Origin of the sequence: Longicatena caecimuris, from assembly GCF_004341945.1 — a bacterium.
Classification (GTDB): Bacteria; Bacillota_I; Bacilli_A; order Erysipelotrichales; family Erysipelotrichaceae; genus Longicatena; species Longicatena caecimuris.
The window spans coordinates 57,672-106,470 of sequence record NZ_SMBP01000010.1; the positions used below are offsets into that span (position 1 = coordinate 57,672).

At 37.7% G+C, this 48,799-nt stretch carries 31 protein-coding genes; 7 read left to right on the forward strand and 24 right to left on the reverse strand.

Annotated elements, in window-relative coordinates; genetic code table 11:
• Positions 1–364: 364 nt before the first annotated feature.
• Positions 365–1,081, reverse strand: a complete 717-nt coding sequence (gene deoD, locus EDD61_RS07425; protein ID WP_008687199.1) for a purine-nucleoside phosphorylase — start codon at positions 1,079–1,081, stop codon at positions 365–367.
• A gap of 336 nt (positions 1,082–1,417) precedes the next feature.
• Here deoD and EDD61_RS07430 point away from each other — a divergent pair, with 336 nt between their 5' ends.
• Positions 1,418–4,198, forward strand: coding sequence for a glucosaminidase domain-containing protein (locus EDD61_RS07430; RefSeq protein WP_132224843.1), 2,781 nt, complete (start codon positions 1,418–1,420; stop codon positions 4,196–4,198).
• 86 nt (positions 4,199–4,284) lie between these two features.
• Entirely contained in the window at positions 4,285–6,066 is a 1,782-nt protein-coding gene (pepF, locus tag EDD61_RS07435; RefSeq protein ID WP_132224845.1) for an oligoendopeptidase F, read from the forward strand.
• A 30-nt stretch (positions 6,067–6,096) separates the two neighbouring features.
• On the opposite strand, the gene EDD61_RS07440 is transcribed toward pepF, so the two are convergent.
• The gene (locus EDD61_RS07440; protein WP_008687194.1) at positions 6,097–7,542 is read right to left on the reverse strand and encodes a leucine-rich repeat domain-containing protein; all 1,446 of its coding nucleotides are present in this window, start codon (positions 7,540–7,542) and stop codon (positions 6,097–6,099) included.
• A 344-nt stretch (positions 7,543–7,886) separates the two neighbouring features.
• Here EDD61_RS07440 and EDD61_RS07445 point away from each other — a divergent pair, with 344 nt between their 5' ends.
• Positions 7,887–8,087 carry a cold-shock protein gene (locus tag EDD61_RS07445; protein ID WP_008687192.1) on the forward strand — a complete coding sequence of 67 codons (201 nt, stop codon included), beginning with the start codon at positions 7,887–7,889 and terminating at the stop codon, positions 8,085–8,087.
• Between the two features lie 108 nt (positions 8,088–8,195).
• Here the strand turns inward: EDD61_RS07445 and EDD61_RS07450 are convergent, their stop codons facing one another.
• The 3 genes from EDD61_RS07450 to EDD61_RS07455 all read right to left on the reverse strand — a co-directional run bounded on the left by EDD61_RS07450 (position 8,196) and on the right by EDD61_RS07455 (position 15,595).
• Positions 8,196–13,727 (reverse strand): FILTED domain-containing surface protein, encoded by a 5,532-nt coding sequence (locus tag EDD61_RS07450; protein ID WP_132224847.1) that lies wholly within the window; start codon positions 13,725–13,727, stop codon positions 8,196–8,198.
• Complete coding sequence (locus EDD61_RS13820) at positions 13,728–13,901, reverse strand: hypothetical protein (protein ID WP_165877201.1); 174 nt, start codon at positions 13,899–13,901, stop codon at positions 13,728–13,730.
• A 491-nt stretch (positions 13,902–14,392) separates the two neighbouring features.
• Entirely contained in the window at positions 14,393–15,595 is a 1,203-nt protein-coding gene (locus EDD61_RS07455; protein WP_008687186.1) for an AfsR/SARP family transcriptional regulator, read from the reverse strand.
• A 511-nt stretch (positions 15,596–16,106) separates the two neighbouring features.
• On the opposite strand from EDD61_RS07455, the gene EDD61_RS07460 reads away from it, so the two are divergent.
• Complete coding sequence (locus EDD61_RS07460; RefSeq protein WP_008687185.1) at positions 16,107–16,589, forward strand: HD domain-containing protein; 483 nt, start codon at positions 16,107–16,109, stop codon at positions 16,587–16,589.
• A gap of 113 nt (positions 16,590–16,702) precedes the next feature.
• On the opposite strand, the gene EDD61_RS07465 is transcribed toward EDD61_RS07460, so the two are convergent.
• Positions 16,703–18,019, reverse strand: a complete 1,317-nt coding sequence (locus EDD61_RS07465) for an MATE family efflux transporter (protein ID WP_132224849.1) — start codon at positions 18,017–18,019, stop codon at positions 16,703–16,705.
• 62 nt (positions 18,020–18,081) lie between these two features.
• On the opposite strand from EDD61_RS07465, the gene EDD61_RS07470 reads away from it, so the two are divergent.
• Positions 18,082–18,879, forward strand: coding sequence for a MerR family transcriptional regulator (locus tag EDD61_RS07470; RefSeq protein ID WP_008687181.1), 798 nt, complete (start codon positions 18,082–18,084; stop codon positions 18,877–18,879).
• Positions 18,880–19,235: 356 nt separating this feature from the next.
• Here EDD61_RS07470 and EDD61_RS07475 read toward each other — a convergent pair whose 3' ends face one another.
• From EDD61_RS07475 to EDD61_RS07500, 7 genes are all read right to left on the reverse strand, one after another.
• Positions 19,236–20,327 carry an ABC transporter ATP-binding protein gene (locus tag EDD61_RS07475; RefSeq protein WP_008687180.1) on the reverse strand — a complete coding sequence of 364 codons (1,092 nt, stop codon included), beginning with the start codon at positions 20,325–20,327 and terminating at the stop codon, positions 19,236–19,238.
• A gap of 15 nt (positions 20,328–20,342) precedes the next feature.
• On the reverse strand, positions 20,343–20,516 hold the full coding sequence (locus EDD61_RS13825; protein ID WP_008687178.1) for a DUF6903 family protein: 174 nt from the start codon (positions 20,514–20,516) through the stop codon (positions 20,343–20,345).
• Positions 20,503–22,683 (reverse strand): 1,3-beta-galactosyl-N-acetylhexosamine phosphorylase, encoded by a 2,181-nt coding sequence (gene gnpA / locus EDD61_RS07480; protein ID WP_008979371.1) that lies wholly within the window; start codon positions 22,681–22,683, stop codon positions 20,503–20,505. The genes EDD61_RS13825 and gnpA (EDD61_RS07480) overlap by 14 nt, the downstream gene beginning before the upstream one ends.
• Positions 22,684–22,692: 9 nt before the next feature.
• Positions 22,693–23,559 carry a carbohydrate ABC transporter permease gene (locus tag EDD61_RS07485; protein ID WP_008687174.1) on the reverse strand — a complete coding sequence of 289 codons (867 nt, stop codon included), beginning with the start codon at positions 23,557–23,559 and terminating at the stop codon, positions 22,693–22,695.
• A gap of 12 nt (positions 23,560–23,571) precedes the next feature.
• On the reverse strand, positions 23,572–24,453 hold the full coding sequence (locus EDD61_RS07490) for a carbohydrate ABC transporter permease (RefSeq protein ID WP_117548161.1): 882 nt from the start codon (positions 24,451–24,453) through the stop codon (positions 23,572–23,574).
• A gap of 73 nt (positions 24,454–24,526) precedes the next feature.
• The gene (locus EDD61_RS07495; protein ID WP_008687170.1) at positions 24,527–25,861 is read right to left on the reverse strand and encodes a carbohydrate ABC transporter substrate-binding protein; all 1,335 of its coding nucleotides are present in this window, start codon (positions 25,859–25,861) and stop codon (positions 24,527–24,529) included.
• A 141-nt stretch (positions 25,862–26,002) separates the two neighbouring features.
• Positions 26,003–27,094 (reverse strand): radical SAM/SPASM domain-containing protein, encoded by a 1,092-nt coding sequence (locus tag EDD61_RS07500; protein WP_132224851.1) that lies wholly within the window; start codon positions 27,092–27,094, stop codon positions 26,003–26,005.
• Between the two features lie 241 nt (positions 27,095–27,335).
• Between EDD61_RS07500 and EDD61_RS07505 the strand changes: the two genes are divergently transcribed.
• Positions 27,336–28,787, forward strand: coding sequence for an arylsulfatase (locus tag EDD61_RS07505; protein ID WP_132224853.1), 1,452 nt, complete (start codon positions 27,336–27,338; stop codon positions 28,785–28,787).
• Between the two features lie 43 nt (positions 28,788–28,830).
• On the opposite strand, the gene gnpA (EDD61_RS07510) is transcribed toward EDD61_RS07505, so the two are convergent.
• Positions 28,831–30,993 (reverse strand): 1,3-beta-galactosyl-N-acetylhexosamine phosphorylase, encoded by a 2,163-nt coding sequence (gene gnpA, locus EDD61_RS07510; protein WP_132224855.1) that lies wholly within the window; start codon positions 30,991–30,993, stop codon positions 28,831–28,833.
• Between the two features lie 237 nt (positions 30,994–31,230).
• Here gnpA (EDD61_RS07510) and EDD61_RS07515 point away from each other — a divergent pair, with 237 nt between their 5' ends.
• Positions 31,231–32,085, forward strand: coding sequence for an AraC family transcriptional regulator (locus EDD61_RS07515; RefSeq protein WP_132224857.1), 855 nt, complete (start codon positions 31,231–31,233; stop codon positions 32,083–32,085).
• 35 nt (positions 32,086–32,120) lie between these two features.
• Here the strand turns inward: EDD61_RS07515 and EDD61_RS07520 are convergent, their stop codons facing one another.
• From EDD61_RS07520 to EDD61_RS07565, 10 genes are all read right to left on the reverse strand, one after another.
• Positions 32,121–33,272, reverse strand: coding sequence for a D-alanine--D-alanine ligase family protein (locus tag EDD61_RS07520; protein WP_026006742.1), 1,152 nt, complete (start codon positions 33,270–33,272; stop codon positions 32,121–32,123).
• Between the two features lie 69 nt (positions 33,273–33,341).
• Positions 33,342–34,913 carry a Mur ligase family protein gene (locus tag EDD61_RS07525; RefSeq protein WP_132224859.1) on the reverse strand — a complete coding sequence of 524 codons (1,572 nt, stop codon included), beginning with the start codon at positions 34,911–34,913 and terminating at the stop codon, positions 33,342–33,344.
• Positions 34,910–35,623 carry an alpha/beta fold hydrolase gene (locus tag EDD61_RS07530; protein WP_008687156.1) on the reverse strand — a complete coding sequence of 238 codons (714 nt, stop codon included), beginning with the start codon at positions 35,621–35,623 and terminating at the stop codon, positions 34,910–34,912. The genes EDD61_RS07525 and EDD61_RS07530 overlap by 4 nt, the downstream gene beginning before the upstream one ends.
• A gap of 126 nt (positions 35,624–35,749) precedes the next feature.
• The gene (locus EDD61_RS07535) at positions 35,750–37,117 is read right to left on the reverse strand and encodes a sensor histidine kinase (protein ID WP_132224861.1); all 1,368 of its coding nucleotides are present in this window, start codon (positions 37,115–37,117) and stop codon (positions 35,750–35,752) included.
• Positions 37,117–37,776 carry a response regulator transcription factor gene (locus EDD61_RS07540; protein WP_008687150.1) on the reverse strand — a complete coding sequence of 220 codons (660 nt, stop codon included), beginning with the start codon at positions 37,774–37,776 and terminating at the stop codon, positions 37,117–37,119. The genes EDD61_RS07535 and EDD61_RS07540 overlap by 1 nt, the downstream gene beginning before the upstream one ends.
• Before the next feature lie 266 nt (positions 37,777–38,042).
• On the reverse strand, positions 38,043–41,351 hold the full coding sequence (locus EDD61_RS07545) for a thioester domain-containing protein (protein WP_132224863.1): 3,309 nt from the start codon (positions 41,349–41,351) through the stop codon (positions 38,043–38,045).
• Positions 41,345–42,229, reverse strand: a complete 885-nt coding sequence (locus tag EDD61_RS07550; protein WP_132224865.1) for a class C sortase — start codon at positions 42,227–42,229, stop codon at positions 41,345–41,347. The genes EDD61_RS07545 and EDD61_RS07550 overlap by 7 nt, the downstream gene beginning before the upstream one ends.
• Positions 42,210–43,046: a class C sortase gene (locus tag EDD61_RS07555; RefSeq protein WP_117548144.1), complete on the reverse strand. Its 837-nt coding sequence runs from the start codon at positions 43,044–43,046 to the stop codon at positions 42,210–42,212. The genes EDD61_RS07550 and EDD61_RS07555 overlap by 20 nt, the downstream gene beginning before the upstream one ends.
• Before the next feature lie 21 nt (positions 43,047–43,067).
• Positions 43,068–44,633, reverse strand: coding sequence for a SpaH/EbpB family LPXTG-anchored major pilin (locus EDD61_RS07560; protein WP_132224867.1), 1,566 nt, complete (start codon positions 44,631–44,633; stop codon positions 43,068–43,070).
• A gap of 53 nt (positions 44,634–44,686) precedes the next feature.
• Positions 44,687–48,628 carry a SpaA isopeptide-forming pilin-related protein gene (locus EDD61_RS07565; RefSeq protein WP_132224869.1) on the reverse strand — a complete coding sequence of 1,314 codons (3,942 nt, stop codon included), beginning with the start codon at positions 48,626–48,628 and terminating at the stop codon, positions 44,687–44,689.
• Between the last annotated feature and the right edge of the window lie 171 nt (positions 48,629–48,799).

Genomic DNA, 48,799 nt, shown 5'->3' on the forward strand with positions numbered 1-48,799 from the left:
CTTTTGGTGTTTGCTCACAATGTCTTCCTTGTGGTCTCTCATATTATAAAATGATTCGTTTCACACGTTTCTTGTTGTATTTCTAATGGTTGAATCTATTGATTCACCTTGTCATTCATAAAGTGACACCCATCTATATAAATCATTTCCAGATTTATACAATTTCCGATCACAACCCATCTGGCTTTTTCCACGTTTACCACTCTTGTAATCCTGTACTTCTTCAACTTTCTGTTCTATTGTGTATTTGCTTTTCCTTCCCATAAGAAAAGATCCCTCCTTTCATAAACAGCGTTTTATTTATTTCCGTTGTCTACTTTAGAGGGATCATATCAATTTATTGAAACTGTTTTTTCTTACTTTTTTATAATGAAATTGCGGTTTCTAGGGCAACTTCCATCATCGCATGAAAGGATGTTTGTCGCTGTTCAGCTGTAGTAACGGCACTTGTGACTAAAGAATCACTGATAGTTAATAAACAAGCCGCTTTTTTACCCAGCACTTTAGCATTATGGAACAAGGCGAAACTTTCCATTTCTACACAGACACAACCATGTTTTTCATAGAATTCTTTATGTCCATCTACATTTTCCTCATGATAGAAAACATCACTGGAATGAATTCTTGCTTCAACTAATTGCTGATCCAATTTTTCTGCTGCTTTACGAATGGCTGCATTCAATTCTTCGCTTGGATACTGTATATCGCCATCAACATCTGCCTGTGCTTTTGCAAAAGTTGACTCGCTCCATGCACCATCTGCCAGAACTAAGTCAAATAGATCAAGTTTGTCTGTATATGCTCCGGCACTTCCGATACGAATAATTGCCTCAACTCCATAAAACTTAAATAATTCATAGGAATAGATTCCAATACTAGGCATTCCCATGCCACTTCCCATAACCGAAACTCGTACACCTTTATAAGTGCCCGTATAGCCAAACATATTACGAACCGTATTGAACTGTACGGGATTTTCCAAATAAGTTTCGGCAATAAATTTCGCCCGCAATGGATCTCCAGGCATTAATACTACCTTTGCAATATCACCGGCATTTGCCGCATTATGTGGTGTTGACATAACTATATCCTCCTTATGATTACCAGTATTAGTATACCATATCTAATTTCGATATCCTAATGATTTCATATATCATTTTTTATGAAAACGCCTACCTATTTCTATTTTATTCAATTGTATCACAAGGCAGAAATTCTGTACTGATAAACGCTTTTGCTAACTACCTTTTTAGCAAGTCTTCATCTCTTTTTTATGATCTTTTGGTAGAATACTCGCGTATTATTTTTTTATTTTATTATCTGATCATCTGAACGTTTTCTTACATTTTCTTAAATACCATACGCTAGATTAGATTTATACGTTATAATGATTACATAAAACAACAAGAGGTGTCTTATGAAAAAGTTAATTCCTATCATTTTAAGTATCGTAACAGCATTCAGCTTGTTAATGCCTGTGCAAGCCAAAAAAGATGATTCTGCGTTGCCAGATGATAACAAGATTCGCTTGGTCAATGTTACAGAAGACGGCCATTATGAAATCATCAAAGAAAATGATTCCTATGCTGCTGCTAAGGTTTCTCATACCCTTTTACAGCATCAATATGAAAATCTAGGCATAGCAAAAGGACAAACCTTTTTATCGATAGAAAATGGCGTAGTTGAATTTAAAAAAGCACAAGATTGCAGTGTCAATATTACCTATACAAATGCAGCGAATCAAGAGGAAGGTTATACCAATGGGTGTTATGGTGCCGATGGAGCCTTTTTAGAATATAACGATGGCAATGGTATGGTGAAATTTCAATTGTCAGGTGTCATCGGATCTACTTCCATTGAAAATGTGACAATCCATCCCCTTACTACTCTTCCAAATGTTTCACACTTTGAGGTGCATAATGGTATCTTGTTGCATTATTTGAAAAGTGATATTGCCAGTAAGGGCTATGATAATGTTTTGCATTTAGGTCAAGCCCCTTCTTACCTTAAAGAAAAGACAATTTACTATAGCTATGACAGTCATTATTTTTATAAAAACTTTTCTGCCATGATCACAGATGTGCGCAAAAGTATCCATACACAAGCAGTAAACGCAAAACAGCCATATTATAATTATTATCAATATGTCAATCATCGTTCGACAACCACTTATTCCTATGAAGATGTTCATGCTTATTTGCAAAACACTCGTCTCTTAAAACAATCTATCACCAAATTTGAAGGTACTTATCTGCATGACATTCTCACTCAGTCTATGATCGTACAAGGGGAAAAAGGGTTTTTTCAATACCAAAATCAGTTTGGCGCAAATGCCCTTATGATGCTTTCCTTAGCCTTAAACGAAAGTGCCAGCGGACGCAGCGCCTTATCTTATAATCGCAACAATTTGTTTGGTCATGCGGCCTATGATTCTGATGTAGAAAAAAATGCCTCACGCTACTTACGCGTAAGTGACAGTATTTACGCTCATGCAGCCCATTACATATCATCCTCTTATTTAAATCCGAACCAATTTCAATACCATGGCGGTCATTTCGGAAACAAAGCGGGCGGTATGAATGTTTCTTATGCTAGCGATCCTTACTGGGGTGAAAAAGCGGCACAATACTATTATGACATTGATCATGCCTTACAAGATAAAGACTTAAATCAGTATGCGATTGGTATTACCGGCACTAAAAAAGTTAATGTCAGAAAAGATCCTAAAGAAGCTGCGAAGACATTATATGCTATTCCCAAAGGCACGCAAGCCAGTTTGCTTCTCTTGGATAAACAAACAGAAGGAAATGCTGTCTGGTATCTTGTACAAACCGATGTACCTTTGACAAATGATCGAAATGTTTCTGCAAATCCAACATATAACTATCGTAAAAGTTATGGGTATGTAAAAGCCAGTGAACTTTCTTTTATCACAAATGAAAAGCATCTAAATGAAAAAAACTATGTCGATGTCAGTTTTGATGCCAATGGAGGCACTTTCTATCCAGGTTCACATACTATCACTATGCAAATAGAGAGTGGTAAAATTCCGATTATCTTAGAACCTGAGAAGAAGAATGCCTTATTTATCGGTTGGGACAAAGAAATTAAAAAAGCTGAAAAAGACATTGTTTATAAAGCAAATTATCGATCTGTAAAAAACATCGCCTTTATTGAAAAACCGAAGCAAACTTACCAACAGCATGATTACCTGGATGTATCAAAAGGAAAGATTCAAGTAAGCTTCGAAGATGGTTCTACACAAGAACGCTCATTGACCACAGATATGGTGAGTGGCTATGATCCTACTACGCTTGGCACGCAGACATTAACAATTCGTTATGCGGGAAAAACCTTATCCTATGAAATTCATGTAAAAAAGCAAAGTGAAAGCACCGGATCTAAGCTGCAAGAAAAAGCAGCATATATCATTAAGACCTATAGTGATAAGGTAGGGTTAACGGATGATGCCTTAACTGAACTAGAAAAATTTCAAAATGATGTTTTGCAAGAAAGCAACAACCCCTTAGATGATGATGTATTACGTGCCGTGGATCGCATTTTGCAACCAAATTTAAAGCCACGTCTCAGTGTGCTCATTCATGATGATACCTATGATTTACAAATATCTGGCCTTAGTTTAGCAATGCAGAAAAAGACATCGTTCCTAAATGCATGGATGCCGAAAACAGTCGTTGTGAATGTACATGATTCCATCGGCAATGAGGAAGAAACATTGTTTAAAAAAGTTGCAGAAGCAAATTATGTTACCTATGAAGCAGGCTTTACCATAGATGGAAAAGAGGATATGTCCGGTTATGATCCTGAAACCCAAGTTTTGTATTCGATAAAGAAACCTAAAAATAGTAAGGGGAAATTATATCGCATCTTAACTGTGGATGGTGAAAACATACGCCAGTTACCCACGACACAATCCGATACTCGCATTCTTTTCCAGGCAAAGAAAGGTAGTTTTGCGATCGTATCGATCCAAGGTGCAGCGCCTAAAGGAAGTATGGATTTTACCGAAGTCGCTACCATCAAAGGAAATGGAAAAAACTATATCACAACATACATTCTGATACCTTTTGCTGTCATCTTCTTGATCTTAATACTTGTGATTGTCCTTCTACTCATTCGCAGAAAAAACAAAATAGCTTATCGAAAAAAGAAAAGAGCGATATATAAAAATCAATAAAATCATCAGATGCATCTGAAAAAACAATTTGCAGAAACTTGTGAATTGTTTTTTTTCGTACTACAATACTAACTAGAGGTGATGATATGAAACGAAATCAGATAGATAGCGCATATACATGGGATCTTTCCAGTATGTTTGCTTCACAAGAGGCATTTAACACATGTTATCAGGAATGTGAATCCTTAGTCAATGCACTGACAAAACAAAAAGGTCATATAGCGGATACAAAAGAAAGCTTTTGTGATTTTTTTGATCAACAAGAAGAATTATCCCGAAAACTGAATAATCTTATCAGCTATGCCCGTATGTATACAGATGTAGATCCTGATGAAGAAACAGCACAACAAAATCTTTCCAAAGCATATGTTCTTTATCAAAAAACGGTGGTCGCACTAAACTTTGTGGACTTAGAAGTCATGAAAGAGAAAGAAAGTATTGAAAAGTATTTAGCAGAGGATGCATGCAAAGCATATCGTTATCCAATGCAAGAAATCTTTCGTCGCATGCCTCATCAATTGGATGAAGAAAAAGAAGCGATGATGGCACAAATGCAGGATATTTTACGTGTACCGGAATCCACTTATGAAAGTTTCCGGCTAGAATTTGAACCAGTGATGGTAGATGGAAAACCGGTTTTTCTAAATGGTGGTAACTACCATCAATTCTTACTAAATCCTGATGAAAAGGTACGTAAAGAAGCATTTGAACATTACTTTCAAGAATATAAACGATATCAAAATGTCTTTCTGAATCTATTAAGCGGACATATCAAAGGAAAAGCTTTTGAAGCACGCTTACGGGACTTTCCTTCTACCTTAGAAGCAAGTCTGTTTGAAGATGGTGTAGAAAAAGCGCTGTTTGATTTGGTAGTACGAATGGGTAATGAGACGTATCGACCTTATGCCCATGAATATTTTAAGTTACGTAAAGAAATCTTAGGATTACAACAACAGCATGTTTATGATATTGCCCTTCCTTTAGTAAAATCTGTAGATATCACATATACGGTGGATGACTGCTTCGCCATTTTAAAAAAAGCGTTAGCTCCTTTAGGTGAGGATTATATCGCTATGCTTGATGTAGCTAGAGAAGAACGTTGGATTGATTTTATGCCACATGAAAAGAAGCGCTCTGGTGCTTATTCTGCAGGTACGTATGATTCCAAGCCTTTTATTCTAACAAACTTTACAGGAGAATATGATTCCCTTAGTACACTGGCACATGAATTCGGACATTCTATGCATTCTTATTATTCCCATAAGCATAATCGCGCAATGTTAGCAGAATATCGTATTTTTGTTGCCGAGGTTGCTTCTACAGTCAATGAATTATTATTAAACGACTATTTATTAAAGCATTCTGATAATAATGACCATAAGGCTTATTTATTAAGCAATCTATTGAATCAGATGATTGGCACGATGTATCGTCAAACCATGTATGCTACTTTTGAATATCAGTTATATGAAGCCATTGAAAAAGGAGAAGCACTGTCCTCAAAAGATGTATGTGATCTGTATGAGCAGCTTAATAAAGACTATTTTGGTGACAGTGTCATTGTGGATGATTTACAGCGTTACGGCTGTTATCATGTTCCTCATTTCTATTATAACTTCTATGTGTACAAATACACTTTAGGCATGTCGGTTGCCATTAGCTTTGCCAAGAAAATCTTAAATGGTGAAGTTGATGCCTATCGCGAGTTCCTTACAAAAGGCGGCAGTGAAGCGCCTTTAGATGAATTGATGCATGCCGGTGTAGATCCACGCCAAACGCAGGTTTATGAAGATGCCTTCGGTTACTTTAAAGAAATCCTTGATCAGTTTCGCTCTTGCGTTACCCATGAAACTTCACAAAAAAGGTAGGTAGTTCATTTCCATGAGCTACCCACCTTTTTAATAAGAGAATTTATCATAATATTCCATATCTTCTAACATGGAAATATCTTCTATTGGATTTTCATCCAACCGCAATTCATATAAATTTTTTAAATTCTTTAATGGTGTCAGATCTGTAACATAGTTTGCTTTTAATGTTAGAGAACTCAAATATGTCAAATCTTTCAACGGTGATAAATCCATGACTCCATTATGATCTAAACGCAACGATGATAAATTAACCAATTTCTTTAATGGTCTGATATCAGTAATCACATTGTTGTATAAATCAATGGTACCCAGATTCGTTAAATTCTCTAAAGCAGTCAGATCGGAAATATTATTATGTGATAAACAAAGACATTCCAAGTTTTTCATATCCTCTAAACATGAGATGTCACGTACCGCATTATTCCCAACATCCAATGCCGTCATTTTCTCACAGCCTTTTAATACACTAATATCCGTGATCGAATTATTATACACATTGACTTCAACTAACTCTTTCGCATTTTTTAAAAAGTCAATATCGTGTAGGAAACAGCAGCTTGCCTTAAAATAACGCAAATTTTTCATATCTTTTAAGACTTCCGTATGTGTAACACGATTCTCTGAGATATCTAATTTTTCTAACTTATTCAACCCTTTTAAGATACGCAAATCACTTAGCCCACTTTGGATAAGACGCAAATCTTTTAAGTTTTTCAACTTTTTCAAAAAGGAAAAATCTTTGATGCTGTCAAAGGATAATTCCAAGACCTCTAAGTTAGGAAACTCTTCCAAAATGCTACAATCACTCAAATATTGGTTATTCGTCAGGTTAAGACTGCGCAACGTTTTTTTCATATATTGCAAAGGCGATAAATCAGAAAACAGATTGGTTGATAAATCTAATACTTCAATGTTTTTGAGATAAGTCAGATCCGCAATATCATATAACCACATCTTATTCATATGAAGTTCTTTTAACTCATTTAACGTGCCTAAGATACTGAGTGGAAATGGACCATTCTCAATACTGATATATAACTTATGCAGCTTTTTGGCATTTTCCAAATAAACCAAGTTATCAACTTTACTACGTTCCAGATTTAGTTCTTCTAGATTAATCATACCCGCAATTGCACTGATATCCATGGTATATAAATTATTACGGGAAATATCCAAACGCAATAATTGCCGGTATCCTCTTAAAGCCTGTATATCTCGCAGCATATTCTTAGATAGATTCAAATACTCAACTTCGCGTAGATCTTTAATAGGATCAAGATCTTCAATACTATTTCCACATAAATCCAAATATTGCAGATTCACAGCTGTATCCAGTCCCTCTAATGATATAATGCCGGCACTTCGAGCAGATAAACTGACTAAACGCTCCATTGCCTTTTCATCAATTTCCTCTTCCTTCAATTGCAATGTTCTGGCAATCGCTGCACGCAGGAATTCATCTTTTATCAACATAGGCGTACTCCTTTCGTTTCCTCTTCTTTTATGTATCTATTATACCCCAATTCCGATAAATCTGAAACTGCTTTCAAATATTTTTGCCATTTCGATGAACGGATACAGCCATTGTTAATAAAACATCCAACTTTTTTAGAAAAAGGTTAGATAAAAATAGAAAACGATTGACTTTATGCAAAAGAAGTGTTATTGTAAATCTGTAATAAAAAGCAATAACTATGATTTCAAGATTCACAAATTCTCGGAATTGTATTTATGACTCAATATGTACAGGATCCGATGTTTGTGATTTTTTTATACATTTGAGTGCTTCTTATTAAATTTATAAGGAGGTACTAAAAATGAGTACAGGTAAAGTAAAATGGTTTAATGCAGAAAAAGGTTATGGATTCATCACTTCTGATGAAGGTAAGGATGTATTCGTACACTATTCAAGCATCCAGTCTGATGGTTTCCGTACATTAGAAGAAGGACAGAGAGTTTCTTTTGATGTAGTTGACAGTGACCGTGGTCAGCAGGCTGCTAACGTTGTAGCTGAATAATCATTTATTCATTAAGCTGTTGCAAATGAGCCTTTCTAGGTGATATGCAACAGCTTTTTTATTTTGGTCAAAATGCAGAAAAGACGCGAAGTGCGTCTTTTCTTTACATTAAGCTTTTTGTTTTTCTTCCTGCTCTACTTCTTTCCATCGTCTGTCTAAAATAAAGACAATAAGCTGTACGATAGCAAAACATAGCATATAAATTGTCCAGTTATCAATAATAACCATCGGCAAACTCATATCCTCCGTTAAGAAGAAGACAATGATTGAAATAATCGCAAGCAGTAAGGCAAGACTTCTTATAAATAAGCTGCGTTTTTCTTCCTGATAATCTTCTTCCTCATCATAAGAATACGTCTTATCATTTTCTAATTTCTCTTCATTTTTACTTTTTGATAATAACAGAAGTATTGCCAGTAATACCGTAATGATCATGCATATGAAATTCATGATCGCCCAGTTTGCTTCCGTGCCTTTCGCTTTCGGTGTTACATGTTCCTTAATTACTTCTACATCCCCATTTGTTAACGGTGTCTCATTTTCATCAACATGTTCACTTTCTCCATTTGATTGCGTATTCCCCATTATGTTTGGTGCGAATGGTCTTGTATCTGAAACTGATGGCATCATAGGCTGTTCTGCTACGATTGGTCTATTCGTTGTTTCTGGAAGCTGAGGAGCATCAACGGTATTGCCTCCATTCGTTGGAGGTATGGTATCAGGTTTATCTGGTGTTACAGGAGCATCTGGCTCCTCAGGGTTTTGAGGAGTATCTGGCTTCTCGGGATCACTTGGTGTCACTGGTTTTTCAGGTTCTTTACTTGCTTGAAAAACAACCTTAAACGTCGTATCTTTTGTTATGATCATATCGATGGTCGGTTTTTTATTTACCCAGGACGCACTTTCTTGCTCATATCCTTCATCTGCTGTAGCTGTTGGAATCTGATCAACCCTTAGTTTACCACTTCCATGTGTTGCAAAATTTCCTTCTTCATCTCGTAATGTCACATATACACGATCAAAAGCAACCGTTCCATGTTCAGCTTCATAATGAACTGCCACTTGATATTTATCTGGAATGCCGTCTCCTTTATCGGGATGCTTTGGATCTGTCCCATGAATGTCTTTGGTGTAATGAACAACGATTTCTTTATCTTCCGCATCCATGCTGCCTGTGATTATATGATCATTTTCATTTTCCAAAACATAGGTATCCACATGTGGAGATGTTATTTCATAGCGATTCAGATAAGCAATCTTTGTTTGATAATCTTCAGCTACGCGATTGCCATCCTCATCAACATATCGAATAATCAATTGATAATCAGCCGTTTCAAACTTGGCTTTAAACGTCATCTTTTCTTTGATTTTCATACCAGCTTCTGGCCATACTGGATACCATTGTAGGCTGCTTTGGTCATAGCCTTTATCCGCAATTGCCAAAGGAATCTGCAAAGCTGTTAATTGACCGTTTCCAGTTTGTGAAGGCTCATTGTTTTCATCATATAGGGTTACATAGGTCTTCCTTGTTCCAATAAGTGTACCATTTTTTACTTCATAGTTTACTTCAACTTGATATTTATCTGGAATGCCATCTCCATGATCAGGATGAATAGGATCTGTTCCATGCTCATCTTTAGCAAAGTAAGCATAAAATACGGTATTTTCGGTTATCGTATATTCGCTTGGATCCTTAATCTCTATCCCTTCCTTATTCGACACCGTTTTAACGATCCATTTATCAAAAGTATAACCAGCAGCTCCTTTTGGTTTTGGTGTCTGATAATCTATTACATTTTTAAGTTTCGTATTTGCTAACACTTCATTATATTGAGTAGTCCCTTCTAATGCACCATGTTCTGCCACAACGAAATTTACCCTTAATTTTTCTTCACGCTCATCCGGAATTCCATCATGGTTGTCATCCTTTGCAAATACTGCCTTGACAATCGTATCGCCGTGAATCACATATGCGCCAGGTTCTGCAACTTCTAAAAGTGCATGTCCATCTTTATCAACGATCACCCATTTATCAAACACATAGCCATCTTCTGCTACCGGTGTAGGTTCTTTATAATGCTGTGCGTCATGAATTGCTGACTTGACCAAATAATTTTTATATGTGGTTGTTCCAAGTAATTTTCCATGTTCTCCTGCTATAAATGTAACCGTAAAGCGCTCTTCCTGATAATCCGGAATATGGTTACCATTTTCATCCATTGCCCATACGGCATACAGTGTCGTTGTTTCCATAATGGTGAAGTAATCCTTTGGCTGTAACATCTCTTGAGGTGCCTTGCCATCTGTCGGAATCACTGTTAGTGGCTGTTTGCTCCAACCGATGAAGATAACATTTTCCTTTGGATGAGTGAAGGCATTATCCTTTACTAGTACTTGATCGTTTACATGATACGTCATTTCATCGATGACACTTCCACTGCCACCGTTTGCATCATAATTCATCGACAAAGATTCTTGATAATCTGGAATATGGTTACCATTTTCATCCATAGCCCATACGGCATACAGCGTCGTTGTCTCCATGATGGTGAAGCTATCCTTTGGCTGTAACATCTCTTGAGGTGCCTTGCCATCAGTCGGAATCACTGCTAGTGGCTGTTTGCTCCAGCCGATGAAGATAACATTTTCCTTTGGATATGTGAAGTCATTGTCCTTTACTAGTACTTGATCTTTTACATGATACGTCATTTCATCGATGACACTTCCACTGCCACCGTTTGCATCATAATTCATCGACAAAGATTCTTGATAATCTGGTATCTGGTTACCATTTTCATCCATAGCCCATACGGCATACAGTGTCGTTGTTTCCATAATGGTGAAGCTATCCTTTGGCTGTAACATCTCTTGAGGTGCCTTGCCATCTGTCGGAATCACTGTTAGTGGCTGTTTGCTCCAACCGATGAAGATAACATTTTCCTTTGGATATGTGAAGTCATTGCCCTTTATTAGTACTTGATCTTTTACATGATACGTCATTTCATCGATGACACTTCCACTGCCACCGTTTGCATCATAATTCATCGACAGAGATTCCTGATAATCCGGAATATGGTTACCATTTTCATCCATTGCCCATACGGCATATAGCGTCGTTGTTTCCATAATGGTGAAGCTATCCTTTGGCTGTAACATCTCTTGAGGTGCCTTGCCATCTGTCGGAATCACTGTTAGTGGCTGTTTGCTCCAGCCGATGAAGATAACATTTTCCTTTGGATGAGTGAAGGCATTATCCTTTATTAGTACTTGATCTTTTACATGATACGTCATTTCATCGATGACACTTCCACTGCCACCGTTTGCATCATAATACATGGATAAAACTTCATTCTCATCAGGTTTTCCATTATGATTTTCATCTGGTAAGAAAACAGCTTTATAAGTTTCACTTACCCACACATGATCCTTCTGTGTTGGCATAATCTCAAAATCATATACTTTCTGCTGATTTGGTGTCAGCCAATAAGCAAATACATAATCATCATTCGCATTATCATATACCACTTTTGAACCTGCTGGTTGACCAATCACCGGATTCACCTGTTCTGTTTCCAATGATAATTTTCCTACGCTGAGTACATTTCCCTCTTCATCAACAATCGGCTTACCATCTTTACCTGTGATACTATATTGTATCGTTACATATGCTAATTCTTTATATTGTGCAATAAACGTAACATCTTGATAAAAAGCTACCTTTCCCTGTACATATTCTTCAAATGTATATTTTTCATCGTTTGATTTCCATGCAGGGTCTGCAGCATCATAACCATGATCCGCGATAATTAGCGGCATTTGATAGTTATGATCAGTCCAATTTGTTCCTTTTAATACTTCCATATAGAAAGAACCATTCTCATTAGGTAGTAAATTTTCAGTAAAGGGATTATTCATTAGTTTTCCATGTTCCCCTTCTTGAAACGTGATACGTATCCATTGCGTATCATCCTTGATCCATTTGGCAACTAACGTGATTTCCTTTACTTCTTCATCGTTTTCAACGAGTGTTTGATATGCTGTTTTTGAAGCGACTTTGGTGTCCTTGTAATACCAACCATCAAACGTATAACCCTTGCGCATTGGCTGATATCCAATATTCACAATGTCATCAAATTGCACTATTTCATCAGCAATCGATGCATTATTTTCATAAAGACCGCCTTTTAAATCATAATGCACCTTATATGCATGCAAAGGTTCCCATAAAGCGGTAAAGGTATAAGTGATGTCATAATCATTTTCATACTTCCAAACATCTTTTACTTGAATTTCATCATGCGCATGGTAAATCTTATCCTCATCCTGTAATTTCCATCCTTTGAAAACATACCCTGGACGAGTTGGTGTTTGTTCACTCACTTTGATTATATTTTCTTTTACATTTGTATCTGGATGATGATAAACGTTTTGATCAGTAATCGGGGTAACCGATGTTCCACCATTTAAGTCATATTTAACTTGAATATTTACGATTTTAGCAGCAATCTTAAATTCTCTATATTTCAGATTCGGTGTGGACTGGCTATAGAAAAAAGCCGTAGTACATCCTTTCTCAATCGCCAATTCTCTTGCTTGCGTGTTCTTAAAAGAATGGATTGGCGTATAGATTCCTCCACGATAAATCGCTTCTCCTGTAGTAGCATCCAATCCTTCTAAAGTTGATGCATTATGATGCAAAAACTGTGTGCCTGCCGAATAGCCTGTTGGCACTTTTACGAAAAATTCCACATAACCATCTTCATCTATCACTTCATGTGAGCGGCCTTTCTGCATCTGCTGAATGGTTTTTCCATCCTCGCTATAAAACACCTCGACATTAGAAGATTCTTGCGCAAAGATAAAATGCCAACCTTCTTTTTCTGTATTCTGATATATTGCTACAAAGGTGGCATTCGCCGAAAAGATAAGCTTCGCTATATCTTCATTTGTATATAGCTTATCTTTATCCTGTGTATTTGATTCATCTTCCTGCAGTGACCATCCCATAAATACTTGTCGCGAATCATTTGGGATAGGGGTAGGAATTTGATTGTCAATTAAAGAATTGTTTTTATATATTTGCTGTTCATATTTATCGGAACTGCCATCGATTGTTCCATTGGCAGGATCAAAGGTAATGGTGATAAGTTCCTCTTTATTCCCTTTATGAAAAACGAATTTTGTATCCTCATAAATTGGTGTCTGATTGGGGACGATTGCATTTCCACCAGGGCCATCTTTCGTCCAAAATCCACCATTAACGATTGGTGCATGTTTGGGCATTTCACCATGCTTCACATACTCTATTGTTTCTTCTTGATTCACAATGTAAACTACCTTATGCATCGTTTCTTCATACGGCTGTGTTCCTTTTGTTAATGACGCTTGTTTTTGATCTTTTGCGACTTCTATCGTAAGCACTTTATGCAAATTACTGCCATCATTCGCTTTTAAGGATATCTTACTTCCAGAAATAAACGGCTTTTGATCAAGCATCATGTTAATAACACGATAACCATTTACCAGTGAAATTTGGGTATCACCAGGATCATTACCATCCGTTAAGATCATATTGATATCATCAAGAATTTCATCAGCTAACAGAACCTTAACATTCAAAGAAGGTTGCTTGTTTGCCATTTAACGCAACTGTTCTTTGGTAATCACTTGAACAGAATCATTTTCCATCGTTACTTCCACAACGTTGCCCGTCGTTGTCTTTGTCGTTTTTGCCGTGATTGTCATAAAATTACTCGGTACCAGCTGTAACAACAAGGCAAATATCACAAATATTTTAGCGCATTTTCTTCTCATCTTCTCCATCTCCTTTCTCTTTCATTTATACTCCCTAACATAAAAATAAAGCCACCACTGACTTTACTTTTTCATTATATGAGCAGACTAGTTATAAAATGGTTTTATTTTAAATCAGCTACTGTTTTCTTTTGAAAAAAAGACGTGTTTGGGCTTAGGTAACATTTGAAGTGATTCTTTTTAACCCCTTTTTTCAGCATGTTTTTATTACTTTTCACAACGATACATATCAGTGCATAAGAAACTACATCCTTGGTACACTAGATAACGATAAAAACGATATTTCCCCTCAGATAATAAAAAGAATATCCAAAATCTTTAGCAATCTGAATTAAGGGTTCGTTTAGGGGATTAAACTTTAGAGGGCTTAAAGATTTGTTTGTTTTTTTACTTTTCTCCCTAAATTTCTGGTGAAAACCTCTAAAAAATTTGGCTATCTAATAATTAATTGCCCTAAAAAAGAACAGAATCGCTTCTGCCCTTTTTGTTTATTATTCTGCTTCCTCTGGATCAAGTAATTTTGCTTCCGTGACATAATAATTCAGACGTAATTTCTTATTACGGAATTTTTTATAAAAGCGATGACTGATACGCTGAATAATCAGATAAGCATTTTCTACCGTCTGACAATCTACTAAGACAATAAATTGTCCTTCATTGATTTTCGCAAACAAATCATTCTTACGTAAGGATAACGCAATCAGATGTTTCACCTTGTTCACTACTTTAAATACTTCTTCTTCTTTATCATCTTCATGACTGATTTCAAAAGATATCAGATATAAACGCTTATTATCTCGCATAGCGCTTTTCATGACCAACTCGTACATGTACTTAAACATTTCAAAGGTACAGTAGAATCCGCCTTCTTCCTCGGTTCGTCTTGATAGTTGTTTCAATAAACTATCAATTTTTACACGTTCAATGTTTTCATGATCACTCATGATGGCATCATATAATTCTTTAAATCGCATCGATAAACCTGTTCCAAGCTCTTTTACAAAAGATTCATTTAAATCATCATAATATCGCAATGCTTTGTGATAATCACTCGTTTCAAGTAAGCCTTTCATATAATAATAGTGCAGACCTTCATAAAACGGTTCTAATAAGATTGCCTGATAATTTAAAGTCATCATTTCCTCATATTTTTGCTCTTCCAACAGCTTCTTACATATCTTTATCACGCATTTCACATACGCATGCCGATAGAATTCACATACTTGTTGTGTCCACATAAGCTGTGAATTTGATATATAAAATTTCCCCTTATATAGGTCTACCATGCGATACGCTATCTTCATCGTTTTTGCACTGAGATTCTCCTCAAATTTGATTTCTTCCCAAAGATTACCAAATTCTTCCGAATCAATATGCCATTCAAAATCAGGATTTAACTGATAACCCTGTTTAACGGTCAAGATCAATTCCTTACCTTCAAAAAAAGGTATTTTTTGTACATCCTTTCGAAAACGATGAATCGTAAACTTTAACGCGCTTATCGGATTATCGCTTTCCGGCCATAAAATTTCGATAAGCGTATCTTTGTGCACCGGTTGTTCACGGTAATAAAGAAATACCTGAAAAAGATTTACCAGCTGTTTTCCAAGATATTCGGTGATAATCGCTTTTTCTTTGCCACATGTAATCGTGAATTCATTAAAAAGTGTAACGTCAAAAATTTCCTTTGCCATTTCGCCACACGTCCTTTCACTTATTTTCTATAAGTTTTGAAATGCCCTACTATCTATCCGCTAGAAATAATGTACATAATGTTGTTCCACCTTCCATAAGGCTCCCATCCTTACAGAAGAAACTCGTTATACTGTTTTTAAGATAACGATGAAGATAGCTGCATTTACATCCTATTTTTGATTGCAGTTTTGTGTATGGAAGGATTACACAAACACGCGAAATAATCCTATCCTTCGTTACTATTTTAGCATTCTATTACATGCAAGTCAAATAAGCGATTATGCAAGATAAAAAAGTAAATAATCTGCCATTTTTATGCATTTTTAGGACAATAACCACATATAATATATTCTTCTTGTTCGGTAATTTTATTGCGTAAATAGTAATTATGGTTAGTTTTTATGAACACGTTAAAAAACTTTGTCGAACAAAGATACTTATGACCAAAACACTCTGAAAGCCTATACAAAGCACTGTATACATGCTAGAATAATAAAAAGAGGTGATGATATGGACCGCCTGGAATTAATACGCGAAAAAGTTGATCAAGAAATCAACAAATTACAAAAAGAAGAAACACGTAAATTCGCTTATATTCATACGTATGGTGTTGCACAAGCCGCAGCGCTTTTGGCAACCATTCGGAAAGCTGATGTAGAGCTTGCCTGCATAGCGGCTATGCTACATGATATTGCTTTATATACGGAAAATTGTCCTCATGCTGTTCACGCCAAACGCAGTAGTGAATACGCGGAAAAGCTATTAAACGAAACGAAGGCCTTCACTGAAGAAGAAGTTCAGATCATTCGTAATGTCATCGCTGTTCATTCTGATAAAATGAGTCGTCATGATGGTACGATATCGGAAATCTTAAAAGATGCCGATGTCTTACAACATTACTTATATAACGTAAATATTAAGCTATCGGAAAAAGATAATTATCGTCTCTTCTATTTGTTAGAAGCACTAGAAAAAATACAGAATCAAAAATAAGCCTGTTTCCTACATGATTTCTCAAATATTACCCAGACATGTCCACATGCTGTATATATAAGAGTTGATCATGAAAACAGGCTTTTATAATACATATCAAACGATTCTAAGCATTAAGAAGATACTCGCTTTCTCTTTTTATATTCCGTATGCATAAACCAAGTACTGCATAATAAGGTCATACATTCACATAACAAGGTCGCAAGCCATATGCCATCTCCTTGAAACAGCCATCCCAGCACCCAGATAGAAAAAGCTATGAATACAAATCCCCGTAACATAGAGATTGTAAAAGAATATCGGTTTTTTTCCAAAGCTGCAAAATAACCACTATATATAATGTTATAGCCAATAACCAAATAACATAGGGAAAACATGCGAAAGGCTTTTACACTATCATGAAATAAGGGCTGTATATTTGTATCAATAAATATGGAAACTATAAGCGGTGCTGCCAACAGGCAGAAACCAAGGGCAACAATTGATATTGTAAATGTTGATATACGGGCATAGCGTAAAAATAATGCACAGGTCGCGGGCTCCTTTTTTCCATGATAAAAGCTGACTAAAGGTTGTGTTCCTTGTGATATTCCTGTAAAGGTCATCATCACCAGATTGTATATATACGTAATCACCGTATAGGTGACAATTCCATCATCCCCTATATATTTTAAAATAGCATGGTTAAAAAGAAAGACGATGACGCCTGCCGACATTTCCGTGATAAAGTCAGCTATACCGATAGGCAGAATGCGCTTATACACCGACATATCTAAAGTTGTACGACACCAATGAATATTTCCCCTTTTCATCAAAAAATGAAGAAAGAATACGGTAAAAGTTAACACCTGTGATAATCCGGTAGCTAAAGCTGCCCCTTTGATTCCCATAGGAAATACAACGACTAAGACAAAGTCCATCACAATGTTTGTGACTGCCCCAACACTTACGGCTGCGGTAGCTAAACGAGGAAATCCATCTGTTTTTACTAATACTTCTAAAGAATACGATACGATGAAAAAAAAGCTGAACCATGCGATTGTTCCCAAATAATCCAGCACATAGGGCATCGTAGCTTCACTAGCACCTAAAAAGCGTGCTAAATCATTTAAGAAATATTGTGCAACCAACGTAATAACGATACCGCAGACGCTTAAAAACAGTGTATTTCGCGTAAATGTCTGATTCGCTTGTACCAGCTTATTTTCTCCTCGAAAAATAGCCACGACCGTCGATGTCCCAACGGAAAATAAAATGGAAAAAGCAAATATAAAATTTATATAGGGCATAGCGATATTGACTGCTGATAAGGCTTTTTCACCAACAAAACGTGCAACATAAATACCATCGATCATCGTATATAAATTAAATACTAGCATTGATACTATGGATGGCACGACAAATTTTAAAAACTGTTTTTTATGATTCATAAAACACCTCACTTGCATGAGCATTATAAACCTTGGTATAATACCAGAGTCAAGAGGTGTACATGAAAAACTACTATAAAATTAATGAAATTTCTAAATTATACAATATTGGCGTAGATTCCTTACGTTATTATGAAGAAATCGGTATTCTTCATCCCATGCGTGACAAGAATCGCTATCGGCAATATACGACAAGTGACATTTATCGTTTGAACATGATCCGCGATTTACGTAATTTAGGATTCTCCATGAAGCATATTGCCGCCTATTTAGAAAACCGTACAATTGAAAATAGCCTTGCCTTTATGGAAGAGGAAGAACGCATTGTCGATCAACGTATTCAAGAGCTAAAAAAACTGAAAAAGGATTTACAGCGTCGTAAAGCTTCTTTATTAAAAAGTACCAAAGTTGTCTTTGATAAGATGGAGCTTTTGCATCTTAACCAACGTAAATGTGTTTCCTTAGCTACTGATGATATTCACGATGATATTGAATATCAATTGATTAAGCTCAGCAAAGAATATGAAGACAATATTTATACAATCGGCAATTTTCACACTGGCTGCTTTTTGAACATTGAAGATAAGAACCATATTCATCCTTCCTCTGTTTTTATCATGGAAGACACTTTAACAGATTATGAATTCACATTGCCTGAGGGTCTTTATCTCAATCTTTATTATCAAGGACCGCGTGATCCTGATTATCAACATTTGAAAATGATGATCGAATATTGTCAACAGCATCACTATACGATCGTATCGGAAGCCATGGAGTTTTTTGTCATTGATGTGCATGAGACACGCCAAAAAGAAGAATATATCACCCAACTGCAATTACAAGTATGCCAAACGAAATAAACAATAGTATCTCACTTTCTGATGACGTAGGATATTTAAAAAAGCTTGCTTAAAACGGTTGTGTTTTCAAATTTTTAACGCTTCTACAATTACTTACATATCCATTGATCTTATCTGGTCCTTTTATTCCTAGCTATTGATTTGGTAACATCATGCTTATAAGATATTATAGAAACATTTCACATAAAAAATCCCGCTTATCACGGGATTTTTTGTCAATCTGCAATTCCTTCCTGATGTCAGATCGACTCTTCCTATAGCTGAAGAGGCTATATATTAGAGGAGGGGACATGCTATTTATCCATATCTGCCTCTTCAGCAACACCTTTCCTTATGGAAAGATGGGGGAATTCTTATTATACAATCGTTAATTCTGTTTCTTGATCGAAGAAATGTACCTTACTTAAATCCATAGCAAGTTCAATCGTTTCATGTGCACGGGCTTCCATACGTGCCGCAACCTTTGCTTCTAAACGTTGTTTGCCCCATTTGCCATGCAGGATGAATTCATGACCTAGCAATTCGCTGACATCTACATCAAATTGGAAATGTGCCGTTGGATACGTATCGGCAACGATACCTTCACCATGCAAATCTTCTGGACGAATACCCATCACAATTTCTTTGCCATCATATGGCTTCAATGCTTCATGGAACATTTCCGGCAGTTTGATTTCATGATCATTACAGATAAAGCTGTGTCCTTTGCAAATTCCGGTTAAGAAGTTTGTGGCAGGTGCTCCCAGGAATCCGGCAACGAACATATTGGCAGGATTATTATAGATTTCCTTAGGACTTCCGATTTGTTGAATATACCCTTTCTTCATAACAACAATACGGTCAGCCATCGTCATAGCTTCGGTCTGATCATGAGTTACATAAATCGTTGTCGCATTGATACGCTCATGCAATTTGATAATTTCACTACGCATCTGCACACGCAGCTTTGCATCCAGGTTTGACAGTGGCTCATCCATCAAGAATACTTTCGCATTACGTACAATCGCACGTCCTAAAGCAACACGCTGACGCTGTCCGCCTGATAAAGCTTTGGGCTTACGATCCAAATATTCTTCAATTTCCAGAACACGTGCAGCCTCATGCACACGTTTGTCGATTTCTTCTTTTGGCACTTTTTTCAGCTTTAAGCCAAATGCCATATTATCGTAAACACTCATGTGTGGATACAATGCATAAGACTGGAAAACCATCGCGATATCTCTATCCTTTGGTTCCACGTCATTCATCAATTTGCCATCAATGTAAAATTCTCCGGCACTGATGTCTTCCAACCCGGCAATCATACGCAATGTTGTTGATTTACCGCAGCCGGATGGTCCTACAAAGACGATAAACTCTTTGTCTTTAATCTCCAGGTTGAAGTCAAATACTGCCTGGACATTATTGTCATATATCTTATCAATATGTCTTAATGATAATTCAGCCATTCTTATTACCTCCTGTTATTTGTATTTTCTGTTGTATAAATACAGCAGAACGAGCAATCCCGCAAGGCCGATGAATTCCATGCCTAGATTTGCCACACTGACGGTTTTCTGTCCGACAATGATCAGTCCAAGAAACACGAAGAACAAGATTGCCATGATTATATTTTTCACTGCATTATTTTCCATCATTTATCACCATCCATCTTATTTCACCAGGGGCGAGTGTTACTGCGACATGATTGCCTTCTCCATCATACACATTTGTTTTTTGTTCTTGATTGGTATTATTTAGAATTGCATACATGTTGTTATCCGGATATGCATGAACTTCACAATAGAGGTTATCTGCATACCATTTTTTAAATTCTTCTTCTTTATGTGCCGCATAATAGAGAGAACGCAGCAGTACGCGTGTATTCTGCGTGCTGTATGGAAGACCAGCAATATAAACGCCTCTTCCTTTTCCATAAGTATGTGCACCTAAATGTACTTCGCCGTTGCTGTAGGAAATAATCTCGGTATCTTCATTCAGCGCATAAATGTTTCTCATACCTTCACCAAAGTCCAATTCTTCCACTACATCTTCCGTAATGAAGTGACTTGCTAATGGGGTGTGGAAATATTTATCCGTGTGTAGTGTGAAACCTAATTCTTTATCGACACCTAAAGCATCCGCCAGCTGGAAGAATCTTCCGCCGTTTTCAACTGCTGCTGGTTCACCAATACCGACAAATCCACCGCCATTATAGATCCATTCACGCATCATGGAGATTAATTTTTCATTCTTCCAAACATCTCCACCGGAGAATGCGGTGTGGGCATCCCCTGCATTGATGATAACATCAATATCTTCTGGGATACCATGTTCCAACACCTCATCGAAGCTGAGGAAGACAACATCTACGCTGGCACCACTAAGCGATTCAAGCATACCATTGTATGAGTAAATTTGTTTGCAATACAAGCCATGGGCAACCATATATGCATGCCAGCTGCGTAAAGCACCCCAGCTGTTTAAGATTGCTACCTTTAATCCGCAATATGGTGTTTGACCATGTACACGATCATAGATTTCACGGAATTCATCACAAACTTTTTCAATATAGTCTACAAACTTTGGAAATTTGTAAGCTAAGCTAGGATATCCGCCATAGCCGATACGATCAATTGGTTTACGCATAATCGCACGACGTGCACTTAACCAGTTATCAATTGCCTCAATCGTCGGATCATTTCCTTCATAGAAGGTATCCGGGAAGAAATATGGAAGGAATCTTCCTTCGTGATATTTCACACCGGGAATATCGGAAATCAAACGCAAGGTAGCACCTCCGCCAACACTTCCGACAACAGCATCTAAGCCGATTTCCGGAAAGTATTTGCCATAAGGCTCCGTACCAATCCAGTTATCTCCCAAAAACATCATAGCTTCTTTGCCAGCATCATGAACCAACTGTACCAATTCTTTTGCCGTTTCCGCAACAAAACGCTGTTGGAAATCAATGTATTCCAAATATTCTTTGGTTGGTACACAGAAAGTTGAGTTGTAGTATCCATTATCTACAAATACTTCTGGGCGTAAGCGATAGCCATAGGCTTTCTCGAAGGCTAAAATTGCCTCAGTAGAAACACTAGCGCCATATCCACACCAATCCACAAATTTTTCTTTTGCCAGCTTATTGAAGATTAACGTAAAGTGATAGAAGAACGTTGTAAATCGTACGACATCACAGCGTTTATTCTCTTCATCAGCCAACCAGTCTTTTAAATATTGTACGACATATGCGCGAGAGAAAGGTTTTCGTACATCAAAGGGAATTTCATGAGGTTTATCACCCCAGTCATTGGTGATGTGATTGTACATCTGTGTTGGATCCCATAAGATATAAGCCAGAAAAGAAACGGTATATTCATGGAACTTCTTAGCATGATGTATCGTAAGCGTATGGTCTTTTGTATTTATATCCCAATCCTTCACATCAACAACTTCTTGTGTTGTACGATCAATAACTTCCCACCATTCCTTTGGATCATGGTCATAATCCGGTGTTACCTGCTGATCAAAATATTCAGCCGCAAAGGCAATCGTAATTTCTTCTTTATCGGCTAGTGTATAAGGACTCATCAGATAGATCTGCTGACATTCCTCCATATGCTGCTGAGCAAATTCATTATGTCCTCTGGCAACAAAATAAGTCGTATAAATTTTGGCATCTAACGATTTGATTCCTTCATCCAGCTTAGTGCCGTCACTGTCACGAATGGCATCGGCACCCCAGCGTTTCAGCAGGTCTTTACTTTCTTCAAGGAAATTAGATTCTCCAGGTAATGTCACTCTTCCAGTCGTTTTTCCCATAATCGTCTCCTAATCTTTCAAACCGCCAAGGCTCATGCCCTCGGTCAGTTTCTTCTGTACTAAGATGTACAGAATCAGTGTCGGAACCATGACGATTACCAAGCCGGCATACATAACACCAAAGTCTGCAGCCGCTCGCTGATCTGCCATCAAGAATTTCAAACCGACACCCAAAGTTGAGTTGTCTTTTTCCATTAATGTAAAGGCCATGATATATTCATTCCAGAATGCTAAGAATTGGAATAAGATAACCGTAATGATACTAGGTCTGGCCATCGGTATCATGATCTTGGTCATTGTCTTAAAGTATCCGCAGCCATCAATCAAAGCCGCCTCTTCATAAGCTTTCGGCAAAGTTTGGAAGTAGCCGCTGAGCAAATAGATCGTAAATGGCAGCGACGTTGCCGCATATATCAGTGACAGCATGATTTTATTGTTTAAGAACACATCCTGTACCTGTAATGCAATTTCCCAATGGAACAGCATAACATAAATCGGCAATACAATATAGTTCGTATTAATGAAAAGTCCTGCCATAAATAATGCATTAAAGAATTTCTTTCCTTTGAAACGGAACCGTGCCAATACATAAGATGCAGGCAGTGCAACGATCAATAGGAAGAATATACTCATCGCCGTTACAATGACGGAATTCACCAGGTAGTCACCCATGCGCGCTTTTTGAAATGCAGTCGCAAAGTTTGACCATAGTACCTGTGTAGGTAAGCTCCAAGGACTGCGCTGAACTAAATCAGACTGACTCTTTACACTGGCCATGAAGACCCACACGATTGGTACGATAATAGTGATTGCTAACGCGATTAGAGCGACATAAACAAACACTTTATATAGCGAAAATTTCTTTTTTTCTTTCATTTTGTTTACCTCCTAGAACTCTAATACGTCACGTTTTGTAATATTGTTCAAAATGCCCGATAAAGCAAATGAGAACAGGAAGATACATACACCAGCAGCCATACCATAGCTGTAGTTGCCGGCAAATGCTTTATTATACATATAGTTCAATGGTACTTCTGTGCCTAGAGAACCTTCCGTATTAATCTGGACAAACATGAAACTTAAGTTGATCGTAGAAATAACGAAGAATGTAAGTGTTGTTCGTATATTATTCCAGATAAGCGGTAAGGTAATCATAAAGAACTGTTTGATCTTACCGGCACCTTCCAAAGAAGCTGCTTCATACAGGTTTTCCGGAATGGATGACATGCTCGCCATGTACATAACCATATAGTAACCAATTGCCTGCCAGATCAATGCTACGATAATAGAGTAATTTACAATATCCGGATCCCCCATCCAAGCTCTTGTCAAGCCACTCAAACCAATCATTTCCAAGAAGGAATTCAAGATACCATTGGATGGCTGATAAATAGCCGCGAAGATACCGGCAATAACAACGATACTTAAAATATTAGGAATATAGAAGATGACACGGAAGAAGTTCTTTCCTCTGAATTCTTCTCTTGTCAGCAGGGTTGCGAATAAGACAGCCAGTACTAAAGTAACAAGTGTTACAAGCGTAATGGTTAAAATAATATTCTGCATAGATTCAATAAAACGTTCATCGGAGAATAATACTTTAAAGTTGTCTAAAGCGACAAATGCACCGTCATGAATCAAATCTGTCTTATCAAAGAAGGATTCTTTAAAGACGGTAATCGTTGGTACAGCAATAAAGAGGATAGCCAATATTACTGCGGGCGCCAGACATCCGAAGATAAATGTACGCTGGGCCTTCTTTTTGTTCATATAGAAACCTCCAATCTTTTTAAAAAGCGATGAACTGGATGGCTCATCGCTTAATTATTACCAACTTTTTTACTTATTTAACTGGGTTAGCTTTCAGTTCTTTCCACAGTTTAATCAGTTCAGATTTCCAAGTGGCTACATCTTTCTTGCCAGTTGCGATGTCATCAATTGGTCCATATAAAGATGCGTTGAAGTCCAGTTTAGGAAGTGCTTTTTTGTCGTATGCTGCATAAGATGCACCAACGATAGTTTCCACGTTCTTTTCACTATAAGTAGCGAATGCTTTACCTAAGTCAGAGTTCTTGTCAATCTTGTCAGTGATACCCTTAACAGGAGCAACGATATCATGTTTCAACATAATTTCAGCGCCTTCTTCAGAGTAGATGAATTCCAAGAATTTCTTAGCATCAGCTGAATTTTTAGCCTGCTTAGGAATCCAAGCCTGTTCTGTAAAGGATGCAATTGCACGTTTACCATCTTTTTCGAATGCTGGCAGAGCCATAACGCCCCATTTGAATCCTTTTTCTGGAGTTGTTTTGCTCATTTCATTCTTTACCCAATAACCATTAGGCATGAACAATGCTTTACCATCAATAACAGCCTGCTGGTTGTTTGTAAAGCCATCTTTTGCGTTAGCGTTTGCTACCGTATCTTTAAACAGATAACCGTTTTCTTTAGCAACTAATTTACCAACAGTTTCAAGAATCTTTGTACCTTCTTTTGAAGTCCAAGTAGAATCATCATAAGATAATGCTTTATCTAGGATACCTAATTGTTTGTACATACCGATCAATGTGTTATCGAAGTAACCTTTTACTGGATATGTGAACAATGCTGGTCCCTTTTCTTTCTTCAGCTGATCACCTAAAGCAAACATTTCATCCCAAGTAGATGGTAATGCATATTTCTTACCTTCACCGATCAATTCAGCATTGTAGAAGAATGCACCTGGAGTATACATGATTGGTGCTAAATAGTTCTTTCCATCACCTAAATATTTAGATACGGAACTATCAGCAAATGCTTGATCAACATCTTTTGCGTTTGCGAATACATCAGAGATATCCATAACTTCGCCGCTGTTCAGCTGGCTTTCTGTGAATCCTGATTTCTGTCCTACGTTGTAGTAAACCAAATCAGAGTAAGTACCTGTAGCGTTTTCTTTATTCAAAACTGCTGGTAAGTCTTTTTCAAAGCGCATCTGAACGTCTACTTCTGGGTATTTCTTTTCAAATGCTGCTTCCAGATCCTTCCATACTTCCTCTCCGTTACCACCAGAGAATGAGTCAAATTTCAGAACTCTTTTTTCTCCGCCGGATTTGTCAGCGTCATCTTTCTTGCTGCCGCATCCTGTAACAACGCTTGCAACCATCAGGCCGGCACAAGCTAATGCTACCATTTTCTTCATAAAACTGTTCCTCCTTCATTTGGATTTGTTTTCCATACCTAAATATTACATAATGAAAGCGTTTTATACAATCCCTATATTGTTCTGTTTTTTATATTTATTGCTTTTTTGATAATAGAAACAATATTTCTTCCCTTTCATTCACTTACATTCTATTTCATATGAAATATCAGCTAAGACAATTGGTAATACATGTACTAAAAATTCCCGATACCCACAATATCCAATCGTTTCCTCTAAATAAATATCGCGTTTGCGCTTGCATCCTCCACGACAAAAATTAAGATAGGAGCACGTTTGACATTGTTTAGGAAGTTCTTGTTTTAAGAATTGCTCTGCCCTCTCACATTGTCTTGCTGACGTCAGGGAGTGAGTAGCAAGCGTTCCGCAGGCAAATTGTGGCAATGCATAAAAATCACATGGATAGATGGTACCATCTGCTTCTATGACATACTGAAATGCACAGCGTCCCAGCCGCCCACAAGTTAAGGGTAAAGAATCCATACACATGAGATACAGATCATCAAATAAGCCGATATGTAAGGGATGCCCCTTTGAAATGCCTTGATGCCATAAGTGAAACATCTCGATGTAAAAGCGAGCAAATCCCTGTGCCGATAAATAACGATGTTTATTTGTCAAATCCGGTAAACAGGGAATCAATTGCACATATTCCATCTTATGCTGGATGAAAAAATGATACAAGGCCTTAACATGTGCCACACTTTCCTCATGCACCACACTTAAGATATTCACTTTCACACCATGCCTTTGTAATAATTCATACGCACGCAGTACACGCCAATACGTCTTTTCCCCTTGCGCATCTTTTCGCATATGCTCATGCAATGATTCATAGCCATCAAGTGATATTCCTGTTAAAACATCATGCTGTTTTAAGAAAAGGGCCCAGGCTTCATCCAGCAACAAGCCATTTGTCTGCAGGCTGTAACGTATTTGCTGTTTATGTTGTTTTTCTTTCACCCGTTTGATAAAAGAGATAAAAAAAGGCAATCCAGCTAAGGTAGGTTCTCCACCTTGAAACGCAAAATGAAGACTTCCCTCATCATCTACACATGCAAAAGCGCGTGCAATGACCAGTTCCATCACCTCATATGTCATAACACCTGCAAAATCCTTGCGATGATTTGCGACATCATGGTAAAAACAGTATCCACAAGCCATATTGCAGGCCGCACCTGCCGGTTTGATTAATACACTAAGCTGTTTCATATAGAACCTTCCTTCCCTGATCTTTTCTTTTTCATGCGTATTATTTTATTACATCATTTGGTAGAATGAAATATATTTATTATATAAGATGGTCTTTTTTATGAGTATCTTGACATCTTTTTCGGCATCATTTTACAAACCGTCTGTTTTTTCTTATAATGAAGATGTTGTAAGCTTACGCAAAGCAAAGTATCTGTTTATAGCGTAGCGTATCTCCATATAAAAAGTAAAGGAGTTTTCTATGAAAAAAGCAAATGTCCTCTTATTGATGTGTGATCAGTTCCGCGGCGACTGCCTATCCATTGCACATCATCCGGATGTAAAAACACCTTATTTAGATTCTTTAGCGAATGATGGTGTCTTATTTGAACAGGCCTATTCTGCTTGTCCCAGCTGTATTCCCGCTCGCGCTGCTTTGTTAACAGGGCGAAGTCAAAGAGCACACCGGCGTGTCGGCTATGAGGATAATATTCCTTGGGAATATGAGCATTATTTGGCAGAAGAGTTTAGCAATGCCGGCTACCAAACGCAATGTATCGGCAAAATGCATGTTCATCCGCCGCGGTTATTATGTGGCTTTCAAGGATTGAAGCTGCATGATGGGTATTTGGGATGTTATCGAGGCAATGATATACCACATTGGATGCATCAAGAGGTCTGTGATGATTATCTGTTTGACTTACAAAATAGCTTAGATCGCCATGCGGATGTCAATGCCAGCGGTGCTGAGTGTAATTCCTGGGTCACTCATCCATGGATCTATGAAGAACGATTGCATCCTACCAATTGGTGTGCTGATAACAGTATTCGTTTTTTAAAGACAAGAGATCGCAGTAAGCCGTTTTTTCTCATGAGTAGTTTTGTTCGTCCGCATCAGCCATTAGATCCTCCGCCTGCTTACTATGCAATGTATAAGGATAAGCAACTGCGCGAACCTACAAAAGGTGATTGGGATGATGAAGCGATGACAAAGCAATATGGCTTTACAAGTGATTCCATCTATGGTTGTAATGATGCAGCTATGCGTCATGATGCTATGGCTGGATATTATGCTTCCATCACGCATGTAGATCATCAGATTGGACGTATTCTCAGTGCCCTTCGTGAAGAAGGAATGTATGAGGATACCATCATCCTCTTTGTCAGTGATCATGGTGAAATGCTGTTTGATCATAGCCTATGGCGTAAGGTTTTCCCTTATGAAGGCAGTACCCATATTCCCTTCCTTATGCATATCGGTAAAAACATTGCGGATCTTCTTCCTAAACGCATACGGGGTATCTGCGAATTACGCGACATCATGCCAACTCTGTTAGCTTTGTGTGACTTGCCGATTCCTGAAACGGTGGATGGTCTTTCCTTGTATGATACGATTTTGCATGATACAGAGATCAAACGCTCTTATCTGCATGGCGAACACAGTTTTCATTCGGGATTCAGTAACCACTATATCGTAACGCCAACAGACAAATATATCTGGTATAGTGAAACTGGCAGGGAACAATATTTCCATCTCGCCAATGACCCAAATGAAACACACGATGCTCTTCATGATGTACAATACCAGCAACGCATTGAGCAACTGCGTAAATATTTAATCGCTGAATTAAAAGATCGAGAAGAAGGATATAGCGATGGTTCTCGTCTATTTTCCGGTAAATGTGCCAAAACCATCTTACAACAAAAGTATTAAAAAAATGAGGGAGTGACTTTTCTTCACTCCCTCTTTTTTATCATCATTTTATCGAAAACCAACGAATTTCCGTGGCCGCTAGGGTAAGAGCATAACTTTCCCTATCTGTATATACCGTAGTCGTCTGTTCTTCATATGTGTTATTCACGACACAATAGCTTTGGGTATTTGGATATACATTGACCTCCACATTAGGATTTTCACTGTACCATGTCTTGATTTCATCCTCTTTGCCAGCCGCATAAAATAAACAGCGATATAACAATCGAGCATTTTCAAAGCTGAATGGCAATCCGCGCAAATAAACACTGCGTCCCTTTCCATACGTATTGGCCGCAAACATGATATTATGACGGTCATCTTTTAAAACCGTGGTTCCATTTAATGCATATATATTTTTTACTTCTTCACCAAAATCGATCGTCTCAGCAAAGTTCTCCGTTAAGAAATGCTCTTTCTCTTCCCAGTTGTATTTATCCGTAGACAAAGAGAATCCTAATTCTTTATCGACCCCTAAGACATCATAGAGTTGGAAGAAATGACCATTGCGCTGATAAGCCGTTGGCTCCCCAACACCGATAAAGCCGCCACCGTTGTATACAAAGCGACGCATTGCTTCGATGATACGTGGGTCAGCCCAATACTCGCCACCACTATAGGCAGTATAAGCGTCTCCGGCATTGATAATAACACCGGCATCATCTAAAACATGCGGATCCTCTAGAATATCATCAAAGCTGATGAATGAAACATCAAATGGCATACCGCTTAAAGCCTCTAATACACCGGAATAAGAATAAATCTCTTTATACCACAATGCATGCGCCACCATATGGGTACCCCAACTGCGCACCTTTCCCCATGCATTTAATATCGTCACTTTAAATGGCATACAATAAGGTTTTGCCCCATGTACATGATCATATAACTCACGGAATTCATCACAAACATGTGTGATATACTCCACAAAATCAGGGAACTGCAAAGCCAGTTTCAAATAACCGCCATAACCAATACGATCCAATGGAGAACGTAAAATTGCACGTCTTGCGGTTACCCAATTGACCTTAGCTTCCTGAATAGGATCGCCGCCTTCACAGAAGACATCCGGGAAGAAATATGGTAAAAATCTTCCTTCGGTATACTTCACACCAGGAATATCCGAAATCAAACGTAAGGTCGTACCATTGCCAACAGAACCAACAACAGCATCAATTCCTAAGTCCTTGAAATATGGTCCAAATGGTTCTGTACCAATCCAATGATCGCCCAAAAACATCATGGCCTCTTTTCCTTCTTCATGCGTAATATCGACAAATTGTTTTACCAGTTTGGCAACCTCACGCATCTGGAAGTTCATAAAGTCTTTATATTCTTTCGTAGGTACGCAGAAGGTTGAATTATGGTAGCCTTGCGAAATGATATATTCCGGACGGAATTTGTATCCGACTTCCTTTTCAAATTGTTCCAGAATATATGGGGATACACTGGCACTATAACCAAACCAATCCACAAATTTCTCTTTTGCTTCTTCATTAAACATCAGGGTAAACTGATGGAAAAACGTTGTATAACGAATCACATCGACTTCCGGATGTTCCTTACACCATGAACGTAATTTTGCTAAGACATACGCTTGCGTTTTCGGCTGACGAACATCATAGGTCATCTGATGCTCCTCATCTTTCCAATCATTGGTTATCGCATTATACATATGTACTGGATCCCATATTACAAAAGCCAGAAAGCTTACGGTATAAGCATGAAAAGGAATTGCCTCTTGAATGACGACCTCACCACATTCTTCCTCATACAGCCATTGTCCATAAGGAATGATGTCACCACTTGTACGATCAATTACTTCCCACCAGCGACTGATGTCATCAATCGTATTAACTTTTAATTGTTTTTCGTAATAATGTTTCATTAATGGAATGCGTAGAGTTGAAGTGGATGCTGTCATGAAATCACTCATCAGATACATCTGCTGGATTTCTTCCGGATGTGCTGTGGCCCATGCATTATCTTTGCGGGTCGTATAATAAGTCGCATACTGTTTCACATCCAAGTCACTCAATTCCTTTGGCATGTTGGTACCATCGCAATCGCGAATGGCGTCTGCGCCCCATAAATCAATGATGCGCAGGGTGTCTTCAATTACATCTACATCGGTCGGCACGGTTAAACGGCCTTTGTTCGTTTTCATAAACGTCCTCCTTGTGTTATCTGACAACATTGTATGTATTCCCTATAGTCTTGTCAAATGACCTAATCCTTCATTTTCCCCATTTTTGTAACAAGATTTCTAAAAAAAGAATCGATTTATCGAGCTTTTTCCTCTTCATTTTGATTTTTTTAGATATATTGGCAAGTTTGTTTTTTTAACAATATCTTGTCAACTATGAATTTTTTCTATATAATGGTAAAAAAGGGAGGACAGATCATGAGTATTCAGCGTTATCAGATGGAAGATATGCCTCGTTTAGATAAAATGTCTTATCGTCTTTTGTATATTTCTACATCACGCTATGAAGGGGACTGGCATAGTACGCCACATGCGCATCATTGCACCGAACTATTTTATGTAATCCGCGGCAAAGGAAGCTTTCTTGTCAATGATAATGTGTTCGATGTACGTGAAGATGACATGATCATTGTCAACCCAAACGTCGTACATACTGAGATGAGTCGTGGTGATTCCCCATTAGAATACATCGTATTGGGAATTGAAGGATTGCAGTTCACCAGCTTTTCTGAACAAGAAGATGAAGAGGAAGAGGAAGAAGAAAAAGATTATAGTGTACATAACTATTATGAATTTAAGCATGAAATCCTGTTTTATTTGAAGACCTTATTACAAGAGATGGAAGAAAAAGACAACAACTTTGAAGTTGTCTGTCAAAACTTATTAGAAGTACTAATTATTAATATGGTTCGTCGTACGAAAGCAAATTTGTTGATTGCGCCTGCAAAAAAAGTGGCCAAAGAATGCCGCTTTGTGGAACAATACATCAACAATCATTTCCGTGAAGAAATATCCCTCGAATTACTAAGTGAAAAAGCCTTTATGAACAAGTTTTATCTCGTACATGCTTTTAAACAATACAAAGGAATCTCTCCCATCAACTATTTGATACAATTGCGAATCAAAGAGGCGAAAGAGCTTTTATCGACAACCAATTATTCCATTTCCCAAATTTCCGAATCAAGCGGGTTTTCTTCCCAATCCTATTTCTCACAAGTATTTAAGAAAGAAACCGGCATGACGCCGAATGAATATCGAAAAACCGTTCACTAACCTATGTACAGATGGTAAAACACCATCTGTTTTTTTTACAATTGTTTACTGCCCCCTTTTGCCTGCAATTGTAATACATTTGTATCAAAGCTCACAATGCGCTTTTCTTCTCTACGCCAACGTTTCATGCCTAACTGGATCAGTTCCTCTAACAGTTTTGTAAAAGTCAGACCACTGGCTTCCCATAAATAATACGCTAAAGAACCCGGAATAGAATTAATCTCATTGACATAAATATCTTTCGTATCCGCATTCATCAAAAAGTCAATACGGACAACCCCTTCCGCCTGCAGCGCTTGAAAGCTTGCCAATGCATAGGACGTAATTTCTTGCGCTTCTTCTTTTTCTAAGGAAGCCGGTACGCGACGATTGGTACCAGCCATTCCTTTACTTTTCGCATGTCCTTCATATTTGTCCTGAAAGGATAAAATTGTATCCTGTTTTACAACTTCTTCTAGGACACTGCATTTGGCATCTTCCATATCCCCTAACACAGATGCGTTTATTTCTCTTAATGGGGTGATCACCTTTTCAATGACGATCTTATCATCATATTGAAATCCCTCTTCCATCGCTTTCTTTAATTCCTGCGCATTTTGTACTACCGCAATCCCAATACTACTGCCAAGATTGCTTGGTTTTATGATCATCGGATAGCCAAGGCGCTGTGCTTTCGCAAAGAATGCTTCCTCTAATGGCTCTTGTTTCCACCAATAAAACCATGGTACTAAAGGTAACCCTTGATCTTGCAGGATCATTTTCATAGCTACTTTATCTTGTCCTAAAGCACCGGATAATACACCACACTGCGCAAACGGTACATGCAAGGTCTTTAAAAAGCCTTGAAAGCTTCCATCCTCTCCGTTTGTCCCATGTAAAATCGGCAGTACAAAGTCAATTACGCGAGATGTTTTCCAAAAGTGATGTTTTTTCCATTGCATCAACACCCGTTGATGCTCACGTACAAGCTGAACTTCATAATTTTCCTGCGTAACCTTTGTTAAATCTTGAAATACCTCCGTTTTTTGAAATGAGGCATCACTATACATTCTTCCATCCTTGGCAATATATAAAGGTACGATTTCATAAGCATCTGGAAAAGCCGCAATTGCCTGCATTGCTGAAAGGATACTGATCTCATGCTCAACGGAAACACCGCCAAAAGCTATGGCAACACTTAATTTCATAACATCCATCCCTTTCCTATTCGCATATTTCAGTCTATGCAATAGCAGGATAGGCGTTACGCAATCCGCTTAGTGGTTAAAAGCGTCCGGTAAATCATTTTCTAATAAAACATAGGCGTCCTTTTCTTTAATCTGTTGTAAACAGGCAAAGGCTTCTTGAATATTCGTTACGACATGCAATCTTTCTATCGGAAACTTCTTAGCGATTAAGCCTTTTTTTATTTTTTCGGTCTGTGTTGGGCCTACCAATATAACATCATCTACACATGCAGCCATATAAGCTCCCAGCAGTTCATTTTCTTTATCCTGTGCATACCCCAAGTCAATCAGACCGGGGGTAATGATGATACGCTGTTGGGGCATTTCTCTTAACACATCCAACGCATAACGAGCCCCCTTAGGATTGGCATTATATGCATCATCAAGCAGTGTATAATCCGCCATCTGTTTCTTTTCTAAACGATGGGTTACATAAGGCAGCTGTTCACATTGCTTACCCAAAGCATCCCAGGACATTCCTAATTGATGTGCTACCGCAACCCCACAAGTGATATTCATCAGATTATGTTCCCCTAACAAACGGGTATGAAAAACATGAGCAACGGCCTTATGCGTAATGGTAAAACGGCTGCCTTCTTCATCATAAGAAACATTTCCATACCGATAATCTGCTAACATATCCTTACCAAACCAGATGACACGGCAATGAACACGTAATGGATAAGAACGTATCCATTCATTATCCGCATTTAAAAATCCTATTCCCTGTCTGCCTAATTGCTCAATCATCTGCATTTTTTCATGCAAAATGTTTTCCATACTATGAAACGTAGCCAAATGCTGTTGGCCAACGGCTGTTACAATACCATATTGGGGTCTGACAAACTTCATCAGCTCTTCAATCTCATGAACATGATCGGCTCCCATTTCGCATAGAAACAGTTCATGCAGTGGCTGTAGATATTCCAAGATGGTCTTTGTAATTCCCATGCGATTATTATAGGACTGTGGAGTCGCCAAGGCATACCAATCTTCTTTCATCAGCTGGTACAATACATTTTTCACACTTGTTTTCCCATAACTTCCTGTAATACCTATGATACAAAGATTTTCATGATCCCGCAGTTTTTTCGCTGCTTTCTGCATATAAGACTGTTGGATAAAGCGCTCGATAGGTAACATGATACATGCCGATACAAGAATAAGCACCCATGGCAAAAAGTAGAGGTATGGCGTAAAGAAAATCTGCCAAAAGATATTGCCATACTGTTGCAATACCCATAAAATCACAAACATCAGGAAAAGTTGCATCCCATATAACCGTTTTGCTCTTGGCGTAAATACCAACGGCTTGCGATATTCACTTTGTTCTTCTTTGCGCCACATCAAGTAACCATATATCAATAGCAACATGCTTAATAACAGCTGGGGAAATTGATCGTTTGAAATAAAAAATAAACCATATATCAAAAAAAGCAACAATACTGTCTTCACCAAATGTTTGCGCAGCACATATAACTGTTGTTTCAGCCATGGCAGATAGCGATCATTGCGATAGCGATTTTGCTGGAACATATGCAGACTTTTTTTCAAGGGCACAAGCACAAAAAACAGATAACTACATAGCATGAAGGTTTTCATGAGATGCCCTCCAGAAAAGCATCCACAATAGCCTTAAAGCGAAGACTTTGATGAAAGTATGCAAAGTGATCATCTTTGGCTAATGTCACAAGGGTCGCATGCGGCATCAATGTTTCCATCATTTTTCCCATCCATAAAGGCGTTTGTTCATCTTGTTCCCCCCATACTAAAAGCGTTTCAACTTTTATCTTCGCTAATTCCGGTGTAATATCATCATTCACACTTTTTACCAGCACACTGCGCATGATATCACTAGCCTGTTGATAATCAACACTGCCCATTTGTATCTGACGATGCCATTTTTTCATGAACTTATAACTATACACACGGATATAATAAGAAATCCCATGTTTTTTACGTATGCCGGCAGCTCCGGTTAAGATCATTGCCTGAAGCGGATATTGCAATGCATAATGAAATGCAATGCGGGCGCCAAAGGAATGGGCAATAATGATCGGTTGATTTATTTCATAGTAATCACATAGCTCATGCATGGCACTCGCATATTCCTTGAGGTCCCAAGCATGATCGGGTTCTTCACTTTCACCAAACCCCGGTAAGTCTAAATTGACAACTTTATAGTGCTCACATAAATGATCTTGGAGAAATTTCATCATATAGGCATTTTGGCCCCATCCATGTAAGAGGAGAATGCCCTGCCCTTCTCCTTTTACGGTGACATTTAACTTACAATTATGAATCCTGCACATACACATCCTCCATTCGTTTCAGTATATGAAAAAAGGAACATGTTTAGACAATATTTTCTTATCCATACGAAAAAAACTCTATGAACATATCGTGTTCACAGAGTTTATTTTCACACAAACAAATAATTATCGTCCTTTTTTAGTTTCTGTTTTGGGTTTATTAATACGGAAAATAACACCATCGGCTGTATTTTCTCCACATACCTCATAATGATTCGCGTTAACGACTTTGGATACGATACTTAATCCTAAGCCAAACTTACCGCCTTGCCCTTTTTCATATGGTTTAAAGAGTACTTTGATACGATCTTCATCCATACATGGGCCATCATTGGCAATCGTCAAACCTTCTTCTTCACTCAAGTGAATATTGATGGTCGTTTTCGCATAACGCAATGCATTTTCTAAAATGTTTTCCACGGCAACGCGCCAAGGTTCGGCCAATCCATCAAACCACACTTCTTCCAAATCTGTCTGAATGGTGATTTCCGGCTTTATGAATTTGGTATTTTGCACAACTGTTTCCACGATTTCCTGCATATTGCTGGAAATACCTTCACAATCCTGTGAAATCAGATATTCAACACGATTCATGAACAACAAGGAATGTACTTTTGCCTCTAAACGATCCGCATTTTCAATGATAACATCAACACTTTTCTCCAAGGTATCGTATGGATAAATACCATCTTTGATACTTTCTCCATAAGATTTAATCGTCGCAATCGGTGTCTTTAAGTCATGTGATATATTGTGAATCATTTCTTCCTTCGTCTTTTCCTGACGCAATAACTCATCTCGCATGCTGACCAGAGCATCCGCCAATTCCCCGATTTCATCCTTGCGATTTACATGCAGCTCAGCATCTTTTCCCAGTTTCACACGTTCAATATAATTACGTATCTGATTCAATGGATGAATGAGCGTAATGACCCACATCATTAATACGATAAAGAAGAAACCAACGACGATTACCGTGATATAGACAACACTGTTTACTAAAACATTTTCCAGCTTATCCATATTATCGCTATAGGTTTTAGAAATCAAATACTGTTTATCTGTGATGCGCAAAACACTGTAATAAGAATCCAGATCATTGCTGGCATTCTTAAAGATTCCATGATATTTTTCCAAATTTCCTCGCATGACCTTAAGCAAATCATTGCGAATCTGTTCCCATTCCCGACTGTTTGTATCAATATTTTTTTCTGCCGGGGCAATCAAGATAGGGGTATCACCATTTTTGATCATGACCGGATAATTTTCAATATTACTGGCATTGCTGTACGCATCCAGCGTTGCATTTGCACTGATCAAAGTACTTTGTGTATCATCTAGCGATTTAAATATCTGTTCTTTAATTGCGTTATTAACACTGCCATTGACATATACAAAGAAGAAGACCGCAAAAAAAGTAACGAAAAAGAAAATCAGCGCAAACAGCTGTTGTGTTAAAGACAGCTGTTTAATGAATTCATTAAAGCGTTTCATTAGCCTAAACGATAACCATAGCCATAAATCGTATGAATGTTCAGATTTGGCAGTTTCTTACGCAAGCGACGCAGCGTATCATCAACGACACGATCACTTCCATAATAGTTTTCTTCCCATACATTCGTTAAGATGGCTTCACGGTTAAATGCCATACCTTTATTTTTAATAAACATCATCAACAAATCAAATTCCTTAGTGGTTAAATCAATTTCTTTTCCACCGTCAAAAACCTTGCGTTGTTCTTCATCAAGTTCATACCCATCTACCATGATGCGGTTATTGTCATTACGATAGACGCGCTTCATCACATTGTTCACACGTAAAACCAATTCCTTTGGTGAAAAAGGTTTTGTGATATAATCATCACTTCCTTTTTCCAATCCAATGATACGGTCAAATTCTTTATCACGTGCTGACATAAAAATAACCGGGATATCTTTTCCCTGTAAACGGATTTCTTCAATTAAGTCAAACCCGCTCTTATCATCCAGCATGATATCCAAGATCCATAAGTGTACATCATCGTCACCGACATGGGCACTGGCCTCTTCATACGTATAATAGGAACGAACCTCATAGCCTTCTTTTTTTAAATATTGATTCACTAGGTCGTTGATTGCTTTTTCATCTTCGACCACACAAATTACTTTTTTCATAAGACTTCACCTCTTTCCTTTATTTTAGACCAAATTATGTGAAAAAAAAAGGGATTTTGAAATGTCCCTTAAGTTTCACATAAAATAACATCAGTTTTTATGGTTTTTCCTATAAATCAAATAGCCAAAAGCATAAAACATAAAAAAACTCGTTTTTTTATCCTATTTTCCCTATTTACCGAAAACCTTCAAGATACCACATCACCCCAAGGTGAATGCCCCTTTCATTCACCAAATATAGATGATGTGTTTTGTTTTTTCTATACTTACAGATGCTTTCTTTCCCTTTGCCATTGTCTCCACCCAAATCCTAGTAGCATTAACATACCGCCCCAAAGAAGATAATGGTTTGTTCCTGTAAATCCGGTATCTGGTATGGTCTGCTGTTGATAATTGGGCAAACGATAAGATGCTGTGGAAGATTCTTTCTTAAAGGCTGGAGTACCCGTAACATTCCCCACGATTCCCGTTACTTTAAATTCTTTTTCTTGTGCATCATAGCATAACTTCCACGATCCATCCGGCAATAAGTATCCACTCGGTGCTTTGTATTCCATCAACCGATATTCTTTATCTATGGAGAGTTCCGAAAATGTCACATTTCCATCGCCTGCTGAAATCACACGTTTCTTAGCCTTCCAGCAAGCAGATGAGGAAATCAAATTACCATTGTTATCGACCTTTAATTGCTCATTTGTATGATCATGAGAAGTACTTGTACAGTTCAATTCATAAATGCCAAAACTTGCATTTGCTAAGGGGACATCATTCATTGTCGTTTTGGTAAAGGTAAAATCAGCTGTCTTATTTATCGTATTCATAAATACCACATGATTTTCGCCCTTTTCAATTACACCATTGATTTTATTATCATAATATATCGTTTCATCATTCACCTTTATGGATACGTTATAGTTATTACTTTGTTCTGAATCCAGTGTTTCCTGAATAAAATATTTCTCATTAACATCAATCGAAGGAAAGACCAGCTTTTCTTTATGCTTTAATTCGGCATTTAAAATACCATAAGAAGTGGTGATATCTTTTTGCTTAGAACCATCGGCATTATATATTGTAGCGCTATATTTCTTTGAAACGGCATCTTGGAACATGACTGTAAACTTAAACGTCTCATTTAGATTATCACCGATTACCTGTTTTTCAATTTCTAAAGATGTCGCTTTTTGATCCATTACTTGTATAACGGTTTGTTCCATAAAAAGACCTGCTACATTTTTACCATTCAAGTTAAATTTGTACATAGTATCTGTGCCGCTATAACGTTGTTCTACCTGAAGTTTTCCCCAACCGCTATCCGTTTGTAAAAAGGATGGACCACTCTCTACATCATAAATCCCATCAGTATTGCTAGCGTGATATTTCAAATTCGTGGTTTGCGGTTGTTTTATATACGTACCCGTAAATGTATCTGCGGTTGATAATTGCATTTTCATATCTTGAAGTGTCGTATCGATATCATCTGCTTGCGCATAAGGTAGAAAGCTTGCGATGACATTTTTTATATGCTTTTTCACAAGAATTCCATCATCTTGTTTTTTTGCATTCGCAAACACGCCTTGATCCGTTACCTTGATTTCAACGATTTCTTCATTCAAATCATAGCCTAGCGGAGCTTTCGTCTCCTTTAAATAATATGTTCTTCCACTTAACAAAGGCTGATTTTGCGCTCCAAAGCAGGCCTGTCCCTTTGCATCTGTTGTTTGCTGCTCATAAGGGATATCCTTAACAATTGTGATCGTACCATTTTCATTCTTAATATTGTCTTGGTCATAAAGCGTGAATTGGGCATCGGCTAATGCTTTGCCATCCACATTAACTTTTTCAACACTGAATTGGTTTCTTTTGTTTGTTAAGACAATAGTAGAGGAATAGCATACCTCATCTGGCAATTTGGAAAAGCCATTCAAACAATTGCCCGCATGATCACAAAGTCGTATGTAAGTATCATATCGTGGAAGAGGAGGTGGTGTTGGCATGACTTCCCATACCATATTCGTGCTAGTGTAATTATATGGCAAATCCATGATTGCCTCATACGTATTATCTGCACCTAAGGATAATACTATTGGATTAGCCTGATATGCCTCTGCGTACTTACTTTCGCCCTGTGTACTGGTACTTTTCCATGTTTTTGATGTTGTTTGATAGAGCAACCTTCCTGTATCCGTATCTTCAATAAAAGCAGCCACATTCGGGTATTGCGCCTTGTTATTATCAATTTCGCTGTTCTTGTTAAAACGGATCTTTTGTTTCACTTGTGTGATAGCACCACTTTCCCATTGGTTCTTCACAATAAAATATGGATGATCTGTATCACCGATAAGTGCTAGATGTACATCCGCTGCTTTTTGATAACCAGCAGGAGCCTGTTCTTCTTTTAATACATAATACTTACTTTTGGCACGTAAAGCGGCTAAGGTTAGATCGGTATTCACGTTAGGATCTACGCTAATGTTACCTTTTGTATCGGTGATGCCTGTAAATACAGGTGTATCCTGCTGAATCGCATAGGAACTATCTGCGACATACAATGAATAGGTCGCATTTGCTATTGGTTTCCCTGTATCATCAATCTTTTTTAAATCCCATGTTTCATAAGGCTTTATCCAATTTACATTTAGATTTAGCGATACAAAATCCGTAACCGTAATCGTTCCTTCGGTCTGATTATTTCCACCAGGCGAAAAAGCAAGTGGTGCATATCGGTATAAATTTTCGCCCTTCAGATTCTTATACTGTTTATTTTCTAAATCTATGCGCTTAGTCTCTAAATAAAAACTCTGTCCACCATATACCGTTCCGGTTCCACCCGTCTGTGTTTGCCCTGTTGTTGTGTTATGAAGTGTTACCCCATCTTCTAATGGAATATATACAGCAACTTTGCTTACCGCTTGCAGCGTAATCGTATTGGTTCTTTGTATTTTATTGTTTGGATCATAAGTAGCTTGTAAGGTATCATTGTTAAACTGCAAGATATTTGGTGATGGATAGCTAGTAATTAGATTATATACGCCTCTTAATCCAATACCATGCTGATCCCACCAATCAAATCCATGTCCCCCATACAAGTCACCACTATAAGCATAGGATGCCAAAATATGGGTGTAAAGATAAGCAATATCTTCCGTTTCCGTAAGGAATACGGATTGTCCCGCACCCCCATAGGCATAATATAAAACTTTTAAGAGATTATCATTATTCACTACCGTCGTCTCATAATTACCATTAGGAGGTGTATTTTTACTTGCCTCCAGACAATATGCAAGTTTCCCGTCAATGGTTCCCATGACCGTACTCCAATTGCCTAACCAGGAAGGATAATAAATCTCTCGAATACGTACAAAGGAGGAAACACCTCGTGGTTCAGCAACAGCCACGTTTTTATCTGTATCATCTTCTCCATCCTTTTGCTTTACTATCGCATGTTTCTGTCCATCTGTTGCCATGTTCTTAGTGGTTGGTTCCTCACTTTTCGCAAAAGCGATATGATCCATAGTAGAAAAAGAAAAAAGCAATAACATAGCAAAAAGTATTCGTTTCCATTTTCTTACCATCTCTTACCTCCTCTACTCTCCTTCGTTCTATGCTTTTTTATTGAAATACATCCTTTTCGTTTAGCACATAACAATAAGAAGATTACAAAACCACCTAACATACTCATCGTATGAAAAATCTGTTCTTTTTGAATCCATTCTTGACTTGTTTCATATACCTCACTACGTTGTTTAATAGTTCCTTTATGCTCCCCTTTTCTTTCACAGTACACGACATAACGCTGGGTATTGTTCGGATAAGGATGACAGGTGATAAGCGTCACCATATCGCTAGAATCTACAATCTTTACCGCATCAATATCTTTGGGTAAGATGACAACAATTTTCCTTACCGTATACGTTAATGTACGCCAAGGATTGGTGATATGAATATCATCATTGATCTTTAATTTTTCTATATCGCGAAACATAGATGCTCCAGCATATCCACCCCGATGTGCAGCAATAACGCTATTTGTATTTTCGCCACCTATCGGCATACTCGTTTGCGACAGGATTGCAGCGCCTTTGGCGAGATGCTCTTTGCTGGCACCGATGTACAAAGGCAGCTTAATCTTCATGCGTGGTATTTCAAGATAGCCAAATACATTCATAGGAAGGCTTGCCATCTCTTTCGAAAAGATGTTTTCCTCATAACTCCAAGCATCCTTCAGTCCAATCTGTTTTTCTTCATAAATTTGCTTATTATAACGTTCTACTTTCAAATACATATTTTTCGTAATAAGCTTTTTATTCGCTTCAAAGCTATCCAGACATTGTCTAGTTTCCATGCGAAAAGATAGATGTTTCATATCAGGATATAACAACAAAGCAAAGCCGCCGATACATAGCAAGATGGCTAAAAAAGCTATTAAATAGCTAATGTTTCTTTTTTTCATATGCCCGATATCCTTTTTTTAATGCGAAGAAAGCAATACCACCGACAAATACGATCACATATTCCAATTTCCAATTATTTTCTATCCTAATTTCCTTTTCTTGCTCATTTTTATACGCAATACGCCTTCCCCTTACCAATAAGCGATGTGTATTTACGCCATAGGGCGTACAAGTCATTAATGTGATCAGATCTTTTTTACTCTCAAAATGAATGTACTTCATATCCTCAGGTTTGATTATTTGAATATCATCAACTTCATATGCATGCACCTGATCCAGTACATGGATATAAAACAGATCATGTTTTTTCAATTCATCCAAGCGTGAGAATAATTCGGCACTAGGTAAGCCTCGATGAGCGCATATCATCGCATGGTTCCCTTTTCCTCCAATCGGAAGAGATGTCATTTCCAGATGGCCGCCTCCCTTACGCAATACCTTTTCTGCCGTTCCATGATAAATCGGCATATGAACATTCAATTTTGGTATACGAAGATAACACATGACACCATCTTCGCTAAGCCGCAAAACATCTTCATAATTGTTCGGTAAGACAAAACCGCTCCCTAAAACAAAGGGATCATGTACGGGTTGTCCTATTAAATTCTCATTATATATCTTAGCTTTTTCCCATTCTTTTTCTATTTCCTCTTTACTTGCAGTATTCATCTTCGCATCATAGGTCTGTATAACATTCCATTGCTTTTTTTCTGCGATGTAATTGCTAATAGCGGGATATAGAAAAATGGCAGCACCTGTAATAAACAATATTACAGGTGCCAGGAAATAAACACGGTTCCATCTTTTTCTCTTCATTCAGATAAAACCTTAAAAAGCTTAATGAAGGTTACTTTCTTTTTTTCGCATCGTGATCACAAGCGTAGCCGCCCCAATCATTAATCCCAATCCTAAGATGGTAAACAACATGGTGCCCATACCACCTGTCACTGGCAAATCAAAGCCTTTTCCATTTATGACCGTAAATTCTAAAATAATATCATTGATTTTCACTTCTTCACCTAATTGGATAGAACCGGTCTTAGTAACACCAGAGCCAGCATCCAACATACCGTTTGGTTCACTGTCAATCAACGTAAGCGTGATTTCACCATTAGGAAGCACATAGCCGCCATTTGGTGCCTTTGTTTCTTTTAAGATAAATTCACCTGTTGCGATTCCTTCCACCTGCAGCGTACCGGAAGCCCCAGTTGTTAATACTGTTGTTTTTCCTGTTTCAGAAGCTTCTGCTAAACGGTATTCACCATCTGCCATTTTGATAAAGGCTAATGCCTCGCTTCCATTCTTTTTCTTTACTTCAAATTCTGCACCTTGCAGATTCGCATTATTTTCTCCGACCTTATGTAAGATAAAGCCATAAGAGCGTGCTACGACCTGAGTACTGCCTCCATAATTGAAAGGACCATTCACAAAGGCGGTATTAATCAACGCATATTCAACATTCTTATTCACTGTTCCCGTATATCTCAAATATACCATTTCTCCACCATGGGCAGCTACGAAAGCATCATTAAAACGTACTGAGAAAGTTGCATCTGCAGTTGGCGTTTCATATTTTGTAAACCCTGTTGTAAGCTGCGTTGTGCAAGCTTCATCGGCATATACTTTTACATCCTTGTTATATGTCAAACCTTCTGGAAATTTATCGCCAACATTGACATATCTGTTTTCAACATCTGGTGCATAAGCAGGGATCGTGGCACTGATCGTATACGTAAGCTTCTGCCCCACTTCCACTGTCTCATCATCAATTGTTTTAGCAATCGTACCATCTGAAGACTTTAAAGATACGGTAGTGTTTTTCAGATTCCAAACTCCATTGTCAAACGTTGGGGTTAAAATCGCTGTAGTTGGCTTATAAATACGAGAAGAATATTTTCCCGGTGCGGATGGCTCTGGTGTAGCTAACACAAGATATCCCCCCATGTTAGAATTCGGAAATGCTACACTACCATCTGATTTTTGCGATGCGGTTACCCCTAAATCTAAAGTACCATTTCTAATATCTTTTGCCATGGTCTGCCAGAATTCATCCTGTTTTGCAGTATCCATAGAACCGTTAAATTCATCTGTTACAGCATTATGGATATCACCAGTTTTCGCTATGTAATTTGTACCATGGGCATTATCATATGCTTTTACCCATTCCATAACATCCGGATGCCATAAATACATAGGATTCTTTGGTGTATTGGTTGTACTATCTACATCCACACCGATAACCTTATATAATTCAACATTCGTATCACCTTTTATACCTGAAACAGTAATCATAGCAGTTGAAGATGGCGTAATAGCAGCTTTTACATTACCGTAGCCAATTGGCACAATCATGAGTAACATAACAAATATTGCCATCATTTTTGTAAATTTCGTTTTCATCATTCCTTACCTTTCCTTTCTGAATAATTTGTATGATCTAAAACATAAATATGTTTTTAGCCTCCCTCCCTTCTGGTTCGATAACGGTACATCCCAAAACCTCCAAGCATTAGAAGAATACCTCCTATTACATAAGCGATTGTATTTCCGCCATGCCCTGTGGAAGGCAAATCATTAGGCTGATAATTCGGCAAACGATAGTCTGCTGAAGACATATTTATTTTTTCAAAGGCAGGAGTACCTGTCACTGAACCAACAATTCCGTTCACGATAAATTTCTTTGTTTGTGTATCATAGGATAATTTCCATTGCCCATCCGGTTGTAAATAGCCGCTAGGAGCTTTATACTCTATCAAACGATATTCCATTTGCGTGTTTAAGTCATGAAATAGCACTTCTCCCGTTGCGGCAACCGAATTTGTATCAGCAAACTTCTTCCAGCATTTTTCGGTAGTATCTTTTAGCTGTCCATATTGATCAACCGATATCTTTTCATTCGCATGATCATGTGTATCCTCTGTGCAATTCAATTCATAAAGTACAAAACCTGCTCCTGCTAATGGCACTTGCTTATTTGTCGTTTTTATAAACCGAAAGTCTGCTTTACTATGAACCGTATTTGTAAAAACAACTAAATTTTCCCCATACGCAATCGTTCCGTTGATTGACGTCTGTTTTTTAACTTCGCCTTGATTTACTTGCACTGATACGTCATAAGAAGCAGGAATATTGATTTCGGCAATCTCATAGCTTGTCTGATAGTTCATAGTAGGTATTCGCAATGTTTCTTTATCCTTTAAAGAGAAAGTTGCTTCTTTGTCGATTGTCATTGTCTGAATTAGATTTCCAGAAGCATTATAAATTTCAGCTGTATAGCTTTGTGCTTTAGGCTCTGTGAGTTTGATCTTAAATGTAAAGGCACTTGACGTCGCTTCGCCATCCACTTGTTTTTTAATTTCAAGTGAAGATACTTTCTGATTGGTAACCTGCACAATTGTCTGATCTTTAAATGAACCTGCAACATTTGTGCTATTTAATTTTTGTTTGTTTGCATTTACCGAGGCGCTGTCATGTTCCAAACATTGCTGCAGATTTAAACGGCTCCATCCCACATCTGTTCCTAGATACGCTTTTCCTGTGATGCTATCATAACCAGTTGCTGTATATTGCAAATGCGTACTATCGGGTTGTTTGTTCCATGTGCCATCTAAATTATCGGTTGTTTCTAATTGCATCTTTAGACCATGCAAAGTAGCATCGATACCATCTGCATCGGCATATTGCAGCATGCTGCTATACAAAGAATCGATACCTTTTTTCACATAGATCCCATCGTTTTCTCTATTCGCATTTACCGATACTCCATTCGTATCGACAACCACCTTCACGACGAGATCATTTTTCACATAGCCAGCCGGTGCTTTGGTTTCGATGATATAATATGTTCCCGCAGAAACGGCAAACTTCGCACCTCCGCGTAATGTCACACCATCCAATGCTTCTGTAAGATTTTTCGTGGTGACTGTTTGCAAAACTTTCGCTCCACTATTGATCGTATAGGTTCCATCTTCCTTAACGTTTAGACCACTTTCTTCATACATCGCAAATTCTGCTCCCGTCAATGGCTCTTGAGCAGCATCAAGTTTTTGAACAAGTAGGGTATCCGCAACATCAGTAATCTGGAGTGTAGCTCCATATGTATAAGAATAACCGGTCGCCACATCTAATTCATCTATTTCATATGTATAATTTATTTCATCAACACTACTTTCCATACTATAATAATATGCAATTTTAAAATCGGAACCACCGGCAAAATCATACGCATTGATATTTCCCGGCAGCGGAATATTTTTTCTATTTTCCCCTGTCATTCCTTTTTCAACTAGCACATTAGGATTTTTACGGATAGCTGTTTTTAAGGAAGTAAAACTACCATCTTTTGCTACTTTCCATCCATCCGCATCGTTTCCATACACCGGTTTCCACACACCATTATCGTTTTTCATAACGACAGCAAATATGATACCGGAAGATAATGTTATATACGTACTATCATAATTCAAGGAACTGCCATCTTTCTTCTTTATCGTCTTCAAATTAAAAGTAGGAGCTATGTTTGTTCTTGCAAATGCACCACTATTCCATTGATTGTTCACCTTTAATGCATAGTTACTGCCGGCTTTTACGAATTGCAATTGTATATCCTTCGTTTGGCGATATCCTTGCGGCGTTCCTGACTCTTTTAAGACAAAGTAATTGCTAATGTTTTTTAAGCTTTCTAATGTGAATGGATTGCCTTCATCATCCATAAATGCCGCATATCCATTTTTATCTGTAATAATTTTGCTGACTTCATTTAATGTCTGATAGGAAGCATCTGCTTGATACAAGGAGAAAGTAGCATTTTCTAACGCTTTGCCATTTTCGTCCGTTTTTATAAGAGAAGTTTCTGTTTTAGGTATTAAATTATATCGTAAACGTAAATTTGCTTGTGCATGTCCTCTTTCTAAATAGAAAAATTTCAAAGTATGTATGGTATCATCCGCAAATGTATTGCCACTAAAGCCGGTAGTGGTTGCTTTTCCTGCTGCTTCAAAAGCTGCTTTGATTGTTGTTCTTTTATCAAAATTGGTACCTATATTTCCATAGACTCTAACCTCACCTGTTTGGAAATTAATATCTAAATTCGTTGCCGCATGACAGCCACCAACATCCCCAACAAGTACACCATCGATAAACACCCATACATCATCATCTCCCATAAAGCTATATGTCACAGGTTTCCCTCTGTTTGTACCTCCTTTTTGTTGCACAAAGGATGTCGTCATGGTAAGCCCAAAATAATGATTTAGTTTTGCATCTACTTCAGATAAGATTTTTGAAGATAGTTTCCCATTCGTTTCTTGAAACATATCCGATGCACTATTGAGTGGAAAAAATTGCCCACCAGATAAGCCTTTATTCTCTTTCATAGCTGGCGTATCATATAACGTAAAGGTTTTTTGTTGTTTATTAAGCTCGGCAAAGTTTTCATCACTATTGTATGAGTAATAACCATCTTTATCGATTTGCAATAATCCTTTCACATTTTCATATGATTTTTTTCCACCTGTAAAAATATTATTATTTAGATTGGCAGGGTCAAATAAATAATCAAGTATATCAAAGTCTTGTACAAAAATATTACTATTTGTGCTATCCTTGTCACCACTTAAGCTAGAACTTTTTAATCTAGGGTATCCATCCTTATTGGTATTCCCATTTTTATATAAGACATTTTCAACAATTCCTTGTTTCGGGGTAGAGGAACTATCCGTTGTATTTGCCCAACCATAATTCGAGCCGATTCCAAATAGCAATCCATGACGAACACCAACATCTACACCTTTAAAGCCATTGATGCCATATAAACGATATTCCTCTTTAAATATATTATCGGGATCATTTTCATTCGTTATCCAATAATCAAACAGATCAATTTTTGTACTTGATGGGCTAATTCCCTTAATCGTATGATCTGCCAGCGATTGCAACGCGATGTCGGTTTCTTGAAAACAAACAGTACAGGACAATTCTGCGGCTTCTTCTGATAAATGATACGTTGGATCAACAATCGTCGCTGAAATAACATAGTTTCCTGTCCAGATAGGTTCTGGTATCTCGGTTACATCCCATGCTATTTTAAGTGGTTTTTGTCCACCATTCTCATGTACAAGAATTTCAGAAGGCAGCAACGTCAGTAACTGACGGTGTGATATCGGATTCTTTTGACTTGCCCCTGACACAGGCAATTCCCAATCTTGCTTTTCCGTTTTAACGATATTTACATCCTTTGGCCAACTCCATTGATAGATCATAGAGGTCGTGGTGCTAACATCTTCTGTCTCACTGGCATAAAGTACATCAACTTTTGTAAAATGAGTCATCGCACAGACATCTGCTAATAATAGAAAAGAACAAAAACCTAATAGCAATTTTTTAATATTCTTACTCATAAAGCGTCTCCTTTCTCACGTTTTACAAACGATGAAGTAAACCTTTTTATGCCATTACATTAAAGAATATATACAAAGAGGCTGTAACGAATAAGAAATAGCCTCACAAATAAAAATACGTCAAACTCATAAGAGAATGGCGTATTTTTTTGGTATAATTTAACTATGGAA

Coding starts and splice junctions, on each gene's coding strand:
- deoD (WP_008687199.1), bottom strand. CDS start 1,081: ATGTCAACACCACATAATGCGGCAAATGCCGGTGATATTGCAAAGGTA.
- EDD61_RS07430 (WP_132224843.1), top strand. CDS start 1,418: ATGAAAAAGTTAATTCCTATCATTTTAAGTATCGTAACAGCATTCAGC.
- pepF (WP_132224845.1), top strand. CDS start 4,285: ATGAAACGAAATCAGATAGATAGCGCATATACATGGGATCTTTCCAGT.
- EDD61_RS07440 (WP_008687194.1), bottom strand. CDS start 7,542: ATGTTGATAAAAGATGAATTCCTGCGTGCAGCGATTGCCAGAACATTG.
- EDD61_RS07445 (WP_008687192.1), top strand. CDS start 7,887: ATGAGTACAGGTAAAGTAAAATGGTTTAATGCAGAAAAAGGTTATGGA.
- EDD61_RS07450 (WP_132224847.1), bottom strand. CDS start 13,727: ATGGCAAACAAGCAACCTTCTTTGAATGTTAAGGTTCTGTTAGCTGAT.
- EDD61_RS13820 (WP_165877201.1), bottom strand. CDS start 13,901: ATGAGAAGAAAATGCGCTAAAATATTTGTGATATTTGCCTTGTTGTTA.
- EDD61_RS07455 (WP_008687186.1), bottom strand. CDS start 15,595: ATGGCAAAGGAAATTTTTGACGTTACACTTTTTAATGAATTCACGATT.
- EDD61_RS07460 (WP_008687185.1), top strand. CDS start 16,107: ATGGACCGCCTGGAATTAATACGCGAAAAAGTTGATCAAGAAATCAAC.
- EDD61_RS07465 (WP_132224849.1), bottom strand. CDS start 18,019: ATGAATCATAAAAAACAGTTTTTAAAATTTGTCGTGCCATCCATAGTA.
- EDD61_RS07470 (WP_008687181.1), top strand. CDS start 18,082: ATGAAAAACTACTATAAAATTAATGAAATTTCTAAATTATACAATATT.
- EDD61_RS07475 (WP_008687180.1), bottom strand. CDS start 20,327: ATGGCTGAATTATCATTAAGACATATTGATAAGATATATGACAATAAT.
- EDD61_RS13825 (WP_008687178.1), bottom strand. CDS start 20,516: ATGATGGAAAATAATGCAGTGAAAAATATAATCATGGCAATCTTGTTC.
- gnpA (WP_008979371.1), bottom strand. CDS start 22,683: ATGGGAAAAACGACTGGAAGAGTGACATTACCTGGAGAATCTAATTTC.
- EDD61_RS07485 (WP_008687174.1), bottom strand. CDS start 23,559: ATGAAAGAAAAAAAGAAATTTTCGCTATATAAAGTGTTTGTTTATGTC.
- EDD61_RS07490 (WP_117548161.1), bottom strand. CDS start 24,453: ATGAACAAAAAGAAGGCCCAGCGTACATTTATCTTCGGATGTCTGGCG.
- EDD61_RS07495 (WP_008687170.1), bottom strand. CDS start 25,861: ATGAAGAAAATGGTAGCATTAGCTTGTGCCGGCCTGATGGTTGCAAGC.
- EDD61_RS07500 (WP_132224851.1), bottom strand. CDS start 27,094: ATGAAACAGCTTAGTGTATTAATCAAACCGGCAGGTGCGGCCTGCAAT.
- EDD61_RS07505 (WP_132224853.1), top strand. CDS start 27,336: ATGAAAAAAGCAAATGTCCTCTTATTGATGTGTGATCAGTTCCGCGGC.
- gnpA (WP_132224855.1), bottom strand. CDS start 30,993: ATGAAAACGAACAAAGGCCGTTTAACCGTGCCGACCGATGTAGATGTA.
- EDD61_RS07515 (WP_132224857.1), top strand. CDS start 31,231: ATGAGTATTCAGCGTTATCAGATGGAAGATATGCCTCGTTTAGATAAA.
- EDD61_RS07520 (WP_026006742.1), bottom strand. CDS start 33,272: ATGAAATTAAGTGTTGCCATAGCTTTTGGCGGTGTTTCCGTTGAGCAT.
- EDD61_RS07525 (WP_132224859.1), bottom strand. CDS start 34,913: ATGAAAACCTTCATGCTATGTAGTTATCTGTTTTTTGTGCTTGTGCCC.
- EDD61_RS07530 (WP_008687156.1), bottom strand. CDS start 35,623: ATGTGCAGGATTCATAATTGTAAGTTAAATGTCACCGTAAAAGGAGAA.
- EDD61_RS07535 (WP_132224861.1), bottom strand. CDS start 37,117: ATGAAACGCTTTAATGAATTCATTAAACAGCTGTCTTTAACACAACAG.
- EDD61_RS07540 (WP_008687150.1), bottom strand. CDS start 37,776: ATGAAAAAAGTAATTTGTGTGGTCGAAGATGAAAAAGCAATCAACGAC.
- EDD61_RS07545 (WP_132224863.1), bottom strand. CDS start 41,351: ATGGTAAGAAAATGGAAACGAATACTTTTTGCTATGTTATTGCTTTTT.
- EDD61_RS07550 (WP_132224865.1), bottom strand. CDS start 42,229: ATGAAAAAAAGAAACATTAGCTATTTAATAGCTTTTTTAGCCATCTTG.
- EDD61_RS07555 (WP_117548144.1), bottom strand. CDS start 43,046: ATGAAGAGAAAAAGATGGAACCGTGTTTATTTCCTGGCACCTGTAATA.
- EDD61_RS07560 (WP_132224867.1), bottom strand. CDS start 44,633: ATGATGAAAACGAAATTTACAAAAATGATGGCAATATTTGTTATGTTA.
- EDD61_RS07565 (WP_132224869.1), bottom strand. CDS start 48,628: ATGAGTAAGAATATTAAAAAATTGCTATTAGGTTTTTGTTCTTTTCTA.